The 57,671-nt window shown below is 65.4% G+C and carries 52 protein-coding genes and 1 pseudogene (2 of these 53 running past the window's edge); 26 read left to right on the forward strand and 27 right to left on the reverse strand.

Features of this window, described 5'->3' with window-relative positions:
* The 4 genes from A5658_RS17640 to A5658_RS17655 all read right to left on the reverse strand — a co-directional run.
* A protein-coding gene (locus A5658_RS17640) for a type I polyketide synthase (RefSeq protein ID WP_067337862.1) crosses the window boundary here: on the reverse strand, nt 1-7,831 show its 5' portion. It extends 554 nt beyond the left edge of the window; only the first 7,831 of its 8,385 coding nucleotides appear in the window; it begins with the start codon at nt 7,829-7,831; the stop codon falls past the left edge of the window.
* Nucleotides 7,832-8,114: 283 nt separating this feature from the next.
* Nucleotides 8,115-9,485: a cytochrome P450 gene (locus tag A5658_RS17645; protein ID WP_156751521.1), complete on the reverse strand. Its 1,371-nt coding sequence runs from the start codon at nt 9,483-9,485 to the stop codon at nt 8,115-8,117.
* 486 nt (nt 9,486-9,971) lie between these two features.
* Nucleotides 9,972-10,427 (reverse strand): MPT63 family protein, encoded by a 456-nt coding sequence (locus A5658_RS17650; RefSeq protein ID WP_067337869.1) that lies wholly within the window; start codon nt 10,425-10,427, stop codon nt 9,972-9,974.
* Nucleotides 10,428-10,531: 104 nt separating this feature from the next.
* On the reverse strand, nt 10,532-11,305 hold the full coding sequence (locus tag A5658_RS17655; RefSeq protein WP_067337872.1) for a DUF1906 domain-containing protein: 774 nt from the start codon (nt 11,303-11,305) through the stop codon (nt 10,532-10,534).
* 282 nt (nt 11,306-11,587) lie between these two features.
* On the opposite strand from A5658_RS17655, the gene A5658_RS17660 reads away from it, so the two are divergent.
* The 7 genes from A5658_RS17660 (at nt 11,588) to A5658_RS17690 (ending at nt 20,306) form a co-directional block, all read left to right on the forward strand.
* Nucleotides 11,588-12,313: a hypothetical protein gene (locus tag A5658_RS17660; RefSeq protein WP_067337875.1), complete on the forward strand. Its 726-nt coding sequence runs from the start codon at nt 11,588-11,590 to the stop codon at nt 12,311-12,313.
* 15 nt (nt 12,314-12,328) lie between these two features.
* Entirely contained in the window at nt 12,329-15,508 is a 3,180-nt protein-coding gene (locus A5658_RS17665; RefSeq protein ID WP_082993249.1) for a patatin-like protein, read from the forward strand.
* 132 nt (nt 15,509-15,640) lie between these two features.
* Entirely contained in the window at nt 15,641-16,360 is a 720-nt protein-coding gene (locus tag A5658_RS17670) for a GAF and ANTAR domain-containing protein (protein WP_067337878.1), read from the forward strand.
* Nucleotides 16,361-16,440: 80 nt separating this feature from the next.
* Nucleotides 16,441-16,740 (forward strand): DUF3349 domain-containing protein, encoded by a 300-nt coding sequence (locus tag A5658_RS17675; RefSeq protein WP_067337881.1) that lies wholly within the window; start codon nt 16,441-16,443, stop codon nt 16,738-16,740.
* Between the two features lie 63 nt (nt 16,741-16,803).
* On the forward strand, nt 16,804-18,417 hold the full coding sequence (locus A5658_RS17680; RefSeq protein ID WP_067337884.1) for an FMN-binding glutamate synthase family protein: 1,614 nt from the start codon (nt 16,804-16,806) through the stop codon (nt 18,415-18,417).
* Nucleotides 18,418-18,550: 133 nt separating this feature from the next.
* Nucleotides 18,551-19,957 carry an aldehyde dehydrogenase family protein gene (locus tag A5658_RS17685; protein WP_067337887.1) on the forward strand — a complete coding sequence of 469 codons (1,407 nt, stop codon included), beginning with the start codon at nt 18,551-18,553 and terminating at the stop codon, nt 19,955-19,957.
* 70 nt (nt 19,958-20,027) lie between these two features.
* Complete coding sequence (locus A5658_RS17690) at nt 20,028-20,306, forward strand: hypothetical protein (protein WP_067337890.1); 279 nt, start codon at nt 20,028-20,030, stop codon at nt 20,304-20,306.
* A 1-nt stretch (nt 20,307) separates the two neighbouring features.
* Here the strand turns inward: A5658_RS17690 and A5658_RS17695 are convergent, their stop codons facing one another.
* The 3 genes from A5658_RS17695 to A5658_RS17705 all read right to left on the reverse strand — a co-directional run bounded on the left by A5658_RS17695 (nt 20,308) and on the right by A5658_RS17705 (nt 23,467).
* Nucleotides 20,308-20,997 (reverse strand): type 1 glutamine amidotransferase domain-containing protein, encoded by a 690-nt coding sequence (locus A5658_RS17695; RefSeq protein WP_067337893.1) that lies wholly within the window; start codon nt 20,995-20,997, stop codon nt 20,308-20,310.
* A 47-nt stretch (nt 20,998-21,044) separates the two neighbouring features.
* Nucleotides 21,045-21,680 carry a hypothetical protein gene (locus A5658_RS17700; protein ID WP_156751522.1) on the reverse strand — a complete coding sequence of 212 codons (636 nt, stop codon included), beginning with the start codon at nt 21,678-21,680 and terminating at the stop codon, nt 21,045-21,047.
* Between the two features lie 116 nt (nt 21,681-21,796).
* A complete protein-coding gene (locus tag A5658_RS17705; protein ID WP_067337899.1) occupies nt 21,797-23,467 on the reverse strand; it encodes a sodium:proton antiporter in 1,671 nt (556 codons plus the stop codon).
* A gap of 135 nt (nt 23,468-23,602) precedes the next feature.
* On the opposite strand from A5658_RS17705, the gene A5658_RS17710 reads away from it, so the two are divergent.
* The 3 genes from A5658_RS17710 (at nt 23,603) to A5658_RS17720 (ending at nt 26,130) form a co-directional block, all read left to right on the forward strand.
* Entirely contained in the window at nt 23,603-24,823 is a 1,221-nt protein-coding gene (locus tag A5658_RS17710; protein ID WP_067338514.1) for an MFS transporter, read from the forward strand.
* Between the two features lie 22 nt (nt 24,824-24,845).
* Nucleotides 24,846-25,667, forward strand: coding sequence for a serine hydrolase (locus A5658_RS17715; protein WP_067337902.1), 822 nt, complete (start codon nt 24,846-24,848; stop codon nt 25,665-25,667).
* 106 nt (nt 25,668-25,773) lie between these two features.
* On the forward strand, nt 25,774-26,130 hold the full coding sequence (locus A5658_RS17720) for a DUF732 domain-containing protein (RefSeq protein WP_067337905.1): 357 nt from the start codon (nt 25,774-25,776) through the stop codon (nt 26,128-26,130).
* Nucleotides 26,131-26,136: 6 nt separating this feature from the next.
* Here the strand turns inward: A5658_RS17720 and A5658_RS17725 are convergent, their stop codons facing one another.
* From A5658_RS17725 to A5658_RS17735, 3 genes are read right to left on the reverse strand one after another with little or no spacing between them, the layout of a single operon-like run.
* Nucleotides 26,137-26,457, reverse strand: a complete 321-nt coding sequence (locus A5658_RS17725; protein WP_067337907.1) for a barstar family protein — start codon at nt 26,455-26,457, stop codon at nt 26,137-26,139.
* On the reverse strand, nt 26,454-26,882 hold the full coding sequence (locus A5658_RS17730) for a ribonuclease domain-containing protein (RefSeq protein WP_231997355.1): 429 nt from the start codon (nt 26,880-26,882) through the stop codon (nt 26,454-26,456). The genes A5658_RS17725 and A5658_RS17730 overlap by 4 nt, the downstream gene beginning before the upstream one ends.
* 19 nt (nt 26,883-26,901) lie before the next feature.
* Nucleotides 26,902-27,924 carry a fused (3R)-hydroxyacyl-ACP dehydratase subunits HadA/HadB gene (locus A5658_RS17735; protein WP_067337910.1) on the reverse strand — a complete coding sequence of 341 codons (1,023 nt, stop codon included), beginning with the start codon at nt 27,922-27,924 and terminating at the stop codon, nt 26,902-26,904.
* 89 nt (nt 27,925-28,013) lie between these two features.
* On the opposite strand from A5658_RS17735, the gene A5658_RS17740 reads away from it, so the two are divergent.
* Together A5658_RS17740 and A5658_RS17745 are read left to right on the forward strand one after the other, a co-directional pair.
* The gene (locus A5658_RS17740; RefSeq protein WP_067337913.1) at nt 28,014-28,442 is read left to right on the forward strand and encodes a nuclear transport factor 2 family protein; all 429 of its coding nucleotides are present in this window, start codon (nt 28,014-28,016) and stop codon (nt 28,440-28,442) included.
* Nucleotides 28,439-29,359, forward strand: coding sequence for a nitronate monooxygenase family protein (locus A5658_RS17745; RefSeq protein WP_082993272.1), 921 nt, complete (start codon nt 28,439-28,441; stop codon nt 29,357-29,359). The genes A5658_RS17740 and A5658_RS17745 overlap by 4 nt, the downstream gene beginning before the upstream one ends.
* Here the strand turns inward: A5658_RS17745 and A5658_RS17750 are convergent.
* The 6 genes from A5658_RS17750 to A5658_RS17775 all read right to left on the reverse strand — a co-directional run bounded on the left by A5658_RS17750 (nt 29,353) and on the right by A5658_RS17775 (nt 36,204).
* Nucleotides 29,353-30,186, reverse strand: a complete 834-nt coding sequence (locus A5658_RS17750) for an alpha/beta fold hydrolase (protein WP_067337918.1) — start codon at nt 30,184-30,186, stop codon at nt 29,353-29,355. The two genes, A5658_RS17745 and A5658_RS17750, sit on opposite strands and share 7 nt — an antisense overlap.
* A gap of 37 nt (nt 30,187-30,223) precedes the next feature.
* Nucleotides 30,224-30,898, reverse strand: a complete 675-nt coding sequence (locus tag A5658_RS17755; RefSeq protein WP_067337920.1) for a maleylpyruvate isomerase family mycothiol-dependent enzyme — start codon at nt 30,896-30,898, stop codon at nt 30,224-30,226.
* Nucleotides 30,899-30,958: 60 nt separating this feature from the next.
* Nucleotides 30,959-31,399 (reverse strand): DUF5990 family protein, encoded by a 441-nt coding sequence (locus tag A5658_RS17760; RefSeq protein WP_067338519.1) that lies wholly within the window; start codon nt 31,397-31,399, stop codon nt 30,959-30,961.
* Nucleotides 31,400-31,429: 30 nt separating this feature from the next.
* A complete protein-coding gene (locus A5658_RS17765; RefSeq protein WP_067337923.1) occupies nt 31,430-34,366 on the reverse strand; it encodes an RND family transporter in 2,937 nt (978 codons plus the stop codon).
* Entirely contained in the window at nt 34,363-34,785 is a 423-nt protein-coding gene (locus A5658_RS17770) for an MmpS family transport accessory protein (protein ID WP_082993252.1), read from the reverse strand. Before A5658_RS17770 ends, A5658_RS17765 begins: the two co-directional genes overlap by 4 nt.
* Nucleotides 34,786-35,409: 624 nt before the next feature.
* The gene (locus A5658_RS17775) at nt 35,410-36,204 is read right to left on the reverse strand and encodes a HugZ family protein (RefSeq protein WP_067337925.1); all 795 of its coding nucleotides are present in this window, start codon (nt 36,202-36,204) and stop codon (nt 35,410-35,412) included.
* Between the two features lie 101 nt (nt 36,205-36,305).
* Between A5658_RS17775 and A5658_RS17780 the strand changes: the two genes are divergently transcribed.
* The gene (locus A5658_RS17780; RefSeq protein WP_067337928.1) at nt 36,306-37,133 is read left to right on the forward strand and encodes an LLM class F420-dependent oxidoreductase; all 828 of its coding nucleotides are present in this window, start codon (nt 36,306-36,308) and stop codon (nt 37,131-37,133) included.
* Between the two features lie 10 nt (nt 37,134-37,143).
* On the opposite strand, the gene A5658_RS17785 is transcribed toward A5658_RS17780, so the two are convergent.
* The 6 genes from A5658_RS17785 to A5658_RS17810 all read right to left on the reverse strand — a co-directional run bounded on the left by A5658_RS17785 (nt 37,144) and on the right by A5658_RS17810 (nt 41,410).
* A complete protein-coding gene (locus A5658_RS17785; protein WP_067337931.1) occupies nt 37,144-37,434 on the reverse strand; it encodes a hypothetical protein in 291 nt (96 codons plus the stop codon).
* 148 nt (nt 37,435-37,582) lie between these two features.
* The gene (locus A5658_RS17790; RefSeq protein WP_067337934.1) at nt 37,583-38,467 is read right to left on the reverse strand and encodes a formate/nitrite transporter family protein; all 885 of its coding nucleotides are present in this window, start codon (nt 38,465-38,467) and stop codon (nt 37,583-37,585) included.
* 19 nt (nt 38,468-38,486) lie between these two features.
* Nucleotides 38,487-39,566, reverse strand: coding sequence for an acyl-CoA dehydrogenase family protein (locus A5658_RS17795; RefSeq protein WP_067337937.1), 1,080 nt, complete (start codon nt 39,564-39,566; stop codon nt 38,487-38,489).
* Between the two features lie 18 nt (nt 39,567-39,584).
* Nucleotides 39,585-40,121, reverse strand: a complete 537-nt coding sequence (locus A5658_RS17800) for an OsmC family protein (RefSeq protein WP_067338525.1) — start codon at nt 40,119-40,121, stop codon at nt 39,585-39,587.
* A 69-nt stretch (nt 40,122-40,190) separates the two neighbouring features.
* The gene (locus A5658_RS17805) at nt 40,191-40,799 is read right to left on the reverse strand and encodes a TetR/AcrR family transcriptional regulator (RefSeq protein WP_067337940.1); all 609 of its coding nucleotides are present in this window, start codon (nt 40,797-40,799) and stop codon (nt 40,191-40,193) included.
* A 41-nt stretch (nt 40,800-40,840) separates the two neighbouring features.
* Nucleotides 40,841-41,410 (reverse strand): TetR/AcrR family transcriptional regulator, encoded by a 570-nt coding sequence (locus tag A5658_RS17810; protein ID WP_067337943.1) that lies wholly within the window; start codon nt 41,408-41,410, stop codon nt 40,841-40,843.
* 69 nt (nt 41,411-41,479) lie between these two features.
* Here A5658_RS17810 and A5658_RS17815 point away from each other — a divergent pair, with 69 nt between their 5' ends.
* The 6 genes from A5658_RS17815 (at nt 41,480) to A5658_RS17840 (ending at nt 49,244) form a co-directional block, all read left to right on the forward strand.
* Nucleotides 41,480-42,412 (forward strand): TauD/TfdA family dioxygenase, encoded by a 933-nt coding sequence (locus tag A5658_RS17815; RefSeq protein ID WP_067338528.1) that lies wholly within the window; start codon nt 41,480-41,482, stop codon nt 42,410-42,412.
* Between the two features lie 68 nt (nt 42,413-42,480).
* Nucleotides 42,481-43,242 (forward strand): SDR family NAD(P)-dependent oxidoreductase, encoded by a 762-nt coding sequence (locus tag A5658_RS17820; protein ID WP_067338531.1) that lies wholly within the window; start codon nt 42,481-42,483, stop codon nt 43,240-43,242.
* A gap of 82 nt (nt 43,243-43,324) precedes the next feature.
* A complete protein-coding gene (locus A5658_RS17825; protein WP_067337946.1) occupies nt 43,325-44,911 on the forward strand; it encodes an MFS transporter in 1,587 nt (528 codons plus the stop codon).
* Between the two features lie 166 nt (nt 44,912-45,077).
* On the forward strand, nt 45,078-46,181 hold the full coding sequence (locus tag A5658_RS17830) for a sulfate ABC transporter substrate-binding protein (protein ID WP_067337949.1): 1,104 nt from the start codon (nt 45,078-45,080) through the stop codon (nt 46,179-46,181).
* Entirely contained in the window at nt 46,178-47,974 is a 1,797-nt protein-coding gene (locus A5658_RS17835) for a SulP family inorganic anion transporter (RefSeq protein WP_067337952.1), read from the forward strand. Before A5658_RS17830 ends, A5658_RS17835 begins: the two co-directional genes overlap by 4 nt.
* Before the next feature lie 31 nt (nt 47,975-48,005).
* Nucleotides 48,006-49,244 (forward strand): APC family permease, encoded by a 1,239-nt coding sequence (locus A5658_RS17840; protein ID WP_067337954.1) that lies wholly within the window; start codon nt 48,006-48,008, stop codon nt 49,242-49,244.
* Here the strand turns inward: A5658_RS17840 and A5658_RS17845 are convergent.
* From A5658_RS17845 to A5658_RS17860, 4 genes are all read right to left on the reverse strand, one after another.
* Nucleotides 49,241-50,458, reverse strand: coding sequence for a GNAT family N-acetyltransferase (locus A5658_RS17845; RefSeq protein WP_067337957.1), 1,218 nt, complete (start codon nt 50,456-50,458; stop codon nt 49,241-49,243). The two genes, A5658_RS17840 and A5658_RS17845, sit on opposite strands and share 4 nt — an antisense overlap.
* A gap of 32 nt (nt 50,459-50,490) precedes the next feature.
* The gene (locus tag A5658_RS17850) at nt 50,491-50,772 is read right to left on the reverse strand and encodes a hypothetical protein (protein ID WP_067337959.1); all 282 of its coding nucleotides are present in this window, start codon (nt 50,770-50,772) and stop codon (nt 50,491-50,493) included.
* A gap of 28 nt (nt 50,773-50,800) precedes the next feature.
* On the reverse strand, nt 50,801-52,378 hold the full coding sequence (locus tag A5658_RS17855; protein ID WP_067337962.1) for a cytochrome bc complex cytochrome b subunit: 1,578 nt from the start codon (nt 52,376-52,378) through the stop codon (nt 50,801-50,803).
* Between the two features lie 112 nt (nt 52,379-52,490).
* A complete protein-coding gene (locus A5658_RS17860) occupies nt 52,491-52,760 on the reverse strand; it encodes a YdeI/OmpD-associated family protein (RefSeq protein WP_067337965.1) in 270 nt (89 codons plus the stop codon).
* Between the two features lie 117 nt (nt 52,761-52,877).
* On the opposite strand from A5658_RS17860, the gene A5658_RS17865 reads away from it, so the two are divergent.
* From A5658_RS17865 to A5658_RS17880, 5 genes and pseudogenes are all read left to right on the forward strand, one after another.
* On the forward strand, nt 52,878-53,681 hold the full coding sequence (locus A5658_RS17865; protein WP_067338534.1) for an AraC family transcriptional regulator: 804 nt from the start codon (nt 52,878-52,880) through the stop codon (nt 53,679-53,681).
* The gene (locus A5658_RS17870) at nt 53,668-54,069 is read left to right on the forward strand and encodes a VOC family protein (RefSeq protein WP_067337969.1); all 402 of its coding nucleotides are present in this window, start codon (nt 53,668-53,670) and stop codon (nt 54,067-54,069) included. The genes A5658_RS17865 and A5658_RS17870 overlap by 14 nt, the downstream gene beginning before the upstream one ends.
* Entirely contained in the window at nt 54,069-54,422 is a 354-nt protein-coding gene (locus A5658_RS17875; protein WP_067337972.1) for a VOC family protein, read from the forward strand. Before A5658_RS17870 ends, A5658_RS17875 begins: the two co-directional genes overlap by 1 nt.
* Before the next feature lie 62 nt (nt 54,423-54,484).
* Nucleotides 54,485-54,805, forward strand: a complete 321-nt coding sequence (locus A5658_RS27630) for a PE-PGRS family protein (RefSeq protein ID WP_082993254.1) — start codon at nt 54,485-54,487, stop codon at nt 54,803-54,805.
* A 109-nt stretch (nt 54,806-54,914) separates the two neighbouring features.
* Nucleotides 54,915-56,161, forward strand: a pseudogene (locus A5658_RS17880) (HNH endonuclease signature motif containing protein).
* Nucleotides 56,162-56,206: 45 nt separating this feature from the next.
* Here the strand turns inward: A5658_RS17880 and A5658_RS17885 are convergent.
* Entirely contained in the window at nt 56,207-56,782 is a 576-nt protein-coding gene (locus A5658_RS17885) for a hemerythrin domain-containing protein (RefSeq protein ID WP_067337975.1), read from the reverse strand.
* Between the two features lie 79 nt (nt 56,783-56,861).
* Here A5658_RS17885 and A5658_RS17890 point away from each other — a divergent pair, with 79 nt between their 5' ends.
* Both A5658_RS17890 and A5658_RS17895 read left to right on the forward strand, forming a co-directional pair.
* Nucleotides 56,862-57,578 (forward strand): CoA pyrophosphatase, encoded by a 717-nt coding sequence (locus tag A5658_RS17890; protein ID WP_067337978.1) that lies wholly within the window; start codon nt 56,862-56,864, stop codon nt 57,576-57,578.
* A gap of 22 nt (nt 57,579-57,600) precedes the next feature.
* Nucleotides 57,601-57,671, forward strand: partial view of a hypothetical protein gene (locus tag A5658_RS17895; RefSeq protein ID WP_067337982.1) — the 5' end (the start) only. Its footprint extends 397 nt past the window's final position; the window shows 71 of its 468 coding nt (coding positions 1-71); it begins with the start codon at nt 57,601-57,603; the stop codon falls past the right edge of the window.

The following is a 57,671-nucleotide window of genomic DNA, read 5'->3' on the forward strand; positions in this document are numbered from 1 at the left end:
CCAGGGTCTGCACGCCGTCGGCGACCGGGATCGGAATCATGCCGTGCCGCTGGAGGTTTCGTTGCTGTTCGGGCTTGTTGACCAGGCCGACCTCGGCCCACGGGCCCCAGTTGATGCTGAGCGCGGGCTGGCCGTGCGCGTGCCGGTACCATGCCAGCGCATCCAGGAACGCGTTGCCCGCGGCGTAGTGCGCCTGCCCGGGCGAACCCAAAAGCGCTGCGGCAGAGGAGAACAGCACGAAGAAGTCCAGTGCCGCATCTCGGGTGAGCGTGTGCAGATTCCATGCGCCGTCGATTTTGGGCGCCATCACCTCGCGCAGCCGCCGGTCGTCGAGGCGCGCGAGAATGCCGTCATCGAGGATTCCCGCCGCGTGAACGACGCCGCGCAGCGGGGGCATGGTTGTCCGGATCGAATCGAGCACCGAGGCCAGCTGGTCGGCCTGGGTGACGTCGCCGCGGGCGTAGACCACCTCGCTGCCGTTGGCCCGCAGCTCGTCGATGGCCCGCTGCCCGGCCTCCGATGCCGGTCGGCGCCCGAGCAGCACCAGATGCCGGGCGCCGCGCTCGACCATCCACGACGCGGTGGCCAGACCGATGCCGCCGAGCCCGCCGGTGACCAGATAGGTGGCGTTGGGTTCGAACTGCGCGGGGAGCTTCTCGTGGTGAGCCGCCTGCCGCCGGTCCACCGACACGACGAGTTTGCCGATCTGCTTGCCCTGCGCCAGGGTTCGCAGCGCGGTGGAGGTCTTCGCGGCCGGGAAGGAGCGCACCGGTAGCGGGCGGAATGCGCCCTGCTCGAGATGAGCGACGACGTCGCGCAGCAGCGCGCCCACATAGGCCGGCCGATCGACGATCAGCTGAGCGAGGTCGATGACGATGTAGGAGGCGTTGTTGCGCAGCTGCCACATCTGGAGTCGGCCCTGGCCGTAGATGTCGGTCTTGCCGATCTCGAGGAATCGGCCGTAGCGGCTCAGCGCGTCGAGACTGTGCGGGATCGCCTCGCCGGATAGCGAGTTGAGCACCACGTCGACGCCCTCGCCGCCGGTTGCGGCCAGCACCCGATCGGCGAAACCCAGTGAACGTGAGTCGAATACATGCTCCATGCCGAGACCGTGTAGGTAGTCGCGTTTCTCAGGCGTGCCGGCCGTGCCGAGCACCGTCGCGTTCAGCCAGCGGGCGACTTCGACGGCGGCCAGGCCGACACCGCCGGCGGCGGAATGGATGAGCACGCGCTCGCCGCGACGCAGCCGGGCCTGCTCGTGCAGTGCGTAGTAGGCCGTCAGATATGCGATGGGGATGGTCGCGGCCTGCTCGAAGCTGAGCTCGACGGGCTTGGGTGCCACCAGGTCGGCCGGGGTGGTGAGGAAGGAGCCGACACCGTCTGCCGTCAACGCGATGACCGCGTCTCCGATACGTACGTCGTCGACATCGTGGCCCACGGCGGTCACGACGCCGGAGCATTCGACGCCGATCTGGGTGGGCCCTGCTTCCTGACCCGGGTACACGCCGAGTGCGCGCATCACGTCGATGAAGTTCAACCCGGTTGCGCGAACCTGGATTTCGACCTCGTCCGAGGCCGGTGTGCGACGAGCCACCGCGCGGGTGTCGATGTCGTCGAGCACACCGGGCCGCGAATATTCCATCCGGAAGCCAGAGTCTGGCCGGGGCGCAACGGTTTCCGCCGCCACGACGAGTGGGGTCATTCGGGCGACGTAGCGCCGCGCGCTGCGAAACGCGACGTCGGTATCGGCCGCGTCGGCCAGGAACTCCTCGACGAGTGCTGCCAGATCTTCGGGTTGCTCGTGGATCGGCAGGTCGACCCGCGAGCAGCGCAGCTCGGGATGCTCGTGGCCGATGCTGCGGCCCATGCCCCACAGCGGCGCCTGGGCGGGAGATGCGACGTCGGTGGCCGCCTCGACCGGCTGCGCGCCCTGAGTCACCAGCCACAGGCGCGGAGAGCGCTGCGACGCGGTCAGCGCCTGCACGAGATGCAGCACGCCGGTCGGTCCGAGGACCCGTGTCGACTCCATCGAATCCATCAGGCCCCAGAGGTAGACGACCCCCTGCAGCGGCGCCGGCAGGTCGTCGAGAAGCCGCCGGAACTGTTGTGGCTGAGCCGGATCGAGGCGGTAATGGTGCGATGTCAGTCGTTCGAAGTCGGATCCCGCTTCGACGAGGAAACAGGTCTGGGAGCGCTGTTCGAGCAGCTTTCGGGTGCGGTCCGTCGTGGTGCCACCGTCGCCGAAGATCAGCCAGTTGTCCATCCCGGCCGAGTTCCGTTCGGAGAGTTGCGCTGCTTCCCATCGCAGTTCGTAGAGATCGCCGCGAACGGAAGGCTCAGCGCTCGCCGCGGAATCTGCGAGCTTCTTGAGGCGCAGGCCGTGTACCGCCGTGAGGACTTTCCCGGTCCGGTCGAGCAGGTACACGTCGCCTTCGGTGCCGTCGCGCAGCCGCGCGTGGCACCACACGCCGTCCGAAAACGACCCGCGCACCCGCAGATCCGCAACGCCGATCGGGAGGTAGGTGTCGTGCGAGTGCCCGTTGCTCGCCGGAAGTGTGGCTGCGAGCGTCTGAAAGCAGCCGTCCAGCACCGCCGCATCGAAGTCGCCGGCGTCCCCCGGCGACAGCTGCGCGATCGCCTCGCCATCACGGCGCCAGACATCCGTCACCTTCTGGAACGCCGGGCCGTATTGCAGGCCGTGCTGCGCTAGTCGGCTGTAGAACGCCGTCCCGGAAATCCGCTCTGTGCAACGGTTTCGGATGTCGTCGGGATTATGCACCTCGACGTTCGGTTCGCCGGCGTCCAGCGCGCCGGCCGCGAGCAGCGACGGCGTCGGGTCCATGCTGTGCAACTCGAAGGACACGGGCCCCGACGGCTCGCCGCGCAGGACCAGCTGCACGGTCCGGGACTGCGCTCCGTCGAGAATCAGCGACCGGTGGAAAGCCACGTCGCGCGGCATGCGGGGTGTGACGAAGGCCCGCGCGGCGCCGGTGACCGCGAGCTCGAGCAGAGTGGCCCCCGGGACGACGACTTCGTCCTGCACCCGGTGGTCGCTCAGTATCGGGAAAAGCTCAGTGCCGACGTCGATTTCGCAGATCACCGCGGTCGGCTGCGTCGACGAGCGAATCGGGCCGCGCCACGGCGACCGGTCGGCAACCGTCGAGTGACCGGTCGCCGCCATGTCCAGCCAGAACCGTTCGCGCTGCCACGGATACGTGGGCGCCGAAACCAACCGGGCCCCACGGGGATGCAGCCGATCCCAGACCACCGATTGTCCACTGGCGTACAAAACGCCGAGAGAGGCCAGCACGGCGTCGCGCCCGCCCTGATCGCGGCGCATCGAGGGCACCAAGGTGCACGCGCGGCCGAGGTCTTCGGCGTCTTCACGCAGCGCGCTCAACAACACCGGGTGCGGGCTGGCCTCCAGGAACACCTCATGGTCCCGCTCGAACAGCCGCCTCGCAGCCGCGGAGAAGCGCACCGGCGAGCAGAGGTTCTCCACCCAGTACGCGGCGTCCAGCGCGGCGCCGTCGACCGGTTCGCCGGTCACTGTGGAGTACATCGGCGTGGTGGGCGCCGAGGGCCGAACACCGGTGAGCGCCGCGGCGAGGTCGTCGCGCAGTGCATCCATCCGAGGGCTGTGTGAGGCCACGTCGACGTCGACCCAACGGCAGAATCGGTCACGGCGCTGAATCTCGGACATCAACTCCGACAGCACATCCGAATCGCCGGAGAGCACCGTCGACCGCACCGAGTTGCTCGCCGCGACGACGACCCGGCCCTTGCGCCCGCCGATCAGCTCGTCCGCCTCGGCCCGCGACAGCTCCGCGGAGATCATCGCCCCGCCGCGCGCCGCCCCGCGTAACAGACGGGCCCGCGCGCAGATCACCCGCGCCGCGTCGTCGAGGGTCAACGCTCCCGCGACATGCGCTGCGGCCGCCTCGCCCATGCTGTGCCCGATCACGGCTGCGGGTTCCACACCCCATGACCGCCACAGCGCCGCCAGCGCGACCTGCATGGCGAAGAGGGCCGGCTGGATCAGGCCGATGTCGTCGAGGGTGTCGCCGGCCAGCAGCGCATCGAGCACCGAAGCACCGAGGTGGGGGCGCATCGCCCGGTCGCATTCGGTCAGCGCATCCCGGAACACCTCCTCCTCGGCGTGCAGTTGCCGTCCCATGCCTCGCCATTGGGATCCCTGCCCGGAGAAGACGAACACGGTACCGGGTCCGGGTCGGCGTCGTCCGGTCGTCCACCCGGGCCGGCTCTCGCCCCGTCGGTAGGCAGCGAGCGACTCGGACAACTCGGCGGCATTACGACCGAGGACGGCCAGCCGGTAGTCGTGGTGGTCGCGCCGCGCACCGGCCGTATAACTCAGGTCGGTAGGCGGCATCCCGGCCAGCAATGCCCGCTCGTAGCGGGTTGCCAACCCGGACAATGCTTCTGGTGATCGCGCCGAGAGCGGTAGCAGCTCGACACGCCCATTCGCACCGTGCGACTGCGGCGCCCGGACTTCCGGGGCCTCGGTCATGACGACGTGAGCGTTGGTGCCGCCGAAGCCGAATGAGCTGACCCCGGCGACGGCCCGCCGATTGTTCAGCGGCCACGGCGTGCGAACATCGGCCACTTTCAGCGCGAGCCGTTCGAACGGAATATGCGGATTGGGTTGATCGAAGTTCAGACTCGGCGGGATCTCCCTGTGCTGCAGCGCCAATGCCGTCTTGATCAGTCCGGCCATTCCGGCGGCCGCCTCCAGATGGCCGATGTTGGTTTTCACCGATCCGATCAGGCACGGGCTGTCCGGGGTGCGTCCGTCGGCCAGGATGGCGCCGAGCGCGTTGGCCTCGATCGTATCGCCCAGCGCCGTGCCCGTGCCGTGTGCCTCGACATACTGAACCGCGCTGGGGGACAAGCCCGCTCGACGATAGGCCTCGGTCAGCACGGCCTCTTGCGCGTGCCGGCTCGGCGCCGTCAAACCATTGGTCCGGCCGTCGTGATTGGTGGCGCTGCCGCGCAGCACGGCATAGATTCGGTCGCCGTCGGTGAGCGCCTGGCTCAACGGTTTCAAGACGACGACGCCGGCGCCTTCGCCCCGCACATATCCATCGGCCGCGGCGTCGAACGTCTTGCAGCGTCCGTCGGCTGCCATCAGCGTGGCTTTGCTGAAGTTGAGGCCCAACGCCGGGGACAAGATGACGTTGACCCCACCGGCAATGGCCAGCGTCGATTCGCCGTCGCGCAGGCTGCGGCAGGCCTGGTGGACGGCCACGAGCGACGACGAACACGCGGTGTCGATCGCCATGCTCGGTCCGCGCAGATCCAGCGCGTAGGACAGCCGGTTGGCGGCGATGCTCAGTGCGCCGCCGGTGCCGCTGTAGGCGTCGATCAGGTCGGGCCGGCCGAACTGGAGGCTGCCGTAGTCGTAGGTCGAGACGCCGACGAACACGCCCGTCGGGCTACCGGCAAGCCGCTCGGTGGGCTGGCCGGCGTCTTCCAAAGCCTCCCAGGCCACTTCCAGCAGGAGGCGCTGCTGTGGGTCGATGCGCGCTGCCTCGCGAGGCGAGATGTTGAAGAACTTGGCGTCGAACTGGTCGACCTGGTCGAGGAATCCGCCCCTCGCTACGCCGTTCGGGTCGGCCGTCCAGCGCTCCGGCGGAATGTCGATGACGGCGTCTCGGCCTTCGGCGAGCATTTCCCAAAACGCCGCGGGCCCATCGGCTCCCGGGAACCGGCAACCGATGCCGATGATCGCGATCGGCTCGTCGGCGGCGACGGTCCGAGGCTCGGCGACCCGCGCCGCCGGCTCGGCCGCGACGTCTTCGGTCAGGTGGGCGCAGAGCGCGTCGATGGTCGGGTATTCGTAGGGCAGTGTCGGTGAAAGCTCTTGTCCCACATGCTCTGCCAGCGTGGCGGTGAGCCGGACGGCTCGAACCGAGTCGAGGCCGTAGTGGGCGAACGGCAGCGACGTGTCGATCTCGGTCGCGGGAATGTCGAGCATGTCGGCAAGTTGCGTGGCCAACCAGGCCGCCAGTTCCCCGGCGCCAGGTGTGCCGCGCTCGGCGTCTGCGGCGTGGCGAGGTGCGCCCGACGCCTTTTCCCGCCACTGCGCGATCGACGCGAGGTCACCGTCGAGGAAGCGTTGCCGAGATCGGTTGCGGCGAATCTTCCCGCTCGACGTCGTGGGGATTGTCGATGGCTCGGTGAGAATGATTGCGTGCGGCCGAATTTCGTGATGTTCGGTCACTGCTGTGCGGATGGCGGCGAGCGCCTCGTCGGCGTCCATGTCACCGGCTCGGTAGCGGTCGACTTCCTGCACGATCACGAGTTGCTCGCCGGCATCGGAATCGGGCGTGATCGAAAACGCTGCTCCGCGACCGCGTAGCAAGGCGTCGTGGCTGTCCTGCACGGTGGCTTCGATGTCTTCGGGATAGTGATTGCGGCCGCGGATGACGATGAGATCTTTCAGGCGACCCGAGACAAACAGCTCGCCGTCCAAGTGGAAGCCGAGATCGCCGGTGCGGAGGAACGGCCCGCGTCCGGTATCGGCGAGGAATGCGTTGAAGGTCTCCGCCGTTTCGGCCGGCTTGCCCCAATATCCTTGAGCGACACTGCCTCCGGTGAGCCAAATCTCCCCGACTTCGTCGTCCGCGCATCGTCGGCCGGTCGCCGGATCGACGATCACGGCTTCGTGGTTCGGCTGCGCCTGACCGCACGCGACGAAGGACGCCGCTTCTGGAGAGCCCGGGGCGACGGGAACGACTCGGTGATCGCGCAGCGCGTCGCTGTCCAGGTATCGCACGATCGGCGCGGTCCGGTCCTGTTCCGCTTTTCCGGAGACCAGCAGCGTGGACTCCGCCATCCCGTACACGGGTGCGAAGCCATGCGGCTGGAAGCCCGCCGGGGCGAATGCATCCACGAAACGTTGCAGGGTGGCCGCGCGGATCGGCTCCGCGCCGCACATGGCGGTCGTCATCGTGGACAGATCCAGGGCCGCGCGTTCTTCGGGCGTGCTGAGGTCGACACACAACTGGTAGGCGAAGTTGGGTGCGGCGGTGATCGTGCCGCCGTGCTTCGCGATCGCCTCCAGCCAACGCATCGGCCGCTCGATGAACGACTCGGGTGGCATGAAGTAGGACGTGGCCCCAACGTAGATCGACGTGAGGATGCCGCCGATCAGCCCCATGTCGTGATGCAGCGGCAACCAGAAGACGCCCTTGGCCCGGTCGTTGCCTCCGCCCCACGCGGTACGAATGGCTTCGACGTTGCTGAGCAGGTTGCGATGGCTCACCACAACGCCTTTCGGCGAGCCCGTCGAACCCGAGGTGTACTGCAGCATCGCGGTGTCGTCGGGATCGATGTCCGGCGCGACCCACTCGTCGGCCGATGCGGCGATGTCGTCCACGGCGCACCACCGCATCGCCGGCCCGTCGGCCATCTCGTCGATCGCGCTCTGGAACTTCGCCTGGGTCTCGGCGGTGGTCACGGTGAACCGCGCCTGGGTGTCCTGCACGATCGACGCGACGCGGCCGATCACCCGGGCGCGGGCGGGCGGGTGTACCGGCACCGGGACCGCCCCGGCGTAGATGCACCCGAAGAACGCGACGATGAAATCCAGCCCCGACGGGCACAGAACCAGCGCCCGTTCGCCCGTGGCGCCCATTTGCTGCAAAACCAACGCGACTGACCGCGCCCTGGTGTCGAGTTCGCCAAATGTGAGTTGGCTATGTTGTTCGCCATCAGCGAAATAGCGGCAGTAGTCGAAAGCGGCTTTATCGCGGTAAGCCTCGGCCCTTTGCCGTACGAGATTCAGGAATGTCCGGTCCGTCAATCGCATTCCTTCCGGCGTTCACTCTGGACGCCGAGCCGGGACCTCGACCGAGAGGTGACGATGATATCGCCGTGCGAGCGGTTGCAACGCCGCCTTGGATGACGCATTTCCCCGTCGCGACGACATCGCAATTCGCCTGGCATTTGCTCTCCAGTCCTTTTCGGGAATCCTATTTCTTGGCAACGGTGCCGGTCATGAAATCTCTACATCGCGCGTGCCGGCACCGCTATCCGAATCCGCCGGGTCTTGTCATGTAACGGTCTCGTTCGCCAAAGCCTTCCGAGCCGGCTCAGGTCGCGATGTCCTCCCGGGCCGATCGACGAGTTCCGTCGTAGCTCGACAGCAGAACCGGAGCGCCGTCCGTCGGCACGGGCAGCGGGTGTTTGCGGCTGGGTCGACCTCCAGGGGCGCCGTCGACCGCGCTGAGCCGACGATGCTGCAGGAAGGTCCGCAGCAGCACGCGCGCCTCGAAAAGCACGAACTCGGCGCCGACGCAGCGGTATACACCGCCGCCGAACGGCAGCCACGTGTTGGTGCCGGGCCGCGAATCCACAAAGCGCTCGGGCCGGAACGCCAGCGGATCGGGATGCAGGTCCTCGCGCTCGTGCATCGCCATGATCGCGAGGATGACGTAGGCGCCGCGCGGGATGTGCAGACCGTTGAGGTCGAAGTCCCGCATTGCCCGGCGGCCCGTGATGGGCAGCGCCGGACGAACGCGCATCGACTCGGCGATCACCGCGTCGAGGTAGGCATCCTCACCGCGGTCGATACTCTCCTCGAGTGTGGCGAGCGTCTCGGGCTGGTGAACCAGCAGCTCGGCCACCCAACCCAAGGTGACCGCGGTGGCGGCGTAGCCGGCCAGCATCAGCCCGCGCATCGAGCGCGCCAGAAACGCGTCGTCGCGCGGATGCTCGTCCTGCTGATTGATCTCCAGGAACAACGTCAGGCAATCGTCGGGCCGGGCCCCCGTCTGCCGCCGCTCGGCGATTTCTTCGAGGACGATCGCGTCGACCGCGGCGGCCGTGCGTGCGACCGACGGGACCGCCACCCAGTTGCCGCGCAGCGCCATCGTGACCATGCCGACACCGAGGAAGCTCGGGCTTTCGGTGGACGCGCAGTGCGCCAGCATCGCCTTCTCCAGGCGCTGCATCCGCTCGGGTTTCGAGACGCCGAAGATCACCGTCATCATTACGTCGAGTGACAGCTGGCCGCCGATATCGCAGAACTCGACACGCTCGCCGAGCGGCCATTCCGGCAGCCTGCGCAACACGATGTCGGTCATGGCCTGCTCGTAGGACTTCAGGGCTTTGCCGTGCAGGGGCGGCGCGACCTTGCGCTTCTCTTCCAGGTGGGCTTCGCCCTCGAGGAAGATGAACGCGTCGCTTCCGAACAGCTTCTCGTGGGGCGAGAACCGCTTCATCAGCTCTCCGAACGACAGTGCGCCGTCCCGGTCGGCGAACACGGCCTTGGCGTCCTCGGGGGACGACGTGACGACCATTTTGGGGCCGAACGGGATGTCGATCAGGAACCGCTCGCCGATGCCACGCAGCGGCGACTGCTGGCCCAATGGCCGAAAGAACCGTCCGCGATCGCGCGCCAATCCGCGCACACCGACGCGGGGCAACGTGTCGATGCTGCGGTGAGCGGTGCCGGCAGTCATCTTCACCTCCAACTAGAGATAGCGACCGACCGGAGCCAGCCCAGCGGTGTCGGCGGTTCTGGCCTCCACATTTCGCATAGCCATCGTACTGATCCGGCTAGGTAGTCCGGACTCCTCGACGGTCGCAGCAGCCGAAGGGGCGAGTCGGTGAGCGCCAGCGTTCGCAGCAATACCTCGGCCAGAACAATGTCATTGGCTGCCGCGACCGCCACCCTTTCCAGACGCCAGTCGAGCAGCCGTTGCGGGACTACCGCCCATCATCGACAGGCCTGATGGCAAAGTCGTTGATGCGGTTGGACATCCACATCGGGGTGATCTTTTCGGCGGCCCTACCCATCGCAGCCTTTCCCGACACGCTCTCCTATACCAAGCAGTCCCAGCCTTGCATGCTGGGACTGCTTGGGCAGGTTAGTAAGCGAGCGGCAGGTGATGTCTTGGCCTAGCCAATAAAGTTCGTTGCACGGCCAGCGAGTCCGCTCCAGGCGGCTAGCTCTTCCAGACCACCTTGTCAGTGCCGCCGGCGTCGCGGTAAACGACGCTGTCGGGGTTCGTACCATTACGAACGTCGAAGTAGAGCCGCCCCGTGACCTGCTGGCCTAATGGGAGTGGCCCCTCCGGAAGGCCGTCGGTCTGGTTTCCTTTCATCACCGCGAAGGTCGAGCTGTTGGCAGCCCGCGCGTTGAAGTCGGCGATGTTCGGAGTCGCGTTGCCGCTCACCCCTTTGGCCGTGACGTCGGAGTACCAGATGCCGTCGTTGTGGCCGCTGGGCTGGAGGTTGCTCACGGTGTAGTCGATGGTGCCGCCATTGCTGGAAAGCTCGGCCATTTGACCGAACTGCAGCGCTTGCGGGTCGGCGAAAGCCGGTGTTGCCATCAGAACTCCGGCCGTGGCGACGCCGGCAGCAGTTGCGATCGTCTTTGATGCGATGCGCGAGAACGTCATCTCAATCTCCCTCCGCAATATCTTTGTTGTCCAGGGGGCAACAGCAATATCGACGGCGTATATCCAAGCTCGGCAATTCCGAAACCTGCGCGGGGTTTACCGCCTCAGGGGTGGAGGTTCCATTGGCCGCAGTCTTGAGCCAGAACGTCGTTGACATCGACTTCCTGCCCGCCGACCACCGGCCCGGGGGTAGACGCAGTGCTCACGATGCGCTGATAAAGAACGGCCGCGGGGTCGACCTGGCCATGCGACCAGGACCGGGTCTGCCACGCCCAGCGGTGGCCGGGAGTACGCGAATTGCCAATCACGCCGTCAGCGGCGGCCCACTGGCACACATTGATGCCGCCGTAGACGCCGGTGCGCTGCACGCCGAGTACCGAGTTGATTCCGCGAAACCATTGCAGCGCAACGTTATTCCAGGTGTCGCGGCTGATGTCGTCGTCGACGGTGAAGAAAATCGGTGCACTTCGACCGCCACCCGCGGCGTTATGCAGCTGCGAAGCGGTGTGGGCGTCGGAGACGCCACCGGCGAACCCTCGGCTGAAGTCTGATGGTGCGGTGCCGCCCGGCTTCCCGTACTGGTAGTTGCTGACGATCACCAGCCCCGCGGCGGTCAGCGCCTCGGCGTAGGGCCGGGTGATCGGCTTGGCGCCAAAGGAAGAGCCGGGGCGGGAGAGTGAGACGTAGTTGATTACCCCGGAATGCCCGGCCGCCCGGATGTCTTGGGCCGGAATCTGGTGCATGGCAAAGTCGATCAGCGTTGGAGCGGCCGCCGCCCTCGCAGTCGGACTGCCGCCGCGTGCGGCCGCTGCACCCATTCCGGCCAGCGCCGTCACCGCGGTGGCGTAGCGGAGTGCGTCACGGCGGGAAACCGGCATCCGGCGATGTTAACAATGTGGCTGCTGTTAACGGTGTTGCCGCGCTGGTGTGCGCCGCCATCGGGCCGCGGGTTGGCGCCGACCGTGCAGCTCGTGAATGGGTTTTCCGCCTTCCCGCGTACATAACCTGCACAGTCGGCCATTTCAAGCGATCCCCGCGAAACTGCGAAATGCAGATATCCGCCAACGATGTCGAGTATTGGACTACTCAGGAGATTTTCCCGAACTCGACGGACCATATCGATAGCCCTCGAGGGATCAGGTTCAACGACGGGAGCGGATATGTTGATTGCGATTCTCAACCAGTCGACTTTGGTGTCGGACGAGGATGCCGCCACCATGACCCAGGCGATCGCCGCCCAGGTCCGATTAGATGTCGCGCCGTTGTGGGACCGAGCTCCAGCAGCGGTGATCTTCTACACCGATTCAAAGGATGTGCCCGCTACCGCGCACGGCATTGCATTGGTCGACACCATCAAAGATCAGCCCAAAGGCGTGCTCGGCTATCACACCGAAGATCAGGGCGGAAAGCTCTGGGGCGTGGTCGCCGCGCAGCCGGAACTCGAAAACGGCGGAAAGGCGACGACGGGGGATTGGAGTGTTTCCAGCGTGCTGTCGCACGAAGTGCTCGAAATGTATATCGACCCCAACTGCAATCTGTGGGCCAACGACGGACACGGCAAGGCGTACAGCTTCGAGGTGTGCGACCCAGTCGAGGCGCCGAGCTATGCGGTCAACGGCGTCTCGGTGTCGAACTTTGTGACGCCGGCGTGGTTCGACCCGCTGTCGGATCACGCCACCGCGCAGTACGACAAACTCGGACAGTTGCACGCGCCGTTCAGCATTCTCAAGGGCGGCTACGTCGTCTACGAGTCCGCCGGCGCAGAGCATCAGAAGTTCGGTGAAAACTTTCCGGACTGGCGCAAACAGATGAAGTCCGGCAAGCTCGCCCGCACTCGGCGACGCCTCAAGCAGACCGAAGCGCTGTTCGCGCAAGCAAGCGCATGAGGAAGGCGATGCCTGATGGCGACGCACGAGTCTGCTGACATCACGCCGAGGACGCAAGAGGTTCGGCTCGCGGCAACCATGACTGGCGGAGTGAGCCTGGCGATTTGGATGGCGGGAGTTGCCCGTGAAATCAACCTACTGGCGCAGGCGTCCCAGTGGCGCAGAGTAGGCGGAGACCTCCCGGTAAACAGCACGCTGAAGCCGCACGCGGAGCAATCGCTGAAGCTCTACCGAAAACTCATCGATCTGCTCGACATCGTCGTCGACGTCGACATCTTGTCGGGGACCAGCGCTGGCGGGATCAATGCCGCCCTGCTCGCGTCGTCCCGAGTCACGGGATCCGACCTCGGCGGTCTGCGCGATATCTGGCTCGACATCGGCGCGTTGACGGAGCTGATCAGAAACCCCACGGACAAGATCGTGCCGTCACTGCTGTACGGAGACCGGCGCATGTTCAGCGAATTGAACAAGCAGATCCCAGACCTCAAGTCGGGGCCGTTCCCGCCCGCCAAATATGCGGAGCAGCTCGGCTGTCCGTCGACCACGCTCTACGTCACGACGACCCTAATCAACGGGGAGACAAGCCAATTCACCGACTCGTTCGGCACCCGCGTGCAGGACGTCGACCGGCGCGGTGTCTTCACATTCACCGAAACGGACTTGGCAGACAAAGACAAGTTTTCCGCTTTGGCGTTGGCCGCCCGAAGCTCTGCCTCGTTTCCCGCTGCGTTCGAACCCTCTTTCGTTCCGCTCACCACAGGCACCCCGGCGACGAAGGATGTGCCGGCCCGACCGCCGATGGCCGACTTCATCAACATCACCAAGTCGCACTGGGTCGCCGACGGTGGCCTGCTGGACAATCAGCCGATCGACGTGTTACTCCAGCGCATCTTCGATCGCCCCGCCGAGCGTCCGGTGCGACGGGTGCTGTTGTTCGTCGTGCCTTCGTCCGGGCCGCAACTGGTGCAACAGCCGCCGCCCGACAAGGTGGCCGAACCGCTCGGCCTTGTCGAGGGATTGATGAAGGACCTGACCGCGGTGACGACTCAATCGATCGCCGCCGATCTCCGCACGATCAGGGCTCATCAGGACCGCATGGAAGCGCGAACGGATGCCAGGCTTCGACTCGCGGAATTGGCCAACGAGCTTTCGAACTCACGGCTGCTCACCCCGAATCTGTTGGAAGACTACAAAAATCGGGAGGCAAGCAAACAAGCCCAAGCCCTCACCGATGCCCTGCTGCGGCAACTCAGCACGTGGGATCCAAAGTCAGGCAGCGCACCCGATGGGATTCCCGAAAACTGGCAACTCCGGCTCGGCATCGGGGGCGACGCTGAGAAAGTGTGTCGGCAATCGATCAAGGGCGCGATCCTGCAACGCTGGTCCCAGTCAGGTGAACAGCTGCTGCCGGAAAGTGCGGCCGACCTCTACCGCTATGGGCAGACGGCATTCGACCTGGCGAAGGGATCCGCGCTCGAAGTCGTCGACGCGGCTTGTGAACTCGCGCAGCGAGACTCAGATTTCGACTCGCTTGCCCAGCTGACCAGAGGAATCCATAACGCCGACAAACCCGGTGCCGCCGCCGATCAGCTCGCCGCGGAGCGTCGACCGATGCCGTTGCCGATGGATCTCACCGAAATTGTTCGTTCGGTCTGCACCGCCGGAGACCAAGCGGGCGAGAGGCTTGGACAGGCCGCAGGCGAGATCGCCATCAGATACCTCGACGAACGCGAGTTACCGGCCACAGCTTGGTCAAATCTCGAGGCCATCTTCGAGAGGCACTGGAATACGCTGACGAGGCTCGCCGACGCGCCGACCGACGCGGACGCCGAGCGCCGCCATCCAGCCTCGCAACCCGCGCGGGATAACGCCGCGGTCAAGGAACTGCGCACGTACCTCGAATACCTTCGATCATCGACTGAGCCGGCAGGCATCTCGCTGAAACTGTTCGATCTTGCTGCGACGCAGCGTGCAATGCTTCCCGCGGGCGCGGATATCGAGCAGCCGTTGCAGCTCATCCAGGTGAGTGCGGACACCCGGTCGCTGCTCGCACCCGAGTTCTCCACGGCCGAGGAGAAGCTCACGGGGATGCAGCTGCACCACTTCGGCGCGTTCTACAAGCGCTCCTGGCGAGCCAACGACTGGATGTGGGGCCGACTCGACGGTGCGGGTTGGCTCGTGCACATGCTGCTTGATCCGAGGCGGGTGCTGCGAGTCGTGCAGCGCAACGCCAACCAGCTCACGGCACCCGGAGCCAAGAAGGAGTGGTTTCTCGACCAACTCAAAACCTTTGGTGCACCGGCGATCCCAGAAGACGGCTACCAACTGCCTTCGGTCGGCAAAGCGCCGGCTAAGGTTTTGAACCAGCAGACGCTGTTGGACGAACTCGAATTTCTGGAGGACTCGAAGGCTCCGATACCGTCCAGCATTCCGAATACCTCGCTATGGCTGGCGCAAGCCTGGCAGCAACGGGTAGTCGACGAGGAATTAAGCGTGCTGGCCAAGACGGTCCTCGAACCGCACCACCAGCCGCAGCCGGATTGGAGCCCGACGCGGACTCGAACGTGGGCCCGGGATGTCGTGGCAGCGGTCCGACCGGAGGCCAAATATGAGCTGCTGAAGAAGAACCCCGTGCCGTGCGAGACGTTACTCACCGACAAGGGTTCTCCGCTGATGGCACGCACGATCACAAAGGCGGCCGCGACCGCATCGGCGGCGATCGGCTCGATCAGCGGGATTCCCAGCGTCGTCAAGCCGCCTTTGGCTACACTCCGCACCCTGACCCTCAGCGGCTATCGGGTGACATCGACGACCAAAGGCATTGCCAGGCGGTCGATTATCGTCGGCGCCGTGTTGTTGATAACGGGTGTCGCATTCGCAATCCAATCGTTCGCCATCTTCGGCATTACCGGCCTGGCGATGGCTGGGCTCGGCGCCTACCTTCTTGTCCTGGGCACCTGGCAGTGGTCGAGCAGGCTGTTGTTCGCGCTGTTGTCGTTCACCATCGTCGGCGCGGTGCTTTCGTTGGCCACGCCGCTCGTGAGCACACGGCTATTCGGTGCCGAAGACCATCCGGGACTGCTGGGTCGAAACGTCTACTGGCTCGGCACGCAATGGTGGCACCCGCTGGCCGCTGTCGGGGCGCTCGTTGTAGCCGTGGCCGCACTAGGCGCGGCAAACCCTCGGCGAAAGTGACCCTTCGCCTGTCCACGCAGCCGCAACGCGAAAAGTAGCCAGACAGGCTTTAGGTATGCGGTGGACGGGTATACGGGCACGGCAGCTTCCGTCAGTTCTGGGGGGGCAAACCAGCACCCGGAAGGGAGCCTGATGAGCGCCGATTTTCCGCCTAGCCTCGATGTCGAGATGACAGGATTTATCCGTGGCCTGCAACGACAGCAAGTGACCGACGTCAAGGGTGTTCTGTCCGAATTGACGGCTGGGGCGGTTCGGCTCGTGCCGGGCGCGCAACATGCCGGAATCACGGTGTCTGCTCACGGGAAGGTGTCCACGGAGGCGGCGACAGGTCCGCTTCCCGCGGAACTCGACGAGATTCAAGATCGCTATGGGATGGGCCCCTGCGTGTCCGCGGCAAAGAACGAGAACGTTGTCCGCGTGGACGACATCGAGCACGACCAGCGATGGCCGGCCTACAGCCGAGCCGCCATCGCTCGGACACCGATCCGCTCGGTGCTCAGCTTGGCATTGGTCTCCGACTCGCCGGGTAAAAGCGCCTTGAACGTGTACGCCGAGAAGCCGCACGCCTTCGACGTCGGCATCACCGAGACCGCAGTGACGTACGCGGCCTACACGTCGATGGCATGGCTGCTGGTACGCCGTGACGCCCAGTTCCACAAGGCGATTGAGTCGCGAGACATCATCGGTCAGGCAAAGGGCATGCTGATGGAGCGGTTCAAGATCGATGCCGTCCAGGCATTCGAGCTCCTCAAGCGATTGTCCCAATCGTCGAACACACCGCTGGCTAAAGTCGCCGCGGGGTTGGTCGAAGCCGAACGTCGTGAGGCGAGCTCCGAGACCACGCGGAGCTGACTGGCAGTACACCTCGCCTTGAGTACACCAGGGCAGCGAGCAAGCAAGAACGTAAAACGGTTTCCCGCAAGGGGGTAACGATGTCGCTGCGAGTGCGTGTCCTAGATTTTCTGCGGGCCGGCTATCCCGCGACCATTGCCGGCCGCGGCTTTATTCCGCTGCTCGCGCTGTGTCGACGTCGGCTGTCCGATGACGAGGTGTCCACTGTTGCCGACGAACTGATGGTGGCCGGCAACGTGCCGGTCGACGGGGCCGATGTGCACGTGGCGATCACCAAGTTGGTTGATGACCTGCCCTCGTTGGAGGACGTCCGGCGGGTCAACGAGCGACTCGTTCGGGGCGGATGGTCGGTGACGGACGTCTTCCGCTCCTCAAACTGAAAGCCCGCTGGGCGAACGGCGCGCCCGGTTTATCCCGCGGCGGTCGGGGCACACACTGCAGCAATGATCCGATTTGCCGGTGTTGCAGTTGCAGTTGTACTCGGAGCCGCGCTGAGCTACCTCGCCGTCGCGACGTCGCCTGGTTACGCGGTGCCCGCCGCGATCGTCAGTGCCCTCGCACTCGTCGGGGTCTACGATGTGCTACAGCGCCGGCACTCGGTATTGCGTAACTATCCGATACTGGGGCACATGCGCTTTCTGCTGGAAGCGATTCGCCCCGAATTGCAGCAGTATTTCATCGAGCGCAACTTCGACGGCCGACCTTTCGATCGGGACGTCCGGTCGCTGATCTACGAGCGAGCGAAAGGCGTTGCGGCCGAACAGTCTTACGGCACCGAACGTGACATCGATTACCCGGGCTACGAGTACTTGGTGCACTCTGTTGCGCCAGTGGAGCCTGCCCCAGAGCCCTTCCGGGTGCGCATCGGCGGACCGGACTGCAAGCAGCCCTATGACATGGCGTTGTTGAACATTTCCTCGATGAGTTTCGGCTCACTGTCCGGCAACGCATTGCGCGCACTGAATAACGGCGCGCGCAAAGGTCATTTCGCGCATGACACCGGAGAAGGCGGGCTCACTCCCTACCACCTCGGTGGCGCCGACGTGATCTGGGAGCTTGGTTCAGGCTACTTCGGTGCGCGCAAGAGCGACGGCTCTTTCGACCCGAAACTGTTCGCGGAGAAGGCCGCTCACGACGCGGTCAAAGCAATCTCGATCAAGCTCAGTCAGGGCGCCAAACCCGGTTTCGGCGGTGTGTTGCCCGCGGCGAAGGTGAGCAAAGAGATCGCGGCCTACCGGGGCGTGCCCGTGGGGGAGAAATGCGTCAGCCCGGCCGCGCACTCTGCGTTCGCAACCCCTCGCGAACTGATGGCGTTCGTGGTGCAGTTACGCGAGCTCACCGGCGGCAAGCCGGTGGGCATGAAGTTGTGTGTCGGTTCGCGGCTCGACGTGCTGGCGTTGTGTAAGGCAATGCTCGCCGAGGGAGTATCTCCCGACTTCATCATCGTCGACGGTGCCGAAGGTGGTACCGCGGCGGCACCGCTGGAATACGAGGACCACGTTGGTCTTCCGCTCACCGACGGACTGATGATCGTGCACAATGCGTTGGTCGGGACGGGCCTACGGACAAACATCCGGATCGGTGCGAGCGGCAAGGTCGCCACCGGAAACGACATCGTCAAGCGGATCATCCAAGGTGCGGACTACACCAACTCGGCCCGCGCGATGATGATGGCGACGGGTTGTATCCAGTCGCAGCGATGCCACACCAACCGTTGCCCGGTCGGCGTCGCCACCCAGGATCCACGTCGCGCCCGCGCGCTCGACGTCGCCGACAAGAGCGAGCGGGTGTACCGATACCAGCGCGCCACTGTCAAGCAGGCGATGTACATGATGGCGTCGATGGGAGTGTCGCACCCGTCGCAGCTCAACCCGCATATGCTGCGCAAGCGCATTTCGCCGAGCGAACAACTTTCCTACGCCGAACTTTACGAGTGGCTCACACCCGGAGAGCTGCTCGAACACACCCCGGTGTGGTGGCAGGCGGATTGGGACGCCGCCGACCCCGATTCGTTTGCGCCGATGACCGCGAAACTGCCGTCTCCTAGACGCCTTTGACCGATGTCTGGAAGAGCACGACCGAAACCTGAAAATGGGACGGTCGTGCCAGCTACCAAGTCGCCGCAACCTACTCTAAATTAATAGAGTAGGTTGTTTTTGTTTGTTCGGCCCCGCGAAAGGATCAAGGACATTGAGTAACTCCATTGCGGTCTTCAACCCGTCCAACGAGGAGCAGATCGCGGAGGTCCCCGATTCCGACCAGGCAACGGTCGACGCGGCGGTCGCCAGGGCTCGCGAGACATTCGAATCCGGAGTGTGGCGTAAGGCGCCGGCAACGCACCGCGCAAACGTCCTGTTCCGCGCCGCGGGCATCATCGAGGAGCGCGCCGACGAGCTTGCCGCACTCGAAGCCCAAGACAACGGCATGAACTCCCAGGCGGCCAAGCACATCATCCCCGTGTCGGTCGACATGCTGAAGTACTACGCCGGCTGGGTCGGGAAGATCCACGGCGAATCGGCCCCCCTGGTGTCCGACGGGCTGCTCGGCAGCTGGGAGACCTACCACACCTTCACCCAGCTCGAGCCGGTCGGCGTGGTCGGCCTCATCATCCCGTGGAACGGACCCTTCTTCGTCGCCATGCTCAAGGTCGCGCCCGCGCTCGCAGCGGGGTGTAGCGCCGTGCTGAAGCCGGCCGAGGAAACACCACTGACCGCGCTGAAGCTGGAGGAGATCTTCCGTGAGGCGGGGCTGCCCGACGGCGTCCTGAACGTGATCACCGGCTACGGCGAGACCACGGGTGCGGCGCTGACTGCGCATCCGGACGTCGACAAGATCTCCTTCACCGGATCGACGGAGGTCGGCCGGTTGATCGTCAAGGCGGCCGCCGGCAACCTCAAGCGCCTGACGCTCGAGCTCGGCGGCAAGTCGCCGCTGATCATGTTCGACGACGCCAACCTGGACAAGGCGATCATGGGTGCCGGCATGGGCCTGCTGGCCGGGTCGGGGCAGAACTGCTCGTGCACGTCGCGCATCTACGTTCAGCGCGGCATCTACGACCAGGTCGTGGAGGGTTTGGCCGCCTTCGCCAAGATGCTGCCGATGGGTGGCAGCGAAGACCCCAATTCTGTTCTGGGACCGCTGATTAGCGACAAGCAGCGGACCCGGGTTGCCGGCATCGTGGACGACGGCGTTGCCGGCGGGGCCAAGGTGATCACCGGGGGCAAGCCGATGGACCGTAAGGGCTACTTTTACGAGGCGACGATCATCACCAACACCACGCCCGATATGCGGCTGATCAAGGAGGAGATCTTTGGGCCGGTCGGCTGCGTGATCCCGTTCGACGACGAGGACGAAGTGCTGGCCGCCGCGAACGACACCCACTACGGGCTCGCCGGGGCGATCTGGACGGAGAACCTCGCTCGTGCCCACCGCGTGGTGAATGAGCTTCGCGCGGGCCAGATCTGGGTGAACTCCGCGCTCGCCGCGGATCCGTCGATGCCGATCAGCGGCCATAAGCAGTCGGGGTGGGGCGGTGAACGCGGCCGCAAAGGCATCGAGGCTTACTTCAACACCAAGGCCGTCTACATCGGCCTCTGATCGAATTGGCCTGAAGAGTTCACAGCGTGGCCCTTTCACCGTCGGCACTGGCGATGGAAGACTGCCGGCCGTGGCTCACGAAATTCACATCAAGACCACCGACGGCGGAGTCGTCTACCCGACCGCATTCAGCTACGGCCGTAAAGAGGGTGACCTCTGGGTCCAGGTCGGTGATGACCTGGAGCACGCGGACACCATCTACTTCGCCAGCGGCTACTGGCAGCAGTACGTCGTCGACCCGCATGGCGAAGACCCGCTCGACCTCGACCTCGAATTCGAGGATGAAGAGTACGAGGACGATGAGGCCGAATACGAGGACTACGACGAGGAGCAGGACATCGCGGAGTAGATCAGGCCTCTAACACCGCGACGACCTTCTTGGCCGTTGCCTTGGCTGACCCCGGATTTTGACCCGTCACCAGCCGCCCGTCGACAACGACGTGTGAAGCGAAGGGAATCAATCCCTTTCCGTATCGGGCGCCGCGCTTCTTTATTTCGGCTTCGGCGTTGTAGGGCACCAGTTTGTCGACCCGGGCCAGCACCTCCTCCGTCCAGGCGAACCCGGTTAGTTTGCGCCCCGCGACCAGAAGCTCGCCGTTCGACAGCTTGGTGTTGAGCAGGCCGCAGTAACCATGGCACACCGAGGACACGACCCCGCCGCGCTCGAAAATCTCGCGCGTAATACGTTGCAGGCCTTCGCTATCGGGGAAGTCGAACATCACCGCGTGACCACCGGTGAAGTAGATCGCGTCGAAGGCCGCCGAGTCGATGTCAGCGGGCGACGCGGTGCGGTGCAGGAGCATCATCTTGCGGTCGTTCTTCCGCCAGGCCTTGGCGCTCTTGTTGTAGTTCGGAAATTTCAGCGACCGCGGCTCCAGCGGGGAGACACCGCCCTTGGGGCTGACGATCGTCTGCTCATAGCCGGCTTCGGCGAAGACGTGGTAGGCATGCGTCAACTCCGAGAGCCACAGCCCGGTCGGCTTCGACGGGTCCTCGTAGTGGGAGACATTGCTGACGACGTTCAGGATCCGCTTGGTCATCGCTCAAGCATTCCGTTCGCGCCCTGCCGGCGCCAGCAATTCGCGGGTCAGAACAAAGTGGTCAACTCTGTCATCAGCTGGCTCAGATCGGACGCCCCGGACGCGGCGTCCGCCGCCGGGATGTCGAACAGGGTGAACTGCTGGCCGAAAAACGTGCCGACATCTTCGATTCCGGCCGAGTCACTGACGAATTGGTTCTCGAAAAACAGTGGGACGATGATGGTTTGGTCCCCGGTGCCAAATCCCTGGAGATCGATATAGCTGTTGGTGAAGTACGGCACATCACCAGAGATTGACGCGAACGGCCCGTAGAACGTCTGGATGGTGTCCGAAAACGATCCGTCCGCCGGTGCCGCGCCGCTGCTGTCGAACACCTGCTGGTACGTGCTGTCGACCACGTTCGGGATATTCAGCAAATTCAGGTGCGCCGAATAGTCGCCAGAGCCGGGGATAAAGGACGTGAATACCTGGTCCTCGGTTGTGGCCCACCCGTCGGGAAGATAAGACACCACGTTCGTCGGCGCCCCGTCCGCCTCGCCTCCCAGGGCGAAATAGTCCGCCGGCCACACCTCGATGGGCGAGGGATCGGGATCGGCGTAGGCGACCGGCGTACTCCCGACCGCGATGCCGACGCCGATGCCCAGCCAGATGCCGAAAAGTACGACGCCGCCGTGGGTCCGCATCGTGATCACCCCTCGAACAGAGTTACCGGTACGCTGTGTACCCCTAAAGGTTAGCGGTACAACACGTACCTGTAAAGGGGTGAATCAGACTAGCTCGGATATGTCGAGATCACGGCTCACGGTCGGCTGAACGTGAGCATGCCTTCTTCGTGATCGAGCGCCCGCTGAAGCGCGCGCAGGCTCGTGTCGGGGAGCATGCCGGCGTCGCGCCAGCGCACCAGTTCGTCGCGCTGGGCGTCGATGGCCGCGCGACGGATTTCGAGGAGCGCCTCGTCGTTGGGGAACGAGGGAAGGTGGTCGGTGTCGGTGTCGTCGAGCAGGTCAAGCTGTTGCTGTCGCGTCTTGAGCCGGGTCGACAGTTGCTTGCGCACGGTGTCGATGGCTTGTCGATCAATCTGGTTGTCGCTCTGCTGATTCAGTGCGTCGAGCCGCTCGATCGCGGCCCGGATCGCGGCGACGCCGGCGAGTTTGCGTAGCCGCGACTCGTCGGCCGGTTTGACCCGAATGCCCAAGGCCCGGGCCAACGGCGCGAACGTAAGGCCTTGGCCGATCAGCGTCACCAGTACCACCATCAACGTGCAGAACAGCAGAAGGTCTCGCGCGGGGAACGGGGCGCCGCTCTCGGTCACCAGCGGAACTGTGAAGATTGCGGCGAGGCTCACCACCCCGCGGGTGCCGGCCCAACTGAGCACGAAAACCTCACGCACACTGAGTCGTTGCGAAGCCCGGACGCGGGCCAAGTCGGTGGGGACCGAATCAGCCATTTCGTCGGGCTCCGCGCCCGAGACGCCGCCGAGCCGGGAATGCAATGGTTGCGGCAACAATTGGGTGACCAATAGCCAGAGCGGCCGCATCAACAGCACCACGGTAAGGGTGCCGCCCACCGCCCAAAGGACCGTGGCCGTCGGATACTTGCTGAGCCCCTGAAGGATATGTGGCAACTGCTGGCCGATGAGCAAGAACACGAAGCCTTCGAGCAGAAAGTTGGTCAATCGCCAGACGGCCCGCGTCTGCAATCGACTGGCGCCGGATTCTGATCGCGGCAGATCGTGGCCGACGATCAACCCGCAGACCACCACAGCGAGCACGCCGGAAGCGCCGATTTCCTCGGCGGCCAGGTACGCCGCAAACGGGGTGGCGAGTGAAACCGCATTGGCCGTCAAAATGTCCGGTGTCCAGCGGCTGATGAGGCGGCGACAGGCCGCGATGGCGGCCCCCACCGCTAACCCGCCGACGGCCGCCAGCACAAATTTCTCGACCGCCCACGGCGCGGAGAAGCTTCCGCCGCTGGCCGCCGCGATCGCCACGGACAGCGTGGTCAACGCCGTCGCGTCGTTGAGTAACCCCTCACCCTCGATCAGCGTGATGATGTTTGCCGGCAGGCCGACCTTGCGGGCGACGGCGAGCGCCGCGACCGGATCGGGCGGCGCGACCGCGGCACCGAGCGCCGTACCGACCGCGAACGTTGCGCCGCCGACCAGCAGAGCGAACACGATGCCAACCGAACACGCTGTCAGCAAAACGAGAACCACCGACAGGCTGATGACCGTGCGAAGGTTGCGCCGAATCTCGATCAGTGACGACTCCAGCGCCGCGTAGTACAGCAGCGGCGGCAGGATGCAATACAACGCAGGTTCCGGACGAAGTGCGATGTTGGGCCCCGGCAGGAATGCATAGGCGATTCCGCCCAGGGCCAGCAACGCCGCGCTGGGCAGTCCGGTACGTGCCGCGATCCGATCCACCGCCACGATCACGCCGACGGCGGCCAGCAGCAACACCAGCCCCATATGCAAAGTCACGCCTCCATCATCCCCGGCACCTCCGCGTGGCGGCATGCTCGGCCGCTCAGCTCAGGTCGGCTTCGTGTGATCTGCGGAATATCGAGTGGACACGCCATGCTGGCGCTTCCTACCGTTCACCCTGTGGCGAGCAAGCAACCGCTGGAAGACGAGTGGGCTGGTCACACCCGTGGGTCTGCGGGCTACGGACGGCTGCTCGCGGCGCTGGCCTGCGCTGGGGTCGCAACCTTCGCGCAGCTCTACTCGCCCCAGGCCGTCCTGCCGTCGATCTCGGCGGACTTGGGCGTGGGAGCGGCCAGTGCGGCGCTGGTGGTGTCGGCGTCGACGGTCGGACTGGCTATCGGCGTCATCCCATGGTCGGCGCTGGCCGATCGGATCGGCCGGGTCAAGGCGATCTCGATCTCGGTGACCGTCGCGACCCTTGTGGGAATGTTGGTGCCGTTCGCGCCGACGTTCACATTGCTTCTTGCCGGCCGCTTCGTCGAGGGCCTGATGGTCGGCGGCGTGCCCGCTATCGCGGTGGCCTACCTGACCGAAGAGGTCGACCCCGTGCACGCCGCAAGAGCGGCAGGCATATTCGTCGGGGGCACGACGATCGGTGGACTGCTCGGACGCCTCGTGTCCAGCCCCGTCGCCGAGGTAGCGGGCTGGCGTGTCGGTGTCTTCACCGTCGCGGTGATCTGCGGGATCGCGGCAATGGGCTTCGTCAAGCTCGCGCCGGAACCGCGTGGGTTCACGCCTGTGTTGCGTGATGACGCGAATCCCGAAGGGAGCCTTGTTCATCGGCTAAGTGTGAACCTGCGCACGCCTCGCCAGCTGGCGTTGTTTGCGCAGGGGTTTCTGTTGATGGGCGGATTCGTGGCGCTGTACAACTTCCTCGGCTTCTACCTGACCCGTCCACCGTTCCACCTGTCGCGGTCGGCGGTGAGTTTGATGTTCCTGGCCTATCTCGCCGGCACGTGGGCCTCGTCACGAGCAGGGGCTGATGCGACCCGGTTCGGCCGTAAAAGGGTCCTCCTGGCCTCAGTGGCGGTCATGATGCTGGGTATTGCGATCACGTTGAGCGACAACGTGATCGCCGTCCTCGTCGGTTTGGTGGTCGCGACCGCCGGGTTCTTCGGAGCGCACTCGACCGCGGCGGGCTGGACGGGCCAGGCGGCACCGGTCGGCAAGGCCCAAGCGTCGTCGCTGTACAACCTCTTCTACTACGGCGGGTCAAGCGCGGTCGGCTGGCTGGGTGGCGTCGCCTTCGACGCCCGCGGATGGACGGCGGTCGCCGTGACCATCTTGGCCTGTGCCGGTATCGCCGGCGTTCTCGCGGCACTATTCCTGCCCGACGGCTAGCTGATCGCGCGATACTGTCGCGGTGCTCCAGCGATCAATCGACGACGTCCTCGGTGGGAGCGCCGATGTCGAGTGGGCCGTGTCCATTCGAGATGCCGAGGGTCACGAATTGGCCTGCCGCAACGGCGATCGCGCGATGAACTCAGCGAGCGTCGGTAAGCTCCTGCTGCTCGTTGAGGCCGCACGACAATGCGCCGCCGGCGACCTCAGCGGTGCGACGCTACTGAGACGCAGGCCCGAGCTTGTCGTCGCGGATTCCGGACTCTGGCAACACATGCGTGTCGATGACCTGGCGATCGACGACCTGTGCGTCTTGATCGCCAGCGTCAGCGACAACATCGCGACCAATGTTCTCCTCGACCGGGTGGGTTTGCCGCACGTCGGCACGCTTGCCGAATCTCTCGGCCTAGTCCACACGGCGCTGCTCGACTACGTCCGGGACCCCCGAGGTGCGGAGCACCCGCCGACGTTGTCGGTGGGGTCCGCGTCGGAGTTGTCGCATCTGATGAGTCGGCTGTCGCGCCGCGAATTGGTATCGCCGGTGGTGTCGGAGCGGGTGAACGCTTGGCTCGCAACGGGAGTGGACCTCTCGATGGTGGCTTCTGCCTTCGGACTGGATCCGTTGTCACATGTGCCTTCTGATCGAAACGTCGTGATTCGCAACAAAACTGGTACCGATCCGGGCGTCAGGGCAGACGTCGGCACTGCTGGGCGAAATGCGACCTGCCTGTCCTATGCGGTGATCGCCAATTGGGAGCCCGCCGCCGACCACCTCCGAGACGAAGTGCTGTCGGGAATGAACGCCGTCGGCACGATACTGCGGACCGCACTCGAAGGTGAATAGGCGGTGAACCGCGCGCGAGTTAGGGCGTTGCTGGTGCGAATCCCCGCATATTCTGCAAACCAACGCCCGCCATAAACCCACGTCATTTCCCGAAGAAAGCGAACAAATGACCTCACGTCGCTGGCTCACCAAACTTTCCCTTTCCTTACTCGCCGGTGCGGCGTTGGCGTGTAGCGCCGGAATCGCGGCGGCGGCCACTCCCCAAGACGAGGCGTATCTGGCACAACTGCGCGCCGTCGGCCTGACGTGGCCGCCCTCCACCGAAGAGGCGTTAATCGGTGAGGCACACCTGATTTGCTATGACCTCACGTGGGGTTGGCAGCCGCAGACCATCGCCGATGACATTCACGACCACCTGAACAAGCGGGGCGTCACGTTGCTGGATGTCGGGACGATGGTGGACGCGGCACACAAGATCTATTGCCCCGGAAACGTTTGCGACGCCCCCACCCTCTGCACGTAGACGGGCTCACGTCAGGCGCAGCTGCACTCCGGCGTCGTTGAAGACGTCCTGAATGGCGTCGAACAGCGACGGCTTTCCGTGGAGGGATTCGGTCAGGTAGCGCTGAGATAGCGCGCTGTGCTGCCACTCGAATTCGTACGGCCGCTTGTCGGGCGTGCCGAACCCGCCACGAAGGCAATCGGCCAGTGCGTCCAGATTACGCCCGAAATATCCACCCCTGCCGTTGACGGCAGAGCCGATTTCGCGGTAGAAATCGCTGGGAGACTTGATCTTTCGGCCGTCGATCCGATAGATCACGGGGCTGCCTTCGGACGGGTTGCGGGTCATGGTTGACCCCCCGCGTCGGTGACAAGACAGAACGAGTCGTAATGATTCCCCGTGTAGAAATACTGCTCCGGGTGCGCCAAAGGTGTTCCGCCCGTGACGATGCGCCGCATGGAACGGTCGTGGGCGTGCGGTGTGACCACGGTGTACTCGTGGTAGTACCCGCGGCGTTGCTTGGGTAGATGGCCCTCGTGATTGGCGAATACCTCACCGTCGCTGCCCGGGAATGGGAACGGGCCGCCCGCCTGGATGCGCTTCACCGTGTCCATCGCCTCGCGCGGCAGCGTGGCCATCGGGCACGTCGACTGAGCGACTCCGCCGCCTGTCGCCGGTGCCGGCGCGGAGGGATGGGCATGCGTTACAGCCCACCCGCCGACGATGACGACCATCGCGCACAGCGCGATCAGCGCCAGCCTGCGTCGAGTCACCTGCCCTCCTGCTAGCCGGTCAGCGGAAGCGGACACCCAACGTGGCCATGCCGAAGATCTTCTTGCCGGCCGACTTTGCGGTCACGATGATGACACCGGAGCGGGTCTCGGGGTCCAAAGACTTGACCTTCCCACCGAATTCGATGTCGCAGCCCTCCTTGGCCGACACAATGGCGGGCGCCGACAGCCGCACCGCGTAGCGCGTGACGGCCCCCGGGTCGCCCGTCCAGGTCGAGGCATACCCGGCACCCAAACCCATGGTGAGCATTCCGTGCGCGATCACATCGGGCAGGCTGGCCAGCTTGGCGATGTCTTCGTCCCAGTGAATCGGGTTGGCGTCGCCGGCGACACCGGCGTAGTTGACCAAGTCGCCGCGAGTCAGGCGGGCATGATGCACCGGAAGCTCGTCCCCGACGTTCACGTCATCGAACGACGGAGTCCCGGGCGTGCGGGTCAGGCCCCCGTCCGCGATCCGGATCTCACCTTCCGGGCGCACCGTCTTGTGGTACTCGTCTTCGCCGATACCGAAGATGTCGACGTCGTGCATCATCGCGTTCTGCACGGCCGACTTGATCGCCGGATCGACATCCGCGGCAGTGATGCCGACGACGGTGGTGTGCAGCGTGTGCACCCGCTCGCCCGCCGCGTCGGTGAACGTGTTGGTCACGGTGATCAGGTCGCGGCCGGCCATCCTGCGCACCGAGGTCAGCTCGACGTCGACCGTCAACTCGTCGCCGGCCACGATCGGGCGGTGTTGCTCGAAGAGTTCCTCGGTCTGCATGTAGGTGTCGTAGCCAACCACGATCTGCTCGAACATGAGGCGATTGCAGGTCATGCCGGGCGTCGACGTGAAGGTCAGCGGCGCGATCAGGTCGGGGTAACCCAGTTTGGCGGCGGCGTCGACGTCCCAGTGGGCGGGGTGGTAGTCCTGCACCGCGCGGGCGTATTCGCGGAGCTTTTCGCGGCCGACCAGGTACGTGCCGTCCATGGTGTAGTGGTGGCCGATCCGCTCTTCGAGCGCCGACGATTCTGCTGCGGTCACCGAAAGACACTAGCGCGCGGCATGGGGTTAGCAGCTCTTGGCAGTATCGCCGCTGGAAACGGCAGCACCTGTGCGGCATCGTTCGCCACGTGGACACCCGCGGCGAGGCCGACGATTTCGTTGCGAGATTCGCTGAGTTCTGGTCCCGACCCTCACCCCAACGACTGCCCGGACTACTCCATCCCGACGTGGTGCTGGTGCAACCGCTGGCCGCACCGATGATCGGTATCGCGGCCGCACAAGCAGATTTCCGGCGCATCTGGAGCTGCCTGCCAGACCTACGCGCAGATGTCGACCGATGGGCCGGCGATTCCGCGGTGCTCTTCATCGAGTTCCGGCTGCACGCCCGTGTCGGAGCAGACGCGATCGAGTGGCCCGTCGTCAACCGAATCGTGCTTGACGACGGCTTGGCTATCGAGCGCGTCACGTATTTCGATCCCCTGGTGGTGTTGCCCAGACTGCTGCGCCACCCCTCGGTCTGGTGGCGATGGGTGCGGTCGCAGAGAATCAGGGCGTGATCAACCGCATCCAGTCGCTCCTGGGCGTGCAGTACCCCGTCGTTCAGGCCCCGATGACGTACATCGCCAGGGCCGAACTGGCCGCCGCCGTATCCGAGGGCGGCGGCCTGGGAATGATCGAGACGCTGACCCCCGATGGGCGCGCTGACCTGCGCAGGGTGCGCGAACTCACCGACCGGCCGGTCGCCGCCAATTTGATGATCCAGGGCTGGAAGCGTGACCCGTCCATCGTCGACGAGTTGGTCGCCGCCGAGGTCCGCCACGTCTTCACCTCCGCCGGTGACCCGGCGTTGTTCACCGAGCGGCTTCACGACGCCGGCATGACCGTCGTCCACGTCATCGGTTCGCTGAAGGGCGCGATGAAGGCCCGCGACGCGGGCGTGGACGCGCTGGTCGTCGAGGGCGTGGAGGGCGGCGGGTTCAAGTCGGCACTGGGCGCGTCGACGTTGGTCCTGCTGCCACTCGTCGCCGACCGTGTCGACCTGCCGATCATCGCCGCCGGCGGCATCTGCGACGCCCGGTCGGCGGCGGCAGCCGTGGTGCTCGGCGCCGAGGGGGTCCAGATGGGCACCAGGATGCTCGCCAGCCACGAGGCCGCCGTGCACGCCAACTTCAAGAACGAGATCATCGCGGCCGGTGATGACGGCACCGTGATGCTCGATCTCCCCGGTAATCCGACGATGCGGGTGCTGCGCACCGGCCTGGCCGCCCGCGTCGCCGCCGCCGAGCCCGGGGTCCAGCTGCTCGGCCGGATCACCGACCTGTACTTCGACGGCGATATGGAAGCCAGCGTCGCCAACACCGGTCAGGTGTCCTCACGGATCACCGAGCTGCAGCCGGCCTCGAAGATCGTCGAGCAGACCTGGACGGAGATCGAAAAAGCGTTGAGCGACAGCCGATCTCGAATAGGTCAGTGAGCGGCGAACCAATCGAGCAGCAGGTCGGCCAGCTTGTGAGGCTCTTCCTCCGGTATCCAGTGCGATACCCCGGGCATGATCTCGAACCGGTATTCCCCGGTCACATAGCGGCCGGTGTTGTGAGCCGCCTTGGGCATCAGCGCGATGTCTTGGTCGCTCCACACGTATAGCGTTGGCACAGCGACTTTTTGGGTGATCGCACGCGGATTCGACAGCGGCATGGCGCGATACCAGTTGATCGCCGCGGTCAGGGCCCCGGGTTCGAGCATGGCCCGGGCGTCACGCTCGGCCACGGCAGGTGTCTGCCCGGCCTGCCGCAGCGCTTTCGCCATGAAGCTGCCATTGCGGCGCAGCATCGTCCACTCCGGCAAGCGCGGCAGCTGGAACAGGTACATGTAGTACGACGCCAGACCCTGCCGACTGTTCAGGAATGACCTGAGGAAGGCCGCGGGGTGTGGCACCGATATCGGCGACACGGTCTTGAGCCGTTCGGGCATTTCCGCGGCGGCAGCCCAGGCGACCGCGGCGCCCCAGTCGTGTCCGACCAGGTGCACCTGTTGCGCGCCGCTGGCGTCGATCAGTGCGCGGAGGTCGCCGACGAGTTCGGGGATGCGGTAGTCGCGACGACGCGGTGGACGGGCACCCGGCGAGTAGCCGCGCTGGTTGGGGGCGAGGCAGCGATAGCCCTGCGCGGTGAGCCGGTCGACGACGGCGTCCCAACTGTCGTTGTGTTGTGGGAAGCCGTGCAACAGCACCACGACCGATCCGTCGGCGGGCCCGGCATCACGCACGTCAAAGGTCAGGCCGTTGTGGGTGTAGTGGTCCATTGGTCAAGCATGTCCCATCGACCTCACGGCGCGACGTTCAACTCCGCTTTCCCCATCGGGCCGGTCGCGTTGCCGGGCGCAACCGCGCGCGGAGAAGTTGCACGCCGGGGCCGTCGAGTTCGTCGACGTACAGTGCTCGACCGGCCATGCTCATGACCAGGGCGAGCGTCGATCCGGTGACCAGGGCGCCGCTGCCGGCCACGAACGGTCCGTCGTCCGCGCGCAGCTGCAGGTCAGCGACGCGGCTGCTGCTGGGCACGGCGAAGTTGCGGCGGGCGAAGAATTCAGCGACTGGGGTCAGGGCGTCGACGCTGGGTGTGCGCATCAGTCCCAGGGGCTGGCGGATGTCTTGGGCATGCACGGCGATCTCACCGAGATAGGCCGGGATATGACCGGATGGAGTTGTGGTGCTGTCGATGATCGCGCGAAACCGATCGAGCGTCTCGGCCGGGTCGCTGCCACGATGTTCGGCAAGTCGTCTCTGGTTGTGCACGTCGGGACGGAAGCGCGCAGCGAGCATGCTGCGCAACCACTTCCATTGGTTCAGGCTCGCCGCGGCGGTCAGGTGCGCCACCATGTCCTCAACGGTCCACTCCTGGCAGAGCGTGCGCTGTTCCCATTGTTCCCCGGTGAGGTCGGCGAGATCGTCGGCCAGCGCCGCACGTTCCGAGTGCGCCAACGGCCAGAGGTGGTCGTACCGCGGTTTCGCCATGTCGATCTCTCCGTCAGAGGGATGCCGTCACTCGACATAGACCCGCAGTGGGCGCAGACCTCATCGTGTGCTCCAGCGAATCTTGGGTGGCACTACTCGCGCACACAACGGTTGCCCTTTCGCATCGGTCAGCCCGAGTCTGCCGATCAGCGTCCCGGATGCTGTTGCCGCGGTCAGGATGTCAGCCGGCACCTCGGCGAGCATCAACTTTGCTCGCCGGAACATGGTGAAGCCGCCGCCGTCGTCGACGTTGCCCCAACTGAGGTAGATGAACCGGTCGCCCGGGCGGCCCTGAATCTGAGGTCCGCGGATGTCGGTGCCGTTCAGCGAACAATCGAGCGTCCACGTCGCCGACGTCGCATCCGCTGCTCGACGGCCCAGCAGCTCGGTCCGAGGGCTCGTGGATTGCACACCCACGTGGACGTTGGGGTATCCGGGAAAGTTGTCGCTCGGGCCGCAGGCGCGGCCCGGTAGGTCAGTTCCCACGATGCGGATCTGCATCTGCCGATTGTCGCGCAACCGCTGACAGTGCTACGTCTGCCGATCCGCCGGGACCGAATGCCGCGGCTGGTACAGCAGCGCACGCACCAGCGGGCGCGGCCCGACCGAGCGAAGCATCTGGCTGGCCGGGCGGACCCGCACCCGCTTCGGCCACCAGAACCAGCGTCCCATCAACGTCATGATCGAAGGCGTGATCAGCGTACGAACGACGAACGTGTCGAACATCAGACCGATACCGATCGTGGACCCGAACTGACCGATCGCCCGCAGATCGCTGGAGAGCATCGCGGCCATCGTCACGGCGAACACCACGCCGGCCGCGGACACCACCGGACCCGTCACGCCGACGCCCCGGATTAGTCCCGTATTCAGGCCGGCACCGATCTCTTCCTCGATTCGCGACACCAACATCAGGTTGTAGTCGGACCCCACCGCCAAGAGCACGATCAACGCGAATTCCGTTGCCACCCAGTGCAACTGGAAGTGGCCCAGGTGCTGCCAGATCAGCGTCGAGAATCCGAACGCCGCGCCTAGCGACAGCACGATCGTGCCGACGATGACTCCCGCTGCGACGAGAGCGCGGGTGACGATCACCATGATGATGAAGATCAGCACGATCGACGCCACCGCGGCGATCAGCAGGTCGTACCAGGCGCCAGTGGCGATGTCGTTGAATGTCGCGGCGGTGCCGCCGAGGTAGATGTCGGCGTTCTCCAGCGAGGTGAGCTTCAGCGCCTCCTTGGCCGCGTTGCGCTCTTGCTCGACGGACTTGATGCCTTCCGCGGTCGCCGGATCCACAGCGTGGGTGATGATGAAGCGAGCGGCCTTTCCGTCCGGCGACACCATCAGGCTCAACCCGAACTGGAAATCGGAGTTCTGGAAGATCTCGGGCGGCAGGTAGAACAGGCTTTCCACCCGAGCATCGTTGAACGACTTGCCCATTACGGCATTGGTGTCGGTCAGCCGGTCGAACTGATCGATCAGGCTGTCGAACGAGCTGTAGATGGTCAGCGTGGTATCGCGGATCGCTTTGGAGACGGCGATGTTCTCGGGAATGATCGCCAGCAGCTCGCGCGTGGCCGCAGCCGCGTGGGTGAGGTCGCCGGTGAGGGCGTGGAACTTCTCGGCGAGCTGATCGAATCCGTCCAGGGAGTCGAACAGGCTTCGCAGCGAGAAGCAGATCGGGATGTCGTAGCAGTGCTTCTCCCAGTACAGGTAACTGCGAATCGGTCTCCAGAAATCATCGAAATTAGCGATGTTGTCGCGAATTTGATCCGTGATGGCGGCCGTCTCGGCGGTGGTTTTCGCGCTGTCGTCCGTCGCGTTTGCGAGCTTCTGGGTAATCACGTACTGCTTCTCCAGCAGGGCGATCTGGGTGTCGAGGAAACCGGTGATCTTCTTGATGTCGCCGACCCGGTCCTTCAAGTAGTTCAGGTTGCTGCGGATCGGCGCGCTCTGCACGCTGAGCTGAAACGGAATGGATCCGTCTTCGATCGGCGGCCCGAGTGGCCTGGTGATGCTCTGCACCCGTTCGATACCGGGCACGTGGAACATGGCCCCGGCAACCTTGTCCAGAACCAGCATGTCCCGGGGATTGCGCAGGTCGTGGTCCGATTCGATCATCAGCAGGTCCGGGTTCAGGCGGGCCTGGGTGAAGTGTTGATCGGCCGCGTCGTACGCCTGTACCGATGCCGCGCTGTGCGGCAGGTAGTAGAGGTCGTTGTAGCGCGGGGTGAATCCCGCCAGGCCAAGGGCGCCGACGATCGCCATGATGACCGAAGTCGCGAGGATGGGCGCCGGCCACCGCACGATGGCCGTCGCCAGACGACGCCACCGCGTGTAGTTGAACTTGCGCTTGGGCTCGAAAAGACCGAAGCCGCTGGCGAATACGATGAGAGCGGGCGTCAACGTAACCCCGGCGGCCACCACAACCAGCAGACCTACCGCGCACGGGAACGCCAGCGAACTGAAGTAAGGCAGCCGGGTGAACTTCAAGCAGGCCAGCGCCCCAACAATGGTCAGACCGGAGCCCAGCACCACCTTGCTGACACCGGCGAAGGTGTCGTAGTAGGCGGCTTCACGGTCCAAGCCCCGTTCACGGCCCTCCTGGTAGCGGCCGACCATGAATATCGCGTAATCGGTACCCGCCGCAATTGCCAGTGAGGTCAGCAGGTTCACGGCGAAGGTCGACAACCCCATGATGCCGAGTTCGCCCAGCAGCGAAACCACGCCGCGGCCGGCCGCGAGTCCCACGAAGAGGATCACCATGGTCAGCAACACGGTGCCGATGGACCGGTAAACGAACATCAGCATGATCGCGATGATGACGACCGTGATGATCGTGATCTTGGCCAGGCTCTTGTCACCGACAACGATCACGTCGGCGGTCAGGGCGCCCTGGCCGGCGACGTAGGCCTTCACCCCGGCCGGTGGCTTGGAGTCCGCGACGATTTTGCGAACGGCAGCAACGGATGCGTCGCCGACCGCCCCACCCTGATCACCCTTCAGGTTGACCTGAACGTAGGCGGCCTTGTGGTCGTAGCTTTCGACCCCCGAGGACGTGAACCGCTGCCCCCAGAAGTTCAGCGCATGCTCGACGTGTTCGTGGTCGTTCTGGATTTTCTTGACCAGTTCGTCGTAGAACTGGTGTGCGTCGGGGCCGAGCGGTTTGTCGCCGACCAGAGTCACCAGGACGAGGTTGTCGGAGTCGTACTCCTTGAATTTCGCGCCGATGTGCTTCATGCCCGTCACCGACGGCGCATCGGTTGGCGACAGCGGCACCGAGATTTCCTCGGCCACTTTCTCCAACTGCGGAACGAAAACGTTCACGCCGACCGCAAACAGCACCCAGCCCACGACGATCGGCAGCGCCAGGACGCGAATGGTGCGGGCTATCCGTGGTCTGCGCTCGAGTTCATGCTGCGCGACGACGGGGATTTTGTCGGTGTCGCTCGTGCCGTCCGTCACGCGGACTTGTCCAAGCAGGAAACTTGCGCGTCCCGGGTGTTGACCTGTTGTTGGTCAACCAGTTTGCCGTCGACGGTGATCCGGCAACCGATGGTCGGGCTGTCACCCTGGGCGATGACGTAGGCGAAGATGCCGGGCATCGCGGCGGTGATCGTCTTCGACCATGGCAGCGTGGTGAAGCTGGCTTTCTGCGGTATCGACTCCGCGTCCATCCAGTTGACGACGCCGGTCGTCCCGGGCGGTCCCAGGATTTCGTAGATGGCCGTCTTCGTGGCGTACGGCGGGGTCGCATCCCGTGGGTCGGGCTTGGGCAGGCCGGGTCCCGGGAAGACGCCGTTAAGTCGCATAACCGCCACTCCGCCGATGATCAAAGCCACGACCACCACCAGCGGTATCCATGCCCGCCTGAGAATCGTCAACGCCGTGTCCCCCGCTCAGGAATGCTCGATGGGCTGATATTAAGACAAATCGCCGTGCGTGCCACCGCTAGCCGAACGCCACGGCTTCCGAGTTCATTCCTGCGGTGCACGGTCGCGTCGGAGCCGCGGCGCTTGGCGACGTCCGGGGGGCGATACGCACAGCCAGCTGTCTACCACATGGAAATTCCATGCACCACAAGCTATTTCGCTGCGGTAAGCCGCGGCTCTTTCGAGGTTGGCGTTCTTGTCGGTCAATTCCAGCGGAATGACCGGACACCACCAAGTTAGTTTTGGAAGGTAATTAGTTTGACCGGCGCGAGGCAAATCATTGGAATCGCACGCGACGTCTCTTGCAAAACGCCGATTTTCGCGTGAAACCAGGACCGATTTACAGCCACGGCGCGTACCCTGACCTGCATGGCTCTCAAGACTTGCGTACATTGCGGCCATACATTTGATCCGCACGATCGCTGGCGCGACCTGTCCAATCCAGAATGGGACTCGGCCGCATCGAACTATTGCTCGCACGAATGCTGCGACCAATACCATCGTGATATCAGCCATAGCTGCTCTGCCCATGCGAAAGAGAAGGCTCGGCGCGAAGCCGCCAAAGCGTCGCGGTAACTAGCCGGCGGCATGCGCCAATTCGGCTGTGGCCGAACGTAGTTGCTCAGCAGACGTAAGGGGTTGTGGAAAGCCGACGCGCGTGTAGGCGACTCCGCGTCGGGTGTGCACACGCAAGTCGAGGCCGTAGCGGTCGATTCCAGTGCACACCGCCTGGTCGGCGTCGGGATACCCCCCGAATGCCCGGGTCATCGACGCCAGTGCATCGGCGTGATCCACGTTGAGATGTGCGATCGCCCGGGCGGCGGCCGGCGACACCGGATCCGGTTCAGCGGCCAGATAATCCGCTCCGCTGGCCGAGTCCATCCGGCCGTATCCGCCGACCCAGCGCACCCGGTCGACGCGCAACACCCACAGGGTGAAGTCGCTGTACTCGATGTAGAACCGCGCCGCGGGCACCGCTTCCATATATGCGGCGCGCGCCGCATCCCGATCGGCACCGTGGGGTGCTGCGACGACGCCGGCCAAGGTGATCCGACCCGTCGCCAGCGGATCGGAGTCACCGCTTGCCGCCACGATCGACAGGCTGGCCCGTGGATCGTGGGCCAGGTTGCGACCGTGCTCGGCAAGATTCGATACGCACAGCACGGGCGCGCCGTCCACCAGCCCGTATGCCACCAGCGACGCCCACGGGTCGCCGTCGACTGTCAGCGTGGCCAGCGTTGCGGCGTTGCCGGCGGCCGCGATGGTCCGGGCCTGCTCGGCTGCCGACGGCTGGGTGGAAATCGTCACCGGCTGCAGCGGTGGTGGCACCGATGGTGCGTCGCCGACATCGCCGTGATCGCGGTTCGCCACGAAGCTGAGGCTACTGCGCTAGGGGTGTCTCCGGAATAACCCCGGCCGGCGCCGCGGTTGCACGCTCCGGTTGTTTCCATCGGCAGTGAGAGGACGCGCAGATGCGGTTCGGGGTGTTCACGTTTTTCAATGACACGGGTATCGGACCGGTTGACCTGGCTGTCGCGCTCGAGTCGCGTGGATTCGGATCGCTGTTCGTCGCGGAGCATTCCCACATACCGGTCGACACGACGACCCCGTACCCGATGGGTGGTCCGATCCCGCCGCAGTACTACCGAACGCTCGATCCCTTCGTGTCGCTCACGGCCGCGGCGGTTGCGACCGAGTCACTGCTGGTGGGCACCGGCATCGCATTGGTGACCCAACGCGACCCGATCCAGTTGGCGAAAGAGGTGGCCTCCCTGGATCTGGTGTCGCACGGGCGCTTTCTGTTCGGCGTAGGGGTGGGGTGGTTGCGTGAAGAGATCGCCAACCACGGTGTCGATCCACGGGTCCGCGGTCGCGTGATGGACGAACGGCTGCGCGCGATGGTCGAAATCTGGACCAAGGACGAAGCCCAATTCCACGGCAAGTATGTCGACTTCGACCCGATCTACAGTTGGCCCAAGCCGCTGACGCAACCCCACACGCCCGTATTCGTCGGGGGCGGTCCGGCGAACTTCACCCGCATCGCCGACCTCGGCGCCGGCTGGCTATCGCTAAGCCCCTCTGCCGACGCACTCGCCGGCGACCTGGCCAAACTGCGCGAAGTCGCCGGACCCGACGTACCCGTGATCGCCTCCCACATCGGGAAGGTGACAGCGGATGTGCTTGCGGGCTACCGCGATCTCGGGATCGAGCACGTCACCGTCGAGCTTCCGACCCTTCCTCACGACGAGTCGCTGCGCCACCTCGACGCCCTGCACGCGGAATACGCCAAGCTCAGCTAGTTTTCAACGGTCAGTACGCGCTGAGTCGCTCCTCCACCTGAAGTGCCCGCAGGGCGCGGGCCGCGGTCTGGTAGCCGTTCACGACGCCTTCCAGCCTCGCGGTGGAGCCGTCGAAGCAGGCCCAGTCGAAGACGGCTTGGCAGACGTGGTCAGCCAGACTGCGCAGGATGCCGTCGCGGGGCGGCTTGTCGATAACCCTGATCGCGGCCGCGCACAGCGCGCCCTTGTCGACATCGTCGCACCGCAACGCTTGGTGAGCGAGCGACATGAGATTACGGGTGTGGTCACCCTCGAAGTCCATAAAACTCCTTGCCCATCATCGATTCTCGGCCCCTGTGCCGTCAGGTGTTGCGCCGATCAACCGAGTGGTAAACCTAGCCGAGCAACTGGCACGTGCCGGCCACATTCAGGTCACAGAGCGAAATCGGAAGTCGCGATGGCGCCCCGGCTTACCGCCCGGTCTCCTGCAACCTGGTGACGAGTTGGAATGGCACCGCGACAAACAGGGTGCCGCCGATGAGATTGCCGACTGTGGTGATCGTGATGTTGGTGAGCAGCCCGTGGGCGCCCAGCCCCCAGGTCAGCGCCGTATGCGGGGCGTCGCGGTGAAACGCCGAGAGTAACAACGGAAGTCCGAGGAACCCGATGTTCGCGATGACGTGCTGGGTGGCGCCGATCACGAACGCGAACGGCCCGTAGAACGCGAATCCCATTCGGGCGACGTCGGTTCGGGCTTTGAAGAACAGGCACATCGATGTCTGCAGGAACCACGTGCAGACCACGGCAAGCAAGATGGCGGTGAGCGTCGGCTGCGACGTCTTGGCGGTCGCCACGACAGCGGCGCGTTGCGCGAAGGCGCCCAGATAGGGACCGCCGGCCGCGGCGCAGACAGCCACGAAAGTCAATGCACCAATGAAGTTTCCGAGCAAACCGATGGCAAGTAGACGCAGGTAACCGACCAGCGTCATGCGGCGTTGCAGCAGAGCTATCGCACCCGCCGCCATGTCGGCGGTGATCAGTGACATACCTGAAACCAGAATCAACGCGAATGACATCCCGAACGCCAACCCCATCAACAGGCTCGCGATACCCGGAGACGAAACTCCCGTGCTGACCACCAGTGACAGCAAGACTCCGAACGACACCATGGCGCCGCCGACCAGTGAGCGAACCAGGAAACTCACCGGATGTGCCGCCTTTTCGACGGCGATCTCGGCGACGCGCGTGGTCATCTCGCCGACTGTGAACAGCTCGAACGGATCACGGATTGCTGCTGCGGTCGACGGCTCGGCCACCGGCTCGGTGCCGTTCACGAGAAGTACTGGTGCGGACATTGTTGTCTCCCAATCAGGATCATCGGCCGGTGCGTAATTCCCAGCGGAGCTGGGCTTCGGACGGGGATTGCACTGGTATGAATGCTGCCTCGCGAAATCGGCGGCTGGCGCCGGTGCGGCGTGCATAGCCCTTGCCACCGGCAGTGCGAATTTCCAGGGCGGCGGCCGCGCTGACAAGGTCGGCGGCGGCCAGCCTCAACGTCAGCAGTTCGCGTTTCGCGGGTGCTGCGATACTCCCGACCGCTGCGGCGGCGGATCCCACCCGGACGTCGATGCCAGCCAATTCACTTGTCAATGAATCGAATTCCGAGGCGAATGCGGAGTTGACGCCGCCCAGGCTGGGCTCGACCTCGTCAAGGCACCTCCGCGCCAGCCCGACGCACATCGCCGACTGCAGCACCAGAAACGTCGGACGGACGAGGTTCAAGAAGGACTCGGTATGGCGGCTGAGGATCTGCTCGTCTCCGACGAAGACGTGGTCGAGCGTGACTGACGACGAGGCGGTGCTGCCCAGCGCGAGCAGCTCGAAGTGGCTACCGATCGTGACGGCGTCGGCCGCGAGCGGCAGCCCGACGACGATCTTTTCACCGGTCTCGGTTTGGGCGACCGTCACGATCGTCGAGTCGGGATAAAGGTTGCTGGCCCAACGTAGTACGCCGGTGAGTCGATAGCCGCCGTCGCTGCGCGTCGCCGCCAGATCGATGGACCCGCATCCTGCGGCGTCCTTGAATGCCGAGGCCATACCCGTAACTCCCAGCGCTGCACGGCCGGTCAGGGTGGACGCCACATCGAGCGACCACGGGGTTGACGCCGCGGTCAGGTACTCGAGCGTCATCCGGTGCGCCCACACCGAAAACGCAGTCGACAAGCAAAGACCCGCTATCTCGGCGATCACCGATGCCATGGCCGGCAGCCGGTGGTCGTGGTTGCCGGGAGCGCCGAATCCAAGGAGCCCGCTTTGTGCAAGCAGCCGGACATTCTCTCGGGTGTCGCCTTCACCCTGGTCAAGCGCCGTTGCGCTGGCGGCGATGTGGTGCACGACGTCAGGCGGGAGCAGCGCGGCTCGCGATGTGCTGAACGCGCCGAGTTCGGTGGTCATCTCGGTCCTCGAGCCGGGCTATTCGACGGTCAGGGTGGAGTCGACGGACGCCGGGCGTCGCAACGTATTCACCACGGGGGACCAGTGAATGGCGTTGTCGTGGATTTCCTGCAGGGTGCCGGAGTCGGCGTCGCCGGCGAGCAGCACTCGACAGCGGATAGCGGTGAACCCGGGAACCTTGTCGTCGGGAGTGTCGCCGACGCCCCAGACCGCCGAGATGTCGATGTCGCCCTCCATGCTCACCTCGATCCTGGTCAGCGCGACACCCCGGTGGGTGGCATTGGCCAGCAGGCCGACCGCGATGCACGAACCCAGTGCTGCCAGAACGGTTTCCGAGGGATTGGGCGCCGCGTCGTCGCCCAGCAGTGCGGGTGGTTCGCCGACCAGCATGGGGGCCAGGTCACGAACGTAGGTGAGGTTACGAAAGTTGGATCCGCACACCGTCTTTGCCTTGAGTGTTTTCCTGCCGGTAGCCGGGGCGGCTTTGGCGTTACACGAAAGCCGGTCCAACCCGGCTGCGTCGATCGTCAGGGCTTGCCCAGAGAAGGTAGTCACATTGAAATCGTGGCCTAGACAGACCACTCTGTCTATTGATCGAATCGCGCTGATTGCAACGCCGGAGCGTCAGGCGTGCGAGGGGAGGGCTCCGGCGATGGCGTCGTCGGCAAGAGCGCGCCCGACGCGAATCGGGTCGACGGACCGTTCGACCTTCGACGCAACCAGCGCGCCGTCGTACAGCAATTGGATGTGCCGCGCGAGTGCCGCCGGGCGCCGCACGCCCGCCGCCTTGATGTGACTGCTCAACGTCGACCGAACCCACTGACGGTGGTGGTCGATGGGCTCGAAACTCACGCCCGGGAACTCGGACGCGACGCTGGCGTAGAGACAGCCGGGGAAGTCGTGCCGCCGACCCTTGCTGAGAGCCAGGTCGAAGAAGGTCAATGCCCGCGCGACGGGATCGGCGACCCCTTCGATCGCTTGCGCGAACCGGGTCCGGTCGGCGACGTCCAATTCCGTCAGGTAGGCGATGACCAAGGCGTCCTTGGAGCCAAAAGTGCTGTAAAGGCTTGCCTTGGCGCAGTCGGCCTCGCGCAGGATGCGATCGATGCCGACGGCGCGGATCCCGTACTTGGCGAAAAGCTCCGTCGCAGCAGCGAGCAGGCGATCGGCCGGCCGTCCCGATCTTGTCCGGTCGACAACAGCAGTGGCCGTTGTGTTGTCCGGGGTCTGCATGGGAGCCAAGCTAGCACGGCTAGACAGAGTGGTCTGTTCGCCTACTCGGCGGCAATAATTTTCGTGATCTGCTCGGCGACCGCTGCCCGTATCTCGGTGTCATCGAGGTCCTGCAGCCCGAACGCGACCCGCAGCGTCGGACCCATCAGGCCCCAGCCGATCTGCAGAGCCATCCCATGGGCGGCCAACAATCGCGCCGTTCGGTCATCGCTGTGCCCGGCTTGGACCTGTTCCAAAAAAGCCTCCATCCCGGGGAAGCGTTGTTGGAGTTCCTCCACCGGGAAACCGTCGAGAGTCGAGCGCACCATGACGCGCGCCTGGAACTCGTAGACGGCCTCGATCTCCGCGCGCGGCGCACCCGACTTGCGCAGGGCCGCCGCGGAGTCCGCGAGATGTTGCAGAGTCGCCGCCAGCAGTTGGCGTTTGCTACCAAAGTGGCGGTGCAACAGACCGTGATTGACGCCGGCCCGGGTCGCGACCTCCCGAATGGATGTGGCGGCCGGGCCCTTCTCGGCGAACAACTCACTGGCCGCTTGCAGCACTGCCGCGCTGACCTCGTCTTTGCCGATTGGCTTCGCTGTGGTCGTAACCGTTGCGTCCGCTGTAGCCATCTGTGTACATTAGCGGACAACGGGCAGTGTATACAGCCGACTACATATGAACATGTCAAGGGAGTGGTCGTGAGCAGTGAGCTTCGCGTGGTGAAACTGGGCGAGAACATCGGGGCGCGTATCGACGGCGTGCGACTCGGTGAGCTCGACGCAGAGACTGCGGCGGCGATCAACACCGCGCTGATCACGCACAAGGTGGTGTTCTTCCGCGGGCAGACGCACCTCGACGACGACTCGCACTACGCATTCGCCGAGAGCCTCGGGCGTCCGACGACACCCCACCCGACGCTGAAATTCGAGGGAAGCCGGGTGATGCGACTGGAGTCCATCAACGGTAATGGGGCCAACCAATGGCACACCGATGTCACTTTCGTCGACCGCCCGCCGAAGGCCTCGATCCTGCGCGCGGTGGAGTTGCCGGCCTACGGCGGCACCACGACGTGGGCGTCAACTGTCTCGGCGTATCAGCAGCTGCCTCAGCCACTGCAACAACTCGCGGACGGCCTGTGGGCCATGCACAACAACGCGTTCGACTACGCCCAGATCGATCCCGCGAAGCTCGCCGCCCTAGAGGCGAGCCCTGAAGCAATCCTGAAGTACACCAGCGAGTTTCACTCGACCCACTACGAGACACACCACCCGGTGGTGCGCGTGCATCCCGAGACCGGCGAGCGCTCACTGCTGCTGGGCAACTTCGTCAAGGCCATCCTCGGAGTGAACGGTGCCGAATCGCAGGCGTTGTTCCGGATCTTCCAGGATCGAATCACACGGTTGGAGAACACGATTCGGTGGAACTGGGAGCTCGGAGACGTCGCGATGTGGGACAACCGCTCAACACAGCATTACGCCGTCTCCGATTACGGCACCCAACGCCGCGCCATGCATCGCATCACGCTCGCGGGTGATATCCCGGTGAGCGTCAACGGCGAACGCAGCCGGGCGGTCTCCGGTGACGCCAGCGACTACTCGATCGTGGACACCCCCAAGCCGCTGGTCGCCTAGCCGCCTGCCACCCTCTGCTACTGTCGGGCCGGGAAGCTAAATAAACTCGGCTAGAGCCAGGGGTGCTGATGGGACTGCTCGAGGACAAGACCGCCGTCGTCACCGGCGCGAACTCCGGCATCGGGTTGGCCACCGCCGAGCGGTTCATCGCCGAAGGCGCCGAGCGGGTCTTCATCACCGGCCGACGACAGCCGGAACTCCGTTCCGCCGCAGAGCAATTGGGGCCCCGAGCGGTGCCTGTGGCGGGCGACGTCGGAGCGCCGGAGGATCTCGAGCGCCTTTACGCAGAGGTCGCCGCGGGCGGCAAGGGTCTCGACGTCGTCGTCGCCAACGCCGGATCGACCCGGGTCGCGCGGCTGGGTGAAATCAGCGACGACGACCTCGACACCCTGCTGACGACCAACGTCAAGGGCGTGGTCTACACCGTCCAGAAATCGCTTCCGCTACTCAACGACGGCGCCTCGGTCATCCTGATCGGATCCACCACCGCCGACCGAGGCCGGCCGGGCCTGAGCATCTACGCCGCATCCAAAGCCGCCGTGCGATCACTGGCGCGAACCTGGGCCAACGAGCTGGCCGACCGCGGCATCCGGGTCAATGTCCTGGTCGCCGGGTCGACCGCGACACCGGGCAGCGACAATCTGGCCGCCCAGACCAACCCCAACGCCTCGATCGAAGAGTTTCGCGCTGCCCGCATCTCGACCATCCCGTTGGGCCGATTCGCCGAGCCAGTCGAGATCGCCAACGCCGCAGTCTTTTTGGCCAGCGATCTGTCCAGCTTCACCACCGGGTCGACCGTTCACGCCGACGGCGGATTCAACCAGGTTTAACAGCCCTGGCCCGAAGGAAACGAGACTGATAGTCTCGTTTTCCACAGGCTGTCTCGAAACGCATCGGGCGGAGGGCTTTCGTTTGGTCGAGGCTTTGGTCGACCCACATCCCGACGGCGCCTTCGCGCTGGCCGGCCTGTCGACGCGAGCCCGGAACTGGCTGCTCACCGTCGCCTGCCTCGGCGTGCTGCTGGTGATCTCCTCGATGGTGGCCCTGAACACCGCGCTGCCCGATATCGCGATCGCCACCTCCGCCACTCAGACCCAACTCACCTGGATCGTCGACAGCTACACCTTGGTGCTGGCGTGCCTGCTCCTGCCCGCCGGCGCACTCGGTGACCGCTACGGTCGGCGCGGCGCGATGTTGGTCGGCCTTGCGATATTCGGCGGCGCATCGCTGGTGCCTGCGGTGCTGTCCAACCCGACGATCGTGGTCGTGTCCCGCGCGGTCGCCGGCGCCGGGGCGGCGCTGATCATGCCTGCGACACTGTCGTTGATCACCGCCGCACATCCAAAAGATCAGCGCAACAAGGCAGTTGGCATCTGGGCTGGCGTCGCCGGGTCGGGCGCGGTCGTCGGCATGCTCGGGACGGGTGGCCTGCTGCACTTCTGGTCGTGGCATGCCATTTTCTGGGCCTTCTCCGGCGCAGGCTTCGGCTTCTTCCTGCTGACGCTGACGATCGCCGACTCGCGGGACCCTGAAGCGAAGCCACTGGACTGGCGGGGCGCTCTAGTGATCGGCAGTTCGGTGGCGGCGCTCGTCTTCGGCATCCTCGAAGCGCCGGCCCGCGGGTGGACTCATCCGCTGGTCCTGTCCAGCATCGGTACCGGCCTGGTGCTAGGTCTGGCATTCGGGTTCGTCGAAATCCGGCAGCGCTACCCGCTCTTGGATGTGCGCTTGTTTGCGGTTCCCGCGTTCGCGACCGGCGCGGCCACGATCACGGTGTTTTTCTTGTCGATGTTCGGTTACCTGTTCCTGCTGATGCAGTACATGCAGCTGATCCTCGGCTACAGCCCCAACAAAACCGCGTTCGCGCTGAGCCCGATCCTAGGCCCGATGCTGGTGCTGTCCGTGCTCTCGTTCTGGTACCTGCCCCGGTTGGGTTTGCGAGCGGTCGTGTTCAGCGGGCTGTTGCTGATCGCGCTCGGGTCGACGTGCATGCTCGGCATCGAAGTGGGATCTCCATACTGGCGGGCCGCTTGGCCGATGCTGGTCATGAGCGTAGGCATCGGATTGTGCACCGCGCCGACGACGTCGGTGATCATGACCACCGCGCCCGACGACAAACAGGGTGTGGCGTCGGCCGTCAACGATGCCAGTCGAGAAATCGGTGCCGCGCTCGGCATCGCGTTGGCCGGCTCGATGTTGGCCGCTCAGTATCCGAAAGCGTTGGTTCCCAAGCTGTCCGGATTTTCCCCGCCGGTGCAGGAAGGCGCCTCGTCATCGCTTAGTCAGGCCCTGGAAATCGCCAAACGAATGGGACCCCTGGGTGTTCGGCTGGCCGACGCCAGCCGGGCGGCGTTCATCGACGCCATGCACTCGTCGCTGCTGGTGCTGGCCATCGTGATCGCGGTCAGCGCCGTGCTGATCGGGCTGTGGGCGCCGGGCCGCGACGACCAGCAGCTGCGACCGGTACGCCTGCTGCTGGCGCGGCGGCGGTCTAAGTAGCGGGGCGGTCGCGACGCGGTCCGTAGCAAACCCCTTGTCGGACTGGCGGTTGCAATCAGGCTGATTTACACGGCTGCGTCTAACGGGAGTGATGGCTACGCTCGCGAAATCCAGTCGCCGATGGCCGGCAACTATCACGATCTCCGGTTACCGGTATGGAGGCGCAATGACCGAACGCACCCCGCGATGGCGCGGAGCCTTGTCCTCAGTGCCGCGGCTCAACGTCGTCGGTGTTGCTGCGATCGTCGTCGCGGCGGGCTTGATCGCGGCTCACAACCTGCGGCACGACACGTCGCCGAACCAGATCCTCAACGTCTCCTACGACCCGACTCGCGAACTGTACGCGGCGATCGACAAGAACTTCGTCGACGAATACCGCAAGACGACCGGCGTGACCGTGGAAGTCAAGCAGTCGCACGGGGGTTCGGGCCGACAGACCTCGGATGTGATCGCCGGAAAGCAGAAAGCCGACGTCGTGTCGCTCGCGCTGCCGAGCGACGTCGAGGCATTACGCAAACGTGGTCTGGTAGCGGCCGATTGGCAGCAGCGTCTGCCCAATCATGCGGTTCCGTACACATCGACAATCGTGTTCGTCGTCCACAAGGCCAATCCGAAAGGCATCCACGACTGGCCCGACCTCATCAAAGACGACGTCGAGATCGTGAATCCCGATCCGCGGACGTCTGGCAACGGCAAGCTGAGTGTGTTGGCCGCCTGGGGATCGGTCACCACCCGCGGCGGAAGTGAGGCCCAGGCAACAGATTTCGTACGATCGCTGCTGAGCCACGTCGTGGCCGCCGATCCCGGCGCCCGCAGCGCCGCCACCACGTACTCGGTCGAGAAGGTTGGCGACGTCCACCTGACGTGGGAGAACGAAGCGTTGCGGGAGGTTGCGGAAAACCAGAACGAATTCGAAATCGTCTATCCGCCAATCAGTATCCGCGCCGAGCCAGCGGTTGCCTGGGTCGACGCGAATCTCGGCAACAAGAAAGTCGCGTCGTTCGCGAAGGCGTATCTGGATTACCTCTACACCGATGCCGCCCAGGAGACCGCGGCCCAGTACGGCTACCGCCCGATCAAGCCGGAGATCCTCGCCAAGCACAAAGACCGGCTGCCACCTATCGAGCTGTTCCCGATCTCCGCGGTGGCGAAGAACTGGAATGACGCGCGCGAGAAGTTCTTCGGCAACAACGGAATCTACGACGTGGTCTCTTCCGCTCCGGCCCGCTCCGCGTCCGCACACTCCCGGCGAAAGACGAAGACCTCATGAGCATCGTGGGCACCCTGAAGAAGCTGAACTACGACGGCGGCAAGGCGCGTCGCGATCTGGTCGCGGGACTCACGGTGGCGGCGGTGTCGCTGCCACAGGGCATCACCTACGCGCTGGTCGCCGGTGTCGACCCGAAGTTCGGCGTCTACTCGTCGATCGTGGTGACCTTCGTCGCGTCGGTGTTCGGGTCATCGTCGCATCTGGTCAACGGCCCGACCAGCGCAATATCGCTGCTGGTGTTCAGTTCGTTGGCGTTCATCGACCCGGAGAACCGGACCGTCCTGTTCGAGGCGTTGTTCTTGCTCGGCGTTCTGGTCGGGGTGTTCCAGATCCTGATCGCGGTGTTGAAACTCGGCGATCTGACCCGCTACATCTCCGAATCGGTGATCCTCGGGTTCCTGTTGGCCGCAGCGATACTCATCGCGATCGGCCAGCTCGGCAATGCGCTGGGGGTCAAGGATCAGGGCAACGGGCGGCAGTCGGTGCTGAAACGCACCTATCTGACGTTGTTCCACGGCGAAGCGCTCAACTATCGCGCGCTGATCATCAGCACCGCGACCATCGCGCTGGCCATCGTGCTGCGGAGGCTGGTGAAACGCTACGGCCTGCCCCAACTCGACTTGTTGGCGACGCTGATCGTCGCGGCCCTGATCGCCTATGTGGCCGGCTGGTCGACCGAGGATCACGCGGGCCGGACCGCGGTCACCTTGACCGCGAAGATCCCGCAGAGCCTGCCGTTGCCGCATATCCCGACCGTGCAGCTCGGCGAGCTGGGGCAGTTGTCCGAAGGCGCGCTGGCCATCGCGTTTATCGGCCTGCTCGAAGCGCTTTCGATCGCAAAGGCCATCGCCTACCAGAGCGGCCAGAAGATCGATTACAACCGGCAGATCATCGCGGAGGGCCTGGCGAATCTGACCGGCGGCTTTTTCCAGGCGGTCCCGGGGTCCGGCTCGGTGACCCGCTCGCCGATCAACTACCAGGCCGGCGCCGCGACCCGATTCTCCGGCATCATCGCCTCGATCGGCGTCGCCGGCATCGTGCTGCTGTTCGCGCCGCTGTTGCACTACATGCCCCGCGCCGCGCTCGCCGGGCTGTTGCTGATCACCGCCGCTCGACTGATCGACATCAAGAGGCTCGGTTATGCCATCAGGGCGTCGCGCTACGACGCGGGACTGGTTCTCCTGACGGCTTTCACCGGTGTGCTGGTCGACTTGGACACCGCGGTTCTGCTCGGTGTCGCTCTGTCGATCCTGTTGTTCGTTCCGCGGGCGGCGAAGCTCAAGGCCCGGGAATTGGTGGTGGCGCCGGAACGGGTCGTCCGGGAGCGGGTGCCCGGCGAGCCGACCGATCCGTCGATCCTCATCTACGACTTCGAGGGCGAGTTGTTCTTCGGTGCCGCACCGGAATTGGAGCGCTACCTAGAGGAGCTGGGGGAGCGGGTGAAGCGCGACGACATCAAATATCTCGTGCTGCGGGTCAAGCGGGTGCGCAACCCCGACGCGGTGGTGATCGAGCGGATCGAGAAGTTCGTTCGCGAGGAAAGCGACCGTGGGGTCACCGTGCTGCTGGCGGGTGTGCAAGCCGATCTGTGGACGCTGCTGACCAACGTCGGCTTCGACAAGTGGTTCCCGCCCGAACGGGTCTTCCCCGAGGAGGAAGAGGAATTCTCCGCGACGCTGAAGGCCGTTCGCTACGCCCATGCGCTGCGCGGCTTCGACGAGGCCGAGCAGCCGGTTCCTGCGGTTGCGGTGGCCGGCAACGGGGACGCCAAGCACTACTACTATCTGGTCTGAGCCGCGCCCGCGTCAGAAGTAAACTGGCCCAGTGAGTTCCGGCACGCCCGACCGCGCGGCCCGTCCGGCGCTGGAGCGCAGACTCGGCACCAGCGACGCTGTCGTCATCGGTCTGGGCTCGATGGTCGGGGCCGGCATCTTCGCCGCATTGGCGCCTGCCGCGGCCGCGGCCGGTGACGGGCTGCTGATCGGTCTGGCGGTGGCGGCCGTGGTGGCCTACCTCAATGCCATATCGACGGCGCGCTGCGCCGCCCAGTACCCGGAATCCGGTGGCGCCTACGTGTACGGCCGCGAACGGCTCGGCGAGTTCTGGGGCTATCTCGCCGGTTGGGGTTTCGTCGTCGGGAAGACGGCCTCGTGTGCGGCGATGGCGTTGGTCGTCGGCTTCTATGCCTGGCCCGCTCAGGCCCACGCGGTGGCGGTCGCCGCGGTGCTTGCCTTGACCGCGCTCAACTACACCGGCATCCGTAAGTCTGCGCTGGTCACGCGGATCATCGTCGCCGTCGTGCTGACCACACTGACCGCAGTCGCAATAGCGGCCTCGCACAACGGTTTCGGACGCATCCACCTCGGCATCGGCGCGGGCATACACGGCGTGTTACAGGCGACCGGCTTGCTGTTCTTCGCGTTCGCGGGCTACGCGCGGATAGCGACATTGGGGGAGGAGGTGCGCGATCCGGCGCGCACCATCCCGCGGGCGATTCCGCTGGCGCTCGGTATCGCGCTCGCCGTGTATGCGATCGTCACGATCGCGGTGCTTGGCGTGCTGGGCGGACCGCACCTGGCCGGGTCCGCCGCGCCGATCGCCGACGCGGTGCGCGCTGCCGGCGCCGGTGGGTGGGAACCGGTCGTACGGGTGGTGGCGGTGCTGGCCGCGCTGGGATCGCTGCTGTCGCTGATCCTGGGCGTGTCGCGGACGACCTTTGCGATGGCGCGTGATCACTATCTGCCACAGCGGCTTTCGGCAGTGCATTCCAGATTCGGGACGCCGTACTGCGCCGAGATCGCTGTCGGTGTCGTGGTCGCCGTCCTCGCCGGCACCGCCGACGTTCGCGGCGCCATCGGGTTCTCGTCTTTCGCCGTGTTGCTGTACTACGCGATCGCCAACGCCTCGGCGTGGACGCTCGGCGGCCGGATTGTCCCGACGCTCGGGGTCATCGGCTGCGTCGTGGTTGCTCTGGCGCTGCCGCTGCAGTCGGTGATTGCGGGTGTCGCGGTACTGCTCGCCGGCATGGCCGTCTATGTGGTGCGGCGAAAAGTGATGCGCTAGAAGAAGAATCCCGCGTGCGGCGCCTGGGTCACCGCGAACAGTCGGTCGGCCGCCGCCACGTGGGCCGGGTCATCGGCGCGAGCCAGGCCCGCCGTCGACAGGTTGTGCCATGTCGCGCCGCCGAGTAGCACGGCGCCGAGTCCCGCCACCCCGACGCGCACCTGCGGTGGCCGGTCGACGCGTTCGGCGCCGTCTGCGGTGATGGACACGGTGATGGAATTGCCCGGCAACAGCGGGTCGTCGACCGCGATGGTGACATCCCCGCCATCGGTGTATTGCCTTGCCGCCAACGTCCTTTCGACGTCGACGATACGCAGCCAGGTCTCGTCATGCGTGGCAGTGACCTTCGCAGCGCGCTGATCGAGCAACAGCCACGGCAGCGGGTCGTCGACCGGGAGCATCCAGAACACCACCCGATCGATGAGATCGAGCCCGAGAAGAAGACGCAACAGACCGAAGTAGGAGTCGATGTCGGGCGCGAAGAAGTCTTCCACGGCGATGGTGCGTTGATCGCTGATGAACCACTTATCGGTATCGGTCGGGCGGTAGCGGACGAATCCCGTCTCGGACCCAGACTCGCCATGTGCCGCGACATACCAAGGGCCCGAGCCGGATTCGGTGCGCAGGCGCACGCCCTCCCACCACACGTCCGGTCGGTCGATAGTGCCAGGACGCGACGACCGGTTGTCGGCGTAGATCCTCGGCAACGTTTCCCAGACCTCCGCGGGATCCAGTAGTCGCACCGGCCCGCCCGACGCCAGGGCCGGCCGAAGCGCCGCCCGCGCGGTCTGCACTTCGACGGTCTGCGAGATGCTCGCCACGCCGTAGCCGTACCGCTCATAAATCGTCGCTTCCGACGCCCGAAGCGTCGCGACCGCCTCACCGCGCGCGGCGATGTCATGCAACTGGTGGCGCATGAGCTCGGTGGCGACGCCGCGCCGGGTGAACGATGGCAGCACCCCGACGTGCGTCACCGCCGCGTGATCGACCCGGTTGCCGCCCGGAAGCGTGAGGGTGCTCGACACCGCATCGGCGGTGCCGACGAGCTGTCCGTCGACGAACGCGCCGATCGTGCGGCCGGGCTCGAGCAAGCGAGCGATCTGCCCGGCTTCGAGGCCCGCCAGTCTCGGGAAGCCGATCATCGCGGTGCGGAACACGTTGGCCGCGGCAACGAGGTCGGCTTCGCTGTCGAGCACCCGGATCTCGGTGGTCATCCCGACATCATGACTCGCGATCGCCGCGAGGGTTACTCCGGCCAGTACGGCGGCTGCCGCACGACTTGCTCGAGAAAACCTGAGGCGGCCTCCTCGTCACGCGGGACCCCGTCGCCGTGCGCGAACGGGCATTGCGGCGACGTGCCTTCGATGATCCACACCGCCCTTACGGGCTCGTAGACGGTCACGCCGTTCGGAGGTGAGATCAGGTCTGCGGCGAGCCCGTGCGCGCCCGGCCAGGTGAAGTCGTCGCTGCAAATCAGTTCGCCGTCATCGTTTTCGGCGACGACGTGGTAGTGCACCTCGTCCGTCATCCGACCAGGGTATTGGCAATCCCCGTGGTCAGCGACCCCGTAATGCGGTGAGCGCGCGGCGCTCGCTGGCGTGACGGGCGCCGGTGAGCGCGGCGTCCTCGTCCGGCGGGTCGGCGTGCAGGAAGCTGCCCGACCCTGGCGAGCCGCCCGAGCCGAGCTTGTTCATCTTGGTCGGCACCGGGGCGCCTTGGTACTCCAGCGGCAAGGGCCCGAGGGGCTGATGCAGTTCGACGTAAGCGCCGTGCGGTAGCCGCTTGATGATGCCGGTCTCGATGCCGTGCTCGAGGACGGCGCGATCGCTGCGCTGCAGTCCGACGCACCATCGGTAGGTGATGAAGTAGACGATCGGCGGCAGCACAACCATGCCGATCCGTCCGATCCAGGTCGTCGCGTTGAGCGAGACGTGGAACTTCAGCGCGATGATGTCGTTCATCGCCCCCAACGTCAGCACCGAGTAGAAGGCAATCGCCATCGCCCCGATGCCGGTGCGGACGGGCACGTCGCGTGGCCGCTGCAACAGGTTGTGGTGCGCGTGGTCGCCGCTGAACCGCTTCTCGAGGAACGGATAGATCGTCAGCAAGACGAACACGATGCCCATGATCATCGCGGCGCCGACGGCCGCGGGCACCGTGTAGCGGCCGATGTAGATCTCCCACGCCGGGAACAACCGCTGCAGGCCCTCGGTCCACATCATGTAGAAGTCCGGTTGCGATCCGGCGGAGACGTGAGAAGGCTTGTAAGGGCCCAGGTTCCAGATCGGGTTGATCTGCAGCAGGCCACCCATCAAGCCGAGGACAGCGGTGGTCAGCGCGAAGAACGCACCGGACTTGACCGCGAAGACCGGCATGACGCGCACCCCGACGACGTTCTTCTCGGTGCGCCCAGGGCCGGGGAACTGGGTGTGTTTTTGGAACCACACCATCGCCAGGTGGGCGCCGATCAACGCAAGGATAATCGCCGGCAGTATCAGAACGTGCAGGGCGTACAGCCGTGGAATCAGCGCGGTCCCGGGGAAGTCGCCGCCGAAGAAGGCCCAGTGCAGCCAGGTGCCAATCACGGGGAATCCCAACATGATTGACGAGAGCGCGCAGCGCAGACCGATGCCGGACAGCAGGTCGTCGGGCAACGAGTAGCCGAAGTATCCCTCGAACATGGCCAGGATCAACAGCAGGGAGCCGATGACCCAGTTGGCCTCACGCGGCCTCCGGAACGCGCCGGTGAAAAAGACGCGGGCCAGGTGCACCATGATCGACGCGGCGAACAGCAGCGCCGCCCAGTGGTGGACCTGGCGGACGAACAGCCCGCCGCGCACCTCGAAGGAGATGTTGAGCGCCGACTCGTAGGCGCGCGACATCGGCACACCCCGCAACGGCTGATAGACGCCCTGGTAGGTGACATCGGTCATGGATGGATCGAAGAACAGCGTGAGGTAAATCCCGGTGATCAGCAGGACGATGAAGCTGTACAACGCGATTTCACCCAGCAGGAACGACCAATGGGTCGGGAAGACCTTGTTGAGGGCGCGCCGCAGCGGCGCAGAAGGGTGATACCGCACGTCGGTCTCGTGGGCCGCGCGCATCGCGGTGTCCGCCGGTCGGAGGTTCATGGCAACCGTCCCCTCACGGCTGAAGCCGCAGCTCCGCGGTCAGCCGAGCATCTACTATCATGCGTAGTACCACAGAGCGTAGTACCACATTCGACGGGCGTAAAGGGTCGGTTTAGGCTTTGCCGTTTCGCTCGCGGTGCTTGCAACCGGGCCAGCAACACGGCCGGCGCATGCCTTCCTCGAGTTCTTCCTGGGTGCGGCGGATCCGGCGCTCTCGGGTCTTCTCCTGCTTGGCGTCGTCGACCCAGCAGATGAACTCGTTGCGCGCCAACGGCGTGATGTCTTTCCACGCGGCCAGCGCCGTCGCGTTGGTCAACAGCGCATCGCGCAGATCCGCAGGAAGCTCGTGCACCACCCCGCCGGGCACCCGGTTGCCACTCATATCGCCAGGTTAATCCGCGACCGGACGGCTAGCGTGGAGGGCGTGGCCGGCGACGACGAAGACCCCGCAGCGGTTTTCGCTGCTGCGCCGCCCCGCATCGCTCCCGGTGTGACATCGATGGTCGGGTATCGCTCCGTGAGCAATCCCGGCGAACTGCACCGGGGCATGCCGTCGTCGACGCTGACCTTCATCATCAGCCTCGACGACGGGGTCGAGGCGGCCGAGACGGCCGAGGCTCTTCCGGCGGCCCGGCCGAATCCGCTGCTGCTGGGCGGACTGCAGATGCGGGCCGCGCACGTGCGCCAGCGTGGCGGTCAGACCGGCGTCCAACTCGCGGTGCATCCCCTCGCGGCCCGAGCCCTGTTCGGAACGCCGAGTGCGGAGTTGAATGCCGCGCAATGGGACGCGACAGCGGTGTTGGGTCGCAACGGGATTCGACTTCAGGAGCGGGTGAGCGAGACTCGCGACTGGAGCGACGCGTTTGGCGCAATCGCCGAGTATCTGTCGGGTACGTGGCGCGGCGATGCCGGAGTGCGGCCCGAGGTCGCGCAGGCATGGCAGCTGTTGCAGATCAGCGGCGGACGGGCGTCGGTGGGGGCGGTGGCCGACCGCGTCGGCGTGACCGGCCGGCATTTGACGACGCTGTTTCACCGTGAAGTCGGCCGCTCGCCGAAGACCGTCGCGACGTTGATGCGATTCGAGCGGGCGACCGCGCGGATCGCCGATTCGGTGCGACGCAGCGGGACAGTCGATTTGGCGGCAGTCGCCGCGAAGACCGGTTACAGCGACCAGGCGCACCTGACCCGCGAATTCACCCGGTTCGCGGGTGTGCCGCCGCGTCGCTGGCTTGCCGAAGAGTTCCGAAACATTCAAGACGGTGGGCACCCACTGCGCGCAGACTGCGAGTATGACTTCGACTAATCCGACCGTCTGGCCGACGTTGCAAGCGCATGACGCGCCGAAACTCATCGACTACTACGTCGACACCTTCGGAATGGTTCTCGCGGCGCGTTACGGCGAAGGCGACACCGTCGACCACGCTCAACTCCTCTGGCCGGAAGGAAGCGGCGGCATCATGCTGGGCAGCTACAAGCCCCGCGCCGAATGGTGCCGCGAGCCCGGCACGTCCGGTGTGTACATCGTCACCGCCGACCCGAGCGCGTTGTTCGAGCGTGTGCGCGAACACGGCGCCGACATCGTCCGGCCGCTGGCCGTGACCGACTACGGCGCAAACGAATTCGCCGTCCGCGACCTCGAGGGCAACCTGTGGTCGTTCGGCGACTACCGCGGCGAGCCGTTGCCCAGCTGATGCAAGCCACCAAGATATTTGCCAACCTGCGCGTCGCCGACATCGAAGCCGCCAAGGGTTTCTACACCGGCTACCTCGGCCTACCGACCGAAGAGTTCAACCTGGGCTGGGTGGCCCGGTACTCCTCGCCGGACGCCGACGCACGGCTGCAACTGGTCACCGGCGACTTGACCGCCCCGGAAGACTCGGTCATCTCGGTCTGCACCGACGACATCGATGCGGCGTACGCCGAAGCGCAAGAACTGGGCTACGAGATCGTCCACCCGCTGACCGAAGAGGCGTGGGGCCCCCGGCGGTTCTTCGTCCGTGCGCCCGACGGCAACGTCGTCAACATCGTGAATCACCACGACTGAAATTCGATGTTTTGGGCACGTGTGCAAAGGGTAGAAGGCCTAACATGTCCAAACTCAGTGTTATGAAATCCGTTGTTGTCGGTGGAGCTGTGGCTGCAGCGATGGCTGTGATGCCTATCGCTGCAGCTGAGGCCAGCGTGGGTCCGAATAGTGCAGCGCCCACCCATGTCATCTACAAGCAGGACCCGGGCGGCGGTGGCTGTGATGCCAACGGCAACTGCGGCTCCGGCGGACAGTTCAACGGGCCCGGCGGTGGCCCCGGTGGGCAGGGTTGCGTCCCGGGCGTCGGCTGCGGCTCCGGCGGTCAGTTCGCCGGACCTGGTGGCGTTCCCGGTGGCACCGGATGTCTCCCGGGCGTCGGCTGCGGCTCCGGGCACGGCTAAACCGTCCAACCACTAGCTCATGCGGCCTGGGTCTCCCCGGGCCGCATGAGTCGTTGGCCGGGTCAATCGGCGGCCGAAACGTGTCGGACCCTGGTGTGACGATGGGGTTATGTCGTTGACCGCATTGGCTCCTGAGGTGGTGAGTCGTGCTGCGCGTCTTGAGGTGTTGTTTGAGGAGTTGGCGGAGTTAGCGGGTCAGCGCAACGCGATTGACGGGCGGATTGTGGAGATCGTCGCGGAGATGGATCGCGACGAGCTGTGCGGGGCAACGGGTGCGCGCTCGGTGGCGGCGTTGGTGGCCTGGAAGTTGGGTGCGTCGTCGGGACATGCCCGCACGATCACCACGGTGGCGCGCCGGCTCGAGGAGTTCCCGCGCTGCGCGGCGGGGATGCGGCAGGGCCGGCTGTCGCTGGATCAGCTCGGGGTGATCGCCGCCCGCGCGGGTGCGGGCTCTGATGCCCATTACGCGCAGCTGGCTGCGGTCGCGACGGTCAACCAGTTGCGCACCGCGGTCAACCTGGAGCCGCGACCCGAACCCGATGCTGGCCCACAGCCGGGGCCCTCGATCACCAAGACCACCGACGAGCAGTTCAGCTGGTGGCGGATCAAACTGGGGCACCTGGATGCGGCGACGTTCGACGCCGCACTGGGGGCTCATCGTGATGCGCTGGTCACCGAGTGGAAACGCGATCACGGCGACAGCGAGGGCGTATCGGATGTCGCGCCGCCGATGCCGGGCACCCTCGAGGCGTTCCTGCGCCTGGTCGCCTCGGGCTGGGATGCCGAAGCCACCCGCCGGCCCCACGGGCAGCACACCACGGTGGTGGTGCACCTCGACGTGGAGCAGCGTGCTGGCGCCCTGCATCTGGGTCCGCTGCTGTCTGATGCCGAGCGCGCAGAGCTGACCTGTGATGCCACCTGCGAAGTCTGGTTTCACCGCGACGGCGAGCCGATCGGGGCCGGGCGGGCGACGCGGCTGATCAATCGGCGGCTGCGCCGTGCGCTCGAGCACCGCGACCGCACGTGCGCGGTTCCCGGGTGCGGGGCCACCCGCGGTCTGCACGCCCACCACATCCGGCACTGGGAAGACGGCGGCCCGACCGAGCTGGCCAACCTGGTGCTGGTCTGCCCGTATCACCACCGGCTGCACCACCGCGGCGACATCACATCACCGGACCCGCCGACCAGCTCGTCGTCACCGACAGCTGCGGTACCGAGTTGCACCCAGGATCAATCGCACGCCCACCCAAACGCCCCCCACCCGCGGTCGCGCCGTGGACCGGTCCCCTCGGCGAACGCGCCGACTGGTGGTGGTACACACCCTTCCAACCCCAACCCCCACCGACGAACAACTAGAGCTCAAATGGGTTGCGGCACAGAAAAAGACGCGTTTCTCGGGTGCTACTCGCCTTTGAGGCTCCCGATGCCGAGGGAGTAATCGGTGCGGACCGGACGCGGCTCAGCCCGCTGCTCTTCGACGTAGTCCTGCGGATTGCGGTCGACGATCGCCAGACCCCTGGTGGTCGGATGCTCGGCCATGAACTCTCGGTACTGAGCTCCGAGGGACTCCCGCAGCCCGATCGGCGCATGACGTCGGAAGTCGGCGAGTCCCTCGCGTTCTTCTTCGGCCATGTGGTCGTCGTTGGCCAGCCGGGTTCGGCCGACTGCGGCCCACCACTCGTCGGTGCCTATCCCCACGGCGTTCGCGTCGCGCACGCCGTCGCGGATGTCGTTGTGGTCGCCGATCGCATCGAGCGTCTCGCCCTCGGCGTCCTCGCTGCCGCGTTTGAGCAATTGCGGGTAGAAGATCTTCTCTTCGATCAGTGCGTGCACGTCGAGCTTGTCGGCCAGGGGGCGCCAAACCCTCATCAGCGCGCGCTGATTCGCCGGGGTCTGCGCCTGAAGTTCGTCCAGCTTGGCGAACTGCTCGCGAAACCAGTCGTGGTCTTCGAGGATCAGCGCTGTGATATCGGCCATCGTTACGAGTAAATCAGTTCACCGAGTCCGAGTTAAGTAAGCCGCCACCCACAAGTCGACTAGGCCATACCCTCGCTAGGTGACCATCCCCTATGACGAGGCGCTGCGCGAGCAGATCCGGGACCGCCTGGCCGCACATGACCGTCGCGTGGTGGACGATCCGGCGAAGCGTCACGCGGCCGTCGCGGTATTGCTCGTCGACTCCGAAGTAGGGGAGGACAGGATCGACCCGGCCCCGGTCGACGACTGGATCGCGGGACGCCCGATGCCGGAGTCCCTCGACGGTCGCATGGTCGACGTCTCCGGTGGCGCCGCGTTCCTGTTGTGCCGCAGAACCTCTCGGCTCAGTTCGCACCCCGCACAGTGGGCGCTGCCGGGTGGTCGCCTGGATCCCGGCGAGACCGCAATAGACGCGGCTCTCCGCGAGCTCGACGAGGAGGTTGGCATCAAGCTCGCCGCCTCCAACGTCCTGGGCTTGCTCGACGACTACCCGACCAGGTCCGGATACGTCATCACCCCGGTGGTGATCTGGGGTGGTGGCCGGTTGGATCCGCAACCGGCACCCGACGAAGTGGTGGCGGTGTACCGAGTCGGACTCCACCAGCTGCGGCGCGCGGACTCACCGCGATTCATCGCCATCCCGGAGAGTCCGCGGCCCGTCGTTCAAATACCGCTGGGCCACGACCTCATCCACGCGCCCACCGGCGCCGTGCTGTTGCAGCTGCGCTGGCTCGGCCTCGACGGCCGCCACGATCCGGTCGACGAACTGGAGCAGCCGGTCTTCGCCTGGAAGTAACCGGCAGCAGTAGTGTGAGTCCATGCTGCGCGGCGCGGTGAGCAAGTTTCAGCGGTGGCAATATCGCAACGGCCGTCCAGGATGGTCCGCGCG

The organism is Mycobacterium sp. 1245111.1 (assembly GCF_001673405.1).
Taxonomy (GTDB): domain Bacteria; phylum Actinomycetota; class Actinomycetes; order Mycobacteriales; family Mycobacteriaceae; genus Mycobacterium.

Coding starts and splice junctions, on each gene's coding strand:
- A5658_RS17645 (WP_156751521.1), bottom strand. CDS start 9,485: ATGACTGCCGGCACCGCTCACCGCAGCATCGACACGTTGCCCCGCGTC.
- A5658_RS17650 (WP_067337869.1), bottom strand. CDS start 10,427: ATGACGTTCTCGCGCATCGCATCAAAGACGATCGCAACTGCTGCCGGC.
- A5658_RS17655 (WP_067337872.1), bottom strand. CDS start 11,305: ATGCCGGTTTCCCGCCGTGACGCACTCCGCTACGCCACCGCGGTGACG.
- A5658_RS17660 (WP_067337875.1), top strand. CDS start 11,588: ATGTTGATTGCGATTCTCAACCAGTCGACTTTGGTGTCGGACGAGGAT.
- A5658_RS17665 (WP_082993249.1), top strand. CDS start 12,329: ATGGCGACGCACGAGTCTGCTGACATCACGCCGAGGACGCAAGAGGTT.
- A5658_RS17670 (WP_067337878.1), top strand. CDS start 15,641: ATGAGCGCCGATTTTCCGCCTAGCCTCGATGTCGAGATGACAGGATTT.
- A5658_RS17675 (WP_067337881.1), top strand. CDS start 16,441: ATGTCGCTGCGAGTGCGTGTCCTAGATTTTCTGCGGGCCGGCTATCCC.
- A5658_RS17680 (WP_067337884.1), top strand. CDS start 16,804: ATGATCCGATTTGCCGGTGTTGCAGTTGCAGTTGTACTCGGAGCCGCG.
- A5658_RS17695 (WP_067337893.1), bottom strand. CDS start 20,997: ATGACCAAGCGGATCCTGAACGTCGTCAGCAATGTCTCCCACTACGAG.
- A5658_RS17700 (WP_156751522.1), bottom strand. CDS start 21,680: ATGCGGACCCACGGCGGCGTCGTACTTTTCGGCATCTGGCTGGGCATC.
- A5658_RS17705 (WP_067337899.1), bottom strand. CDS start 23,467: ATGGGGCTGGTGTTGCTGCTGGCCGCCGTCGGCGTGATCGTGGCGGTG.
- A5658_RS17720 (WP_067337905.1), top strand. CDS start 25,774: ATGACCTCACGTCGCTGGCTCACCAAACTTTCCCTTTCCTTACTCGCC.
- A5658_RS17725 (WP_067337907.1), bottom strand. CDS start 26,457: ATGACCCGCAACCCGTCCGAAGGCAGCCCCGTGATCTATCGGATCGAC.
- A5658_RS17750 (WP_067337918.1), bottom strand. CDS start 30,186: ATGGACCACTACACCCACAACGGCCTGACCTTTGACGTGCGTGATGCC.
- A5658_RS17755 (WP_067337920.1), bottom strand. CDS start 30,898: ATGGCGAAACCGCGGTACGACCACCTCTGGCCGTTGGCGCACTCGGAA.
- A5658_RS17760 (WP_067338519.1), bottom strand. CDS start 31,399: ATGCAGATCCGCATCGTGGGAACTGACCTACCGGGCCGCGCCTGCGGC.
- A5658_RS17780 (WP_067337928.1), top strand. CDS start 36,306: ATGCGGTTCGGGGTGTTCACGTTTTTCAATGACACGGGTATCGGACCG.
- A5658_RS17785 (WP_067337931.1), bottom strand. CDS start 37,434: ATGGACTTCGAGGGTGACCACACCCGTAATCTCATGTCGCTCGCTCAC.
- A5658_RS17790 (WP_067337934.1), bottom strand. CDS start 38,467: ATGTCCGCACCAGTACTTCTCGTGAACGGCACCGAGCCGGTGGCCGAG.
- A5658_RS17795 (WP_067337937.1), bottom strand. CDS start 39,566: ATGACCACCGAACTCGGCGCGTTCAGCACATCGCGAGCCGCGCTGCTC.
- A5658_RS17805 (WP_067337940.1), bottom strand. CDS start 40,799: ATGCAGACCCCGGACAACACAACGGCCACTGCTGTTGTCGACCGGACA.
- A5658_RS17810 (WP_067337943.1), bottom strand. CDS start 41,410: ATGGCTACAGCGGACGCAACGGTTACGACCACAGCGAAGCCAATCGGC.
- A5658_RS17820 (WP_067338531.1), top strand. CDS start 42,481: ATGGGACTGCTCGAGGACAAGACCGCCGTCGTCACCGGCGCGAACTCC.
- A5658_RS17830 (WP_067337949.1), top strand. CDS start 45,078: ATGACCGAACGCACCCCGCGATGGCGCGGAGCCTTGTCCTCAGTGCCG.
- A5658_RS17835 (WP_067337952.1), top strand. CDS start 46,178: ATGAGCATCGTGGGCACCCTGAAGAAGCTGAACTACGACGGCGGCAAG.
- A5658_RS17845 (WP_067337957.1), bottom strand. CDS start 50,458: ATGACCACCGAGATCCGGGTGCTCGACAGCGAAGCCGACCTCGTTGCC.
- A5658_RS17850 (WP_067337959.1), bottom strand. CDS start 50,772: ATGACGGACGAGGTGCACTACCACGTCGTCGCCGAAAACGATGACGGC.
- A5658_RS17855 (WP_067337962.1), bottom strand. CDS start 52,378: ATGAACCTCCGACCGGCGGACACCGCGATGCGCGCGGCCCACGAGACC.
- A5658_RS17860 (WP_067337965.1), bottom strand. CDS start 52,760: ATGAGTGGCAACCGGGTGCCCGGCGGGGTGGTGCACGAGCTTCCTGCG.
- A5658_RS17865 (WP_067338534.1), top strand. CDS start 52,878: ATGGTCGGGTATCGCTCCGTGAGCAATCCCGGCGAACTGCACCGGGGC.
- A5658_RS17870 (WP_067337969.1), top strand. CDS start 53,668: ATGACTTCGACTAATCCGACCGTCTGGCCGACGTTGCAAGCGCATGAC.
- A5658_RS17875 (WP_067337972.1), top strand. CDS start 54,069: ATGCAAGCCACCAAGATATTTGCCAACCTGCGCGTCGCCGACATCGAA.
- A5658_RS27630 (WP_082993254.1), top strand. CDS start 54,485: ATGAAATCCGTTGTTGTCGGTGGAGCTGTGGCTGCAGCGATGGCTGTG.
- A5658_RS17885 (WP_067337975.1), bottom strand. CDS start 56,782: ATGGCCGATATCACAGCGCTGATCCTCGAAGACCACGACTGGTTTCGC.